Annotated in this window: 38 protein-coding genes (1 of these 38 only partly in view); 22 read left to right on the plus strand and 16 right to left on the minus strand. The window is 72.2% G+C overall.

The features are described 5' to 3' along the window. The first annotated feature begins 239 nt into the window (after positions 1–239). The 4 genes from LCH29_RS02035 to LCH29_RS02050 all read left to right on the plus strand — a co-directional run bounded on the left by LCH29_RS02035 (position 240) and on the right by LCH29_RS02050 (position 16,007). Entirely contained in the window at positions 240–11,918 is an 11,679-nt protein-coding gene (locus tag LCH29_RS02035; protein ID WP_446459928.1) for an amino acid adenylation domain-containing protein, read from the plus strand. Further along, entirely contained in the window at positions 11,915–13,870 is a 1,956-nt protein-coding gene (locus LCH29_RS02040; RefSeq protein ID WP_446459929.1) for a class I adenylate-forming enzyme family protein, read from the plus strand. The genes LCH29_RS02035 and LCH29_RS02040 overlap by 4 nt, the downstream gene beginning before the upstream one ends. A 1-nt stretch (position 13,871) precedes the next feature. Continuing rightward, the gene (locus tag LCH29_RS02045) at positions 13,872–14,438 is read left to right on the plus strand and encodes a cupin domain-containing protein (protein ID WP_446459930.1); all 567 of its coding nucleotides are present in this window, start codon (positions 13,872–13,874) and stop codon (positions 14,436–14,438) included. A gap of 114 nt (positions 14,439–14,552) precedes the next feature. Next, positions 14,553–16,007 (plus strand): glyceraldehyde-3-phosphate dehydrogenase, encoded by a 1,455-nt coding sequence (locus LCH29_RS02050; RefSeq protein ID WP_446459931.1) that lies wholly within the window; start codon positions 14,553–14,555, stop codon positions 16,005–16,007. Here the strand turns inward: LCH29_RS02050 and LCH29_RS02055 are convergent. The 7 genes from LCH29_RS02055 to LCH29_RS02085 all read right to left on the minus strand — a co-directional run bounded on the left by LCH29_RS02055 (position 15,986) and on the right by LCH29_RS02085 (position 24,476). Beyond that, positions 15,986–16,204 (minus strand): hypothetical protein, encoded by a 219-nt coding sequence (locus tag LCH29_RS02055; RefSeq protein WP_446459932.1) that lies wholly within the window; start codon positions 16,202–16,204, stop codon positions 15,986–15,988. The genes LCH29_RS02050 and LCH29_RS02055 overlap by 22 nt on opposite strands. 300 nt (positions 16,205–16,504) lie before the next feature. Beyond that, positions 16,505–18,727, minus strand: a complete 2,223-nt coding sequence (locus tag LCH29_RS02060; protein ID WP_446459933.1) for a family 43 glycosylhydrolase — start codon at positions 18,725–18,727, stop codon at positions 16,505–16,507. Between the two features lie 122 nt (positions 18,728–18,849). Then, a complete protein-coding gene (locus tag LCH29_RS02065) occupies positions 18,850–19,575 on the minus strand; it encodes an HAD family hydrolase (protein ID WP_446459934.1) in 726 nt (241 codons plus the stop codon). 76 nt (positions 19,576–19,651) lie between these two features. Further along, the gene (locus tag LCH29_RS02070; protein ID WP_446459935.1) at positions 19,652–20,647 is read right to left on the minus strand and encodes an aldo/keto reductase; all 996 of its coding nucleotides are present in this window, start codon (positions 20,645–20,647) and stop codon (positions 19,652–19,654) included. An 81-nt stretch (positions 20,648–20,728) separates the two neighbouring features. Further along, the gene (locus LCH29_RS02075; RefSeq protein WP_446459936.1) at positions 20,729–22,348 is read right to left on the minus strand and encodes an FAD-dependent monooxygenase; all 1,620 of its coding nucleotides are present in this window, start codon (positions 22,346–22,348) and stop codon (positions 20,729–20,731) included. Then, the gene (locus tag LCH29_RS02080) at positions 22,345–23,454 is read right to left on the minus strand and encodes a ketoacyl-ACP synthase III family protein (protein ID WP_446459937.1); all 1,110 of its coding nucleotides are present in this window, start codon (positions 23,452–23,454) and stop codon (positions 22,345–22,347) included. The genes LCH29_RS02075 and LCH29_RS02080 overlap by 4 nt, the downstream gene beginning before the upstream one ends. Beyond that, entirely contained in the window at positions 23,451–24,476 is a 1,026-nt protein-coding gene (locus tag LCH29_RS02085; protein WP_446459938.1) for a ScbA/BarX family gamma-butyrolactone biosynthesis protein, read from the minus strand. Before LCH29_RS02085 ends, LCH29_RS02080 begins: the two co-directional genes overlap by 4 nt. 316 nt (positions 24,477–24,792) lie before the next feature. On the opposite strand from LCH29_RS02085, the gene LCH29_RS02090 reads away from it, so the two are divergent. The 5 genes from LCH29_RS02090 (at position 24,793) to LCH29_RS02110 (ending at position 28,912) form a co-directional block, all read left to right on the plus strand. Further along, positions 24,793–25,794 carry a beta-ketoacyl-ACP synthase III gene (locus tag LCH29_RS02090; protein WP_446459939.1) on the plus strand — a complete coding sequence of 334 codons (1,002 nt, stop codon included), beginning with the start codon at positions 24,793–24,795 and terminating at the stop codon, positions 25,792–25,794. A 47-nt stretch (positions 25,795–25,841) separates the two neighbouring features. Next, complete coding sequence (locus tag LCH29_RS02095) at positions 25,842–26,081, plus strand: acyl carrier protein (protein WP_039939835.1); 240 nt, start codon at positions 25,842–25,844, stop codon at positions 26,079–26,081. Beyond that, positions 26,081–27,301 (plus strand): beta-ketoacyl-[acyl-carrier-protein] synthase family protein, encoded by a 1,221-nt coding sequence (locus tag LCH29_RS02100; protein WP_446459940.1) that lies wholly within the window; start codon positions 26,081–26,083, stop codon positions 27,299–27,301. Before LCH29_RS02095 ends, LCH29_RS02100 begins: the two co-directional genes overlap by 1 nt. A 25-nt stretch (positions 27,302–27,326) precedes the next feature. Further along, the gene (gene fabG / locus LCH29_RS02105; protein ID WP_446459941.1) at positions 27,327–28,031 is read left to right on the plus strand and encodes a 3-oxoacyl-ACP reductase FabG; all 705 of its coding nucleotides are present in this window, start codon (positions 27,327–27,329) and stop codon (positions 28,029–28,031) included. A gap of 77 nt (positions 28,032–28,108) precedes the next feature. Next, entirely contained in the window at positions 28,109–28,912 is an 804-nt protein-coding gene (locus LCH29_RS02110; RefSeq protein ID WP_446459942.1) for a thioesterase II family protein, read from the plus strand. Positions 28,913–29,053: 141 nt separating this feature from the next. Here LCH29_RS02110 and LCH29_RS02115 read toward each other — a convergent pair whose 3' ends face one another. After that, positions 29,054–29,851, minus strand: coding sequence for an AfsR/SARP family transcriptional regulator (locus tag LCH29_RS02115; protein ID WP_123106992.1), 798 nt, complete (start codon positions 29,849–29,851; stop codon positions 29,054–29,056). A gap of 261 nt (positions 29,852–30,112) precedes the next feature. Here LCH29_RS02115 and LCH29_RS02120 point away from each other — a divergent pair, with 261 nt between their 5' ends. After that, positions 30,113–34,102, plus strand: a complete 3,990-nt coding sequence (locus LCH29_RS02120; RefSeq protein ID WP_446459943.1) for a type I polyketide synthase — start codon at positions 30,113–30,115, stop codon at positions 34,100–34,102. 173 nt (positions 34,103–34,275) lie between these two features. Continuing rightward, entirely contained in the window at positions 34,276–34,905 is a 630-nt protein-coding gene (locus tag LCH29_RS02125) for a TetR/AcrR family transcriptional regulator (protein ID WP_123100488.1), read from the plus strand. An 89-nt stretch (positions 34,906–34,994) separates the two neighbouring features. Here the strand turns inward: LCH29_RS02125 and LCH29_RS02130 are convergent, their stop codons facing one another. After that, positions 34,995–36,050 carry an aldo/keto reductase gene (locus LCH29_RS02130; protein ID WP_446459944.1) on the minus strand — a complete coding sequence of 352 codons (1,056 nt, stop codon included), beginning with the start codon at positions 36,048–36,050 and terminating at the stop codon, positions 34,995–34,997. A 226-nt stretch (positions 36,051–36,276) separates the two neighbouring features. Here LCH29_RS02130 and LCH29_RS02135 point away from each other — a divergent pair, with 226 nt between their 5' ends. Beyond that, positions 36,277–37,677, plus strand: coding sequence for an MFS transporter (locus tag LCH29_RS02135; protein ID WP_446459945.1), 1,401 nt, complete (start codon positions 36,277–36,279; stop codon positions 37,675–37,677). A gap of 58 nt (positions 37,678–37,735) precedes the next feature. Continuing rightward, positions 37,736–38,719: a quinone oxidoreductase family protein gene (locus tag LCH29_RS02140; protein ID WP_123100491.1), complete on the plus strand. Its 984-nt coding sequence runs from the start codon at positions 37,736–37,738 to the stop codon at positions 38,717–38,719. 282 nt (positions 38,720–39,001) lie between these two features. On the opposite strand, the gene LCH29_RS02145 is transcribed toward LCH29_RS02140, so the two are convergent. Next, positions 39,002–40,246 (minus strand): cytochrome P450 family protein, encoded by a 1,245-nt coding sequence (locus LCH29_RS02145; protein ID WP_446459946.1) that lies wholly within the window; start codon positions 40,244–40,246, stop codon positions 39,002–39,004. A gap of 241 nt (positions 40,247–40,487) precedes the next feature. Here LCH29_RS02145 and LCH29_RS02150 point away from each other — a divergent pair, with 241 nt between their 5' ends. The 3 genes from LCH29_RS02150 (at position 40,488) to LCH29_RS02160 (ending at position 44,194) form a co-directional block, all read left to right on the plus strand. Beyond that, positions 40,488–41,270 (plus strand): PaaX family transcriptional regulator, encoded by a 783-nt coding sequence (locus tag LCH29_RS02150; protein ID WP_446460275.1) that lies wholly within the window; start codon positions 40,488–40,490, stop codon positions 41,268–41,270. A gap of 165 nt (positions 41,271–41,435) precedes the next feature. Further along, positions 41,436–42,809 (plus strand): MFS transporter, encoded by a 1,374-nt coding sequence (locus LCH29_RS02155; RefSeq protein ID WP_446459947.1) that lies wholly within the window; start codon positions 41,436–41,438, stop codon positions 42,807–42,809. Continuing rightward, on the plus strand, positions 42,806–44,194 hold the full coding sequence (locus LCH29_RS02160; protein ID WP_446459948.1) for an alpha/beta hydrolase family protein: 1,389 nt from the start codon (positions 42,806–42,808) through the stop codon (positions 44,192–44,194). The genes LCH29_RS02155 and LCH29_RS02160 overlap by 4 nt, the downstream gene beginning before the upstream one ends. Here the strand turns inward: LCH29_RS02160 and LCH29_RS02165 are convergent. The 5 genes from LCH29_RS02165 to LCH29_RS02185 form a co-directional block, all read right to left on the minus strand. After that, on the minus strand, positions 44,191–44,799 hold the full coding sequence (locus tag LCH29_RS02165; RefSeq protein ID WP_446459949.1) for a DUF742 domain-containing protein: 609 nt from the start codon (positions 44,797–44,799) through the stop codon (positions 44,191–44,193). The genes LCH29_RS02160 and LCH29_RS02165 overlap by 4 nt on opposite strands. Positions 44,800–44,815: 16 nt before the next feature. Next, positions 44,816–45,250 carry a roadblock/LC7 domain-containing protein gene (locus tag LCH29_RS02170; RefSeq protein WP_446459950.1) on the minus strand — a complete coding sequence of 145 codons (435 nt, stop codon included), beginning with the start codon at positions 45,248–45,250 and terminating at the stop codon, positions 44,816–44,818. A 32-nt stretch (positions 45,251–45,282) separates the two neighbouring features. Further along, positions 45,283–48,255 carry a nitrate- and nitrite sensing domain-containing protein gene (locus tag LCH29_RS02175; protein ID WP_446459951.1) on the minus strand — a complete coding sequence of 991 codons (2,973 nt, stop codon included), beginning with the start codon at positions 48,253–48,255 and terminating at the stop codon, positions 45,283–45,285. 61 nt (positions 48,256–48,316) lie between these two features. Then, positions 48,317–48,460 carry an MFS transporter small subunit gene (locus LCH29_RS02180; RefSeq protein ID WP_446459952.1) on the minus strand — a complete coding sequence of 48 codons (144 nt, stop codon included), beginning with the start codon at positions 48,458–48,460 and terminating at the stop codon, positions 48,317–48,319. Between the two features lie 3 nt (positions 48,461–48,463). Continuing rightward, a complete protein-coding gene (locus LCH29_RS02185) occupies positions 48,464–49,987 on the minus strand; it encodes an L-lactate MFS transporter (RefSeq protein WP_446459953.1) in 1,524 nt (507 codons plus the stop codon). Positions 49,988–50,545: 558 nt separating this feature from the next. Between LCH29_RS02185 and LCH29_RS02190 the strand changes: the two genes are divergently transcribed. Together LCH29_RS02190 and LCH29_RS02195 are read left to right on the plus strand one after the other, a co-directional pair. Continuing rightward, complete coding sequence (locus LCH29_RS02190) at positions 50,546–50,941, plus strand: DUF485 domain-containing protein (protein ID WP_446459954.1); 396 nt, start codon at positions 50,546–50,548, stop codon at positions 50,939–50,941. Further along, a complete protein-coding gene (locus LCH29_RS02195) occupies positions 50,938–52,536 on the plus strand; it encodes a solute symporter family protein (RefSeq protein WP_446459955.1) in 1,599 nt (532 codons plus the stop codon). Before LCH29_RS02190 ends, LCH29_RS02195 begins: the two co-directional genes overlap by 4 nt. A gap of 58 nt (positions 52,537–52,594) precedes the next feature. Here the strand turns inward: LCH29_RS02195 and LCH29_RS02200 are convergent, their stop codons facing one another. After that, positions 52,595–53,653, minus strand: coding sequence for a LacI family DNA-binding transcriptional regulator (locus LCH29_RS02200; RefSeq protein WP_446460276.1), 1,059 nt, complete (start codon positions 53,651–53,653; stop codon positions 52,595–52,597). 217 nt (positions 53,654–53,870) lie between these two features. Here LCH29_RS02200 and LCH29_RS02205 point away from each other — a divergent pair, with 217 nt between their 5' ends. The 4 genes from LCH29_RS02205 to LCH29_RS02220 all read left to right on the plus strand — a co-directional run. After that, positions 53,871–54,794: a carbohydrate ABC transporter permease gene (locus LCH29_RS02205; protein WP_446459956.1), complete on the plus strand. Its 924-nt coding sequence runs from the start codon at positions 53,871–53,873 to the stop codon at positions 54,792–54,794. A gap of 4 nt (positions 54,795–54,798) precedes the next feature. Then, entirely contained in the window at positions 54,799–55,746 is a 948-nt protein-coding gene (locus LCH29_RS02210; protein ID WP_446459957.1) for a carbohydrate ABC transporter permease, read from the plus strand. A 79-nt stretch (positions 55,747–55,825) separates the two neighbouring features. Next, the gene (locus LCH29_RS02215; protein ID WP_446459958.1) at positions 55,826–57,166 is read left to right on the plus strand and encodes an ABC transporter substrate-binding protein; all 1,341 of its coding nucleotides are present in this window, start codon (positions 55,826–55,828) and stop codon (positions 57,164–57,166) included. Between the two features lie 46 nt (positions 57,167–57,212). Then, positions 57,213–57,671, plus strand: partial view of a beta-galactosidase gene (locus LCH29_RS02220; protein ID WP_446459959.1) — the beginning only. Its footprint extends 1,605 nt past the window's final position; only the first 459 of its 2,064 coding nucleotides appear in the window; its start codon is at positions 57,213–57,215; the stop codon falls past the right edge of the window.

Consider the following 57,671-nt stretch of genomic DNA (forward strand, 5'->3'; position numbering starts at 1 on the left):
AGGGTTGTGAACTGCGGCGATCTGCCGTGTGTCGCCGTGATGCGGCGGCCCGGAGTGATGATCCTCTCCATTGCCATCCCTTTGCGATGCTTTTACTCGCCTGTTAGTCTTCCGGCGACCGGACAAGATCGGATCACCGCCGAGCGGCCCGTGCCCGAACAGCCCGACGACTGATGCAAATCGCCCTGTGAAGCCACTTCTACGTTGAGGTCGTCACACGGCGACCGGGCGGGAACCTCATGGCCCTGGACGAAACCGGCACCGAAATCCCCCTTTCCGAGGCGCAGTCAGGCGTGTGGCTGGCCGAGCGGTCCCGGCCCGACCTGTCCTCGCCGTACCTCTGGGGCGAGTACACCGACATCACCGGCACCCTCGACACCGGTGTCCTCGTGGCCGCCGTCCGGCAGGCCGTGCGCGAGACCGAAGCCCTCCACGTCCGCTTCGCCGAGACGCCGGACGGACGGCCGGTCCAGCGCGTGGTGCGCCCGCGCTCCGTCGCCTTCCCGGTGCGCGACCTGCGCCACGAGCCCGACCCGTACGCGACGGCCCTCGCCTGGATGCGCAAGGAGCTGTCCCGGCCCGTCGACCTGGCCGAGGGCGAGCTGTTCGACGGCGCCGTCCTGCGGATCGGCGACCAGCGGCATCTGCTGTTCACCCGGGTGCACCACATCGCCCTCGACGGCTTCGGCATGACGCTCTTCTCGCGCCGCGTCGCGGATCTCTACGGCAGCCTGCTCGACGGCGGCCCGATACCCGGAAACGGCTGGAGCCCGCTGCGCGCCGTCCTCGACGAGGAGCGCGTCTACCCCGGCTCACCCCAGTGGGAGACCGACCGGCAGTGGTGGCTCGGCCACATGGAAGGCCATCCCTCATTCCTGAGCCTGGCCCCGCGCCCGGCCCCGGTCCCGGCCGCCTCGCTGCGGCTGACCAACACCCTGCCGGAGGCGGAGTTCGCCCAATTGCGGGCGGCCGCACAGGAGATGGGGCAGCGCTGGTCACGGCTCGTCATCGCGGCGACCGCCGTCTTCGTCCACGCGATGACCGGCAGCCGGGACGTCGTCCTGAGCCTGCCGGTCACCGGACGGGTCAGCGAGCAGAGCCGCAGGGTGCCCGGCATGTCGGCCAACGTGCTGCCGCTGCGCCTGCACGTCGACCCCGCCGCCCCCTTCACGGACCTGGCGGCCCGGGCCGACGAGGCGATCGCCCTCGTCCAGCGGCACCAGCGCTACCGGGGCGAACAGCTGCGCCGCGACCTGCACTACCCCCAGGACGGGCGGCGCTTCTTCGGGCCCGTGCTCAACATCCAGCGTTTCGCCTACGGTCTGCGCTTCGGGCCCGCCACCGCCACCGTGCACAACCTCCAGGCGCCGCCCTCGGAGGACCTGTCCCTGGTGGCGTACGACCGCGGCGACGGCCCGCTCACGATCGACGCCGACGCCAACCCCGCCAACCACTCCCCGGAGCTGCTGCGCGACGCCAGTGACCGCTTCCTGCGCGTGCTGCGCCAGGCAGCCACCCGCCCGGGCCTGACCCCCGTGGCGCGTTACGCCGTCACCTCGGCCGCCGAGCGCGACCGGATCGGGGCGGCGGGCAGCGGGCGGCCGCAGCGGCACACCGGCCCGGCGCGCACCGCGCTCGCCCGGTTCGAGGCCCATGTCGCCGCCACGCCCGAGGCGTTCGCCGTGCGCTCGGCCGCCACCGGCGAGCGGCTCACCTACCGGCAGCTCGACGCCCGCGCCACCGCCCTCGCGGCCCGGCTGACCGCGGCGGGCGTCACCGCCGGGACACCGGTGGGCCTCCTGGCCGAGCGCTCGCCCGAGCTCGTCGTCGCCGTGCTGGGCGTGGTCAAGGCGGGCGCCGCGTATCTGCCGCTGCACCGCGCGGACGCCCCGAGCCGCCTGGCCGCGATCGCCGACGGAGCCGGAGCGCGGTTCCTGATCACCGACGCCACGACCCGGGACGACGACATCGCCACCTGGTTCCGCGACCGGGGACACCATGTCCACGTCCTCGGCGCCCTCGGCGACGAGCCGTCCGCCGCGCCGCATGACCCTCCGGTGACCGTGCACCCGGAGCACCTCGCGTGCGTGATGTACACCTCGGGCTCGACCGGCACCCCCAAGGGCGTCGCCATCACCCACGCCAATCTCGTACGGCTCGCCGCCGACCGCTGGTGGGACGAGGGCGGCGCCGAGCGGGTGCTGCTGCACTCCCCGCACGCCTTCGACGCGCTCAACCTGGAACTGTGGGTGCCGCTGCTCACCGGCGGCGAGATCGTCGTCGCCCCGCCGGGCCGGACGGACCTCGGCGTCCTGCGCGACGTCATCGCCACCCACCGCGTCACCGGACTGTGGCTGACGGCGGGCCTGTTCGCGGCGCTCGCCGAGGAGGACCCCGACTGCCTCACCGGTGTCCGCCAGGTGTGGACCGGCGGCGACGTGGTCGCGCCCGAGGCCGTACGACGCGTCCGCTCCGCGCCCCGTGCCCCCGCCGTCGTCAACGGCTACGGACCCACCGAGACCACCGTCTTCGCCACCCGGCACCCGGTGGACCACCTTCCCGGACACATCGCCTCGATCCCCATCGGCACCCCGCTCGACGGCACGAGGGTCCACCTCCTCGACGACGCGCTGCGCCCCGTCCCGCCCGGTGTCACCGGCGAGGTCTACCTGTCCGGCACCGGGCTCGCCCGCGGCTACCTCGGCGCGCCGCGCCGGACCGCGGAGCGGTTCGTGGCCTGCCCGTTCGGCCCGCCCGGCGCCCGGATGTACCGCACCGGGGACCTCGCCCGCTGGAACCCGGACGGCACACTGGACTTCGCGGGCCGCGCCGACAGCCAGGTCAAACTGCGCGGCTACCGGATCGAACCCGGCGAGGTCGACGCCGCGCTGTGCCGCCACCCCGCCGTGACCCGGGCCGCCACCGTGCTCCGCGAGGACCGGCCCGGTGAGCGCAGGCTCGTGTCGTACGTCGTCACCGCGCGGCCGGAAGCAGAGGAAGGCGACGCGGAGGCGCTGAAGCGCCACGCCGCCGAGCACCTTCCGGCGTTCATGGTGCCGTCGGCGATCGTCCCCGTCGAACGGCTGCCCCTCACCCGTAACGGCAAGCTCGACCGCGCCGCGCTGCCCGCGCCGCCCACCCCGCGACGCGACGGCACCGACGGCACCGACGGCACCGACGGTCCCGGCGCGGACCGGGCGCACCGCACGCCCGCCGAGGAGACGCTCACCGCGCTGTTCCGCGACGTGCTGGGCGAGCAGCACATCCCGCCGGACACCGGCTTCTTCACCCTGGGCGGCGACAGCATCCTGGCGATCCACCTGGTCAGCCGGGCCCGGCGGGCGGGCCTCCCGCTCACCTCGCAGGACGTCTTCCGCCACCCGACGGTCGCCGCGCTGGCCGCGAGCCTGGCCGACCGGTCCCCGCTGCCCACGGGCCCCCACGTCCCCGCACCGAGCGACACCGGCACCGACGACGACCCGGCGGTGGAGCCGACGCCCGTGATGCACTGGCTGCGCGAACGCGGCGGGCCCGTCGCCGGGTTCGCGCAGTCGATGGCGCTGCGCACCCCCGCCGCACTGGACGAGCCGAGGCTGCGCACCCTCCTCGAAGCGCTGCTCGACCGGCACGAGATGCTGCGCCTCCGGCTGGTGGCGCGGGAGTCCTCCTGGGCGCTGCGGACCGAACCCCATGGCCGGATCGCGCTGGTCCGGCAGGACGCGTCCGGTCTGGACGGGCAGGCGCTGGAGGCCGCCGTACGGGAGCACGCCGCGCGGGCCGGAGAGCGGCTGGACCCCGCGGAGGGGCGCGTCGTGCACGCGGAGTGGTTCGACGCCGGGGACGATCGGCCCGGCACGCTCGTCCTCACGGTGCACCACCTCGCCGTCGACGGGGTGTCGTGGCGGATCCTGCTCGACGACCTGCGCGACGGCTGGCGCGCCCTGGCCGACGGCCGGACCCCGGCACCGCCGCCGGTCGGCACGGGCTTCGGGAGGTGGAGCAGGGCGCTGGCGGCGCACGCCCGGGACGCGTCGGTCCTGGCCGAACTCCCGTACTGGACCCAGGTCGCCAACGCGGTCGGCCACCTCCAGGCGGAGCCGCGGCCGGACCCGGCGCGGGACACCGAGGCCACCCGCCGCCACCACACCCGCACCCTTCCGGCCGCGCTGACCGCGGCCTTGGCGGAGCGGGCCACCGCCGCGTTCGGCGCCTCGCTGAACGACCTGCTGCTGACCGCGTTCGTCCGGGCCGTCGCGGACTGGCGGGGCGCGGGGGAGACGGGCGTCGGGCTGGACCTGGAGGGCCACGGCCGGGAGGAGTTCGCCGCCGGTCTCGAACTGTCGCGTACGGTGGGCTGGTTCACCGTCATCCACCCGGTGCTGCTCGACGCGGGGGACGGGGACACGCCGTGGGACGTGGCCGTGGCCCGGGTCCGCGCGGCGCTGCGCGACGTACCGGCCCATGGCCTCGGCTACGGCCTGCTGCGCCACCTCAACCCGGACACCGCCACCCGGCTGGCCGCACCCGCACCGCCCCGGATCGCCTTCAACTACCTCGGCCGCTTCGAGGCGGACGGCGAGCGGGACTGGAGCCCGGACGGCAGCGTCCTCGCGTCCGGCGCGTCGCCAAAGCTGCCGTTGGCGCACGCCGTCGAACTCGACTCCGTCGTCGTCGACCACCCCGAAGGCCCCCGGCTCACCGCCATGTGGTCCTGGGCCGGTCGCCTGCTGGACGACGCGCACATGGCGGACCTGGCCGGGCGCTGGTTCGACCACCTCGCGGCGCTGGCCGCCGGTGCGGACGAGCGACCCGCGGCACCCGCGGTGGCCGCGGCGGATCGCGAGGGCGAGGCAGACCGCGAGGGCGAGGCGTTGCCGCTGGCGCCCCTCGCCCATGGGCTGCTGTTCCACTCCCAGTACGACCACGGCGAAGACGGCGGCGCCGACCCGTATCTCGTGCAGTTCGTCTTCGAGCTGACGGGCGACCTCGACGCCACGGCGTTGCGCGAGGCGCTGCGCACGCTGGTGCGCAGGCATCCGAATCTGGCCGCCGGGTTCCGTCCGGACGCCGTCGGCAGGCCCGTGCAGACGGTGCCGGACCACATCGACGTTCCATGGCGGGAGGAGCGGGTGGCGTCCCCCGAGGAAGAGGCCGCCTTCCTCGACCGGGACCGGCGGGTGCGGTTCGACCTCGCCCGGCCACCCGCGCTGCGCGCCACTCTCCTGCGGGCCGCCGGGCGGCGCCACGTCTTCGTCCTGACGGCCCACCACATCCTGCTGGACGGCTGGTCCTGGCCGATAGCGGTCCGGGAGCTCTTCACCCTCTACGCGGGGGATACGCCCCCGCCCGCCACGCCGTACCGCGCCTACCTGGACTGGCTCGCCACGCGCGACGCCGAGGCCGACGAGGCCGCGTGGCGCGGTGTCCTGTCCGGGCTGGACGGCCCCACCCTGGTCGGTGGCGAGCGCGGCCGGGACACCGCCGACCGCCACGGCCAGGCCGACGCCGCGCTGGACGCCGAGGTGACGGACGCACTGCGGCGGGCGGCCCGTGCGCACGGGCTGACCGTCAACACCCTCGTACGGCTCGGCTGGGCGATGCTGCTGGGCGCCCACACCGGCCGTGACGACGTGGTCTTCGGAGCCACGGTCTCCGGCCGCCCGCCCGAGCTGCCCGGTGTGGAGGACATGGTCGGCCTGCTGATCAACACCATCCCGGTCCGGGTCCGCCTCGACCCTTCCCGCACCGTCGAGGAGACGCTGCGCGCGCTGCGCGACCAGCAGCTCGCCGTCGTCGAGCACCAGTACGCCGATCTCACCCGGCTCCAGCGCCTGGCCGGTCACGGCGAACTGTTCGACACCCTGGTCGTGTTCGAGAACTACCCGATCGACGCCGATGCCCTGCGGGACGTCGCGCCCGGCATCGAGGTCACCGGGCTGCGGGTGATGGACGGTACGCACTACCCCCTGTCGCTCATCGTCATCCCCGGCGACGGCACGCGCCTGGGCCTGCGGCTCGACCACCACACCGGGGTCCTCGACGCGGACGCCGCCCGGCGCCTGCTCGACCGGCTCGGCGCGCTGCTCGGCCGTATCGCCGCCGCGCCCGGCGCCCGGCTCGCCGACATCGGCCTCCTGCTGCCGGACGAGCGGACACCCCGGGCCCCGGTCGACGCACGGACACCGGGCGCCACCCTGCCCGCGCTGTTCGAGGCGCAGGCCGCGCTCCGCCCCGACGCCCCCGCGCTGACCGACGGCGAACGCACCCTCGGCTACGGCGAGTTGAACGAACGGGCCAACCGCCTCGCACGGCTGCTCGTGGCCCGCGGCGCGGGCCCGGGCCGACTCGTCGCCCTCGCCCTGCCACGCGGTGCCGACCTGGTGACCGCCGTCCTCGCCGTGCTCAAGTCCGGTGCGGGCTACGTACCGCTGGACCCGGCCACCCCGCCCGAGCGCGTCCGCCACGTGCTCGACGAAACCGACCCGCCACTGGCCGTGGCGACGTCCGACACCGCGGCCCTGCTGCCGCCCGGCCGGGACCGGCTGCTGCTGGACGACCCGGAGACGGCCGCCGCCCTGGCCACAGGACCGGCCGGTGACCTCGGCCGCTGCACCGATCCGCACACCACCGCCTACGTCATCCACACCTCCGGCTCGACTGGCACCCCCAAGGGCGTCGTGGTCACGCACGACAACGTCGTACGGCTGCTGGACACCACCGACGAACGGTTCGGCTTCGGCCCGGACGATGTGCACGCCCTGTTCCACTCGTACGCCTTCGACGTGTCCGTGTGGGAGCTGTGGGCGGCACTCGGCCGCGGCGGGCGGCTCGTCGTCGTCCCGCACACGGTCAGCCGGTCGCCGCGCGAGATGTGGCAGCTGCTCGTACGGGAGGGGGTCACCGCGCTGTGCCAGACACCATCGGCCTTCTACCAACTCGCCCAGGCGGAAGCCGACATGGCGCGGGAGGCCGACGGCCCGCCCCGGCACGCGCTGCGCGTCGTGGTCTTCGCCGGGGAGGCGCTGGACCCGCGCCGGATCCGCCACTGGTATCCCGAGGGCCCCGCCACCCACGGCCGCCCCCGGCTGGTGAACATGTACGGCATCACCGAGACCACCGTGCACTCCACGTACGCCGAACTGACCGACCCGGCCGACACCCGCAGCGCCATCGGCGAACCGCTCGCCGACCTGCGGCTGCACCTGCTCGACCACGCGCTGCGGCCCGTGCCGCCCGGCTGCCCCGGCGAGATCTACCTCTCCGGCCCCGGCGTGACCCGCGGCTACCTGGGACGGCAGGCCCTGACCGCGACCCGTTTCGTGGCCGACCCCTTCGGCCCGCCCGGCGCCCGGATGTACCGCTCGGGAGACCTGGCGCGCCGGTGGCAGGACGGCACGCTGGAGTACCTGGGCCGCACCGACCAGCAGGTGAAGGTGCGCGGTTTCCGGATCGAACCCGGCGAGATCGAGGCCGTCCTGGAGCGCCACCCAGACGTCGTCCAGGCCGCGGTCATCGCGAGGGACGGGGGCGCGGACGGTGGCGCCCAGCTCGTGGCGTACACCGTCCCCGCGACCGAGGACACCCACCTCGACCCCGCCGCGCTGCGCCGGTTCGCCGCCGACCACCTGCCCGGATACATGGTGCCCGGCTTCGTCGTGCCGATCGCCCGGCTGCCGCTCACCCGCAACGGCAAGCTCGACCGGCGCGCCCTGCCCGCACCCCTGCGGACCGGGGGTGTGGGACGGGCGCCCGCCACCGAGCTGGAACGGTTCCTGTGCCGCGCCTTCGCCGAAACGCTCGGCGTGCCCGACGTCGGCGTGGAGGACGGCTTCTTCGACCTCGGCGGACACTCGCTGCTCGCCACCCAGCTGATCAACAAGATCCGTGCGGGCCTCGGCATCGACCTCGCCATCCGCACGCTGTTCGACGCGCCCACCGTGGCCGCTCTCGCCCCGCGCGTCACCGCGCAGCGCGACGAGCCCCGCCGGACCCCGGCCGGCCGTCCGGCGCAGCGCCCGCCGCTGCGCCCCGGACTGCGCCCGGCCCGTGTCCCGCTGTCGTTCGCCCAGCGCCGCCTGTGGTTCCTCCACCACTTCGAGGACGCCGGGCCCACGTACCACATGCCCTTCGCCTTCACGCTCGACGGCCCGCTGGACACCGGCGCGCTGCGCGCCGCGCTCAGGGACGTCCTGACGCGCCACGAGATCCTGCGCACCGTGGTGGAGGTCCACGACGGCGAGCCCTGGCAGCGCGTCATCACCCCCGTCGAACCGCCCTTCGAGACCGTCGAGGTGAAGGAGGAGGATCTGGCCGAACGGCTCGCCGCCGACGCCGCCCGCCCCTTCGACCTGGCCACGGAACTGCCCCTGCGGGCGACGCTGTACGTGCTGGGCCCAGACCGCCACGTCCTGCTCCTGCTGCCCCACCACATCGCGGCCGACGGCTGGTCGCTGACCCCGCTCACCCGCGACCTGTCGGCCGCCTACCGGGCCAGGACCGCGGGTGACGCCCCCCGGTGGGAGCCGCTGCCCGCGCAGTACGCGGACTTCGCCCTCTGGCAGCGGGAGCTGCCCACCGACGCCGCCACCGCGTACTGGACGCGCGCCCTGAGCGGTATCCCGCAGGTGCTGCCCCTGCCCGCCGACCACCCGCGCCCGCCGACCACCTCGCACCGCGGCGGCACCGTCGAGCTGGCCCTGGACGCCTCACTGCACCGAGGACTCACCGCCCTCGCCCGCGAACACGAGGCGAGCGTGTTCATGGTGCTGCACGCCGCGCTCGCCGCCCTGCTGTCCGGGCTCGGCGCGGGCGAGGACATACCCATAGGCACGGCGGTCGGGGGCCGCCACGACGCGGCGCTGCACGACACCATCGGCTGCTTCGTCAACACGCTGGTGCTGCGCACCGACCTGTCGGGCACCCCCTCCTTCGCCGAGTTGCTGCGCCGGGTGCGCACGGCCGACCTGGACGCCTTCGAGCACCAGGAGCTTCCGTTCGAGCAACTGGTGAAGCTCCTCAACCCGCCGCGCTCCACCGCGCACCACCCCGTCTTCCAGGTGATGCTGGCCTTCCAGGACACCGGCCGCGCCGACCTCGAACTGCCGGGGATCACCGCCCGGCAGGTGGCGGTGCACGGCGACCGGGCCCGCCTGGACCTGCTGTGGAGCCTCCAGCAGGAGTACGACGCGACCGGCGCGCCCGCGGGCGTGTCCGGGGTGCTGGAGTACAACGCCGACCTGTTCACCCGGCCCACGGTGGACGCGCTGAACGAGCGGCTGGCCCGGCTGCTCCGCGCCGCCGTGGCCGACCCCGGCCGGGCCGTCGCGGACCTGCCCCTGCTCACGGAGGACGAGGAGCGACGGACCGTCACCACCTGGAACGACACCGCAACCGAGGTGGCCGGGCCGGGCGTGGTGGAAATGTTCACGGACCGGGCCCGCCGTACGCCGCACGCGCCCGCCGTGATCGGGGCCACGGAGACGCTGGACTTCCGGCAACTTGCCGAGCGCGTAGCGGAGTTGGCCCGGACGCTACGGGAGCGCGGCGCGGGCCCGGGCCGACTGGTCGCCGTCGGCCTGCCGCGCGACACCGGCCTCATCACAGCGTGCCTGGCCGTGCTGTCGACCGGTGCCGCGTATCTGCCGTTCGACCCCGACCTGCCGCCCGACCGGATCGCCGCCCTGCTCGCCGACGCCCGCCCCGCCCTGGTCCTGCGGGCGCCGGACACCGGCGGCGAGCCGTGGACACTCGCCGCCTCGCCCGACCCGGCACGGCTGCCCGACGACGCCGCGTACGCGATCCACACCTCCGGCTCCACCGGCCACCCCAAGGCCGTCGTCGTCCCGCGGCCCGCGCTGGTCAACCTGCTGGCCGCCCTGCGCGAGCGCCTCGGTGTCCACGAGGGCGACCGCGTCCTGGCCGCCGCGCCCGCCAACTTCGACATGTCGGTGCCCGAACTGTTCCTCGGTCCCGTCACCGGCGCCGCCACGGTGGTCGCCGACACCGCGGCGCTCCGCGACCCGGACGCCCTGCTCGCCCTCCTGGCCCGGCACCGCGTCACGGTCATGCAGGCCACCCCCTCGCGCTGGCAGACCCTGGCCGACCGGCGGCCGGGCGTACTGCGCGGCATGCGGGCGGTCATCGGCGGCGAGGCCGTCCCCGGCCCGCTCGCCGAAACCCTCACCGGCCTCGGCTGCCGACTGTTCTCGTACTACGGCCCCACCGAGACCACCGTCTGGTCCGCCTGCCACCCCGTCACCGGACCCCAGGAGCCCGCCGTCCCCCTGGGCCGCCCCGTCGCCAACACCCGCGCGTACGTCCTGGGCCCCCGGCTGCGACCCGTACCGCCCGGCGCCATCGGTGACCTGTATCTCGCGGGCGCGGGCGTCGCCCACGGCTATCTGCACCGTCCGTCGCTCACCGCGCAGCGCTTCGTCGCCGACCCCTTCGGCCCGCCCGGCGCCCTCATGTACCGCACCGGCGACCTGGCCTCGTGGCGGGCCGACGGCACGCTGCGCTTCCACGGCCGCGACGACGACCAGATCAAGCTGCGCGGCCACCGCGTCGAACTCGGCGAGATCGAGGCGGCGTTGACCAGCCACCCCCAGGTCGGGGCCGCCGCCGCGGCGGTGTGGGACGTGGGCCCGGACGACCGCCGACTGGTCGGCTACGTCGTCCCCGCATCCGGAGGCTCCGGTGCCTCCGGTGCCTCAGGTGCAGACCTCGACTCCGTGCGCGACCACTTGGCCGCGCGGCTGCCCGGCTATATGCTCCCGGCCCGCCTCCACACCCTCGACCGCCTCCCGCTCACCCGCAACGGCAAGGTGGACCGGCGCGCACTGCCCGAGCCGGACTGGGGGAGCGACACCGGCAGCCGGGCGCCGGGCACGCTGCGGGAGGAGACGCTGTGCCGGTTGTTCGCCGAGGTGCTCGGTGTGGACCGGGTCGGCGCCACGGACAGCTTCTTCGCCCTGGGCGGCCACTCGCTGAGCGCCACCCGGCTCGCCACCCGCATCCGTGACGTACTCGGCCTGCGGCCCACCATCCGCGACCTGTTCGAAGCGGCCACCCCGGCCACCCTCGCCGCCCGCCTCGACGACGGCACCCCGACCGCCCGGGGCCACCTCATCGCGTACCGCGCCACCGGCGAGGCGGCGCCGGTGTTCTGTGTGCACCCGCTGAGTGGCATCGGCTGGCTGTACGCCGGGCTGCTGCACCACGTCGACCGCGCCCATCCGCTCTACGCCCTGCGGGGCGAGGGCCCCGGTGGCATCCGCGAACTGCCGTCCAGCGTCGAGGAGATGGCCGAGCGGTACGTGGACGAGCTGCGGTCGGTACGCCCGCACGGCCCGTACCACCTGGTCGGCTGGTCCTTCGGCGGACTCGTCGCCCACGCCATGGCCGTACGGCTGCGGGAGCTGGGCGTCGCACCGGGGCTGGTGTGCGTCGTCGACGCCCTGCCGCGCGACGGCGACGGCGAAGCACAGCACATCGACGAGGAGCGCGTCCACCGCATCCTGGTGACCGCCGCCGGACACGACGAGCGCCAATTCCCGCCCGGTGGGCTGGACTTCGACACCGTCACCGCCCTGCTCCGCACCGAGGGCAGCGCGCTCGCCACCCTCACCGAGGACGACATCGACCGCATCGTCGCGGTGGCGAAGAACAACGCCCGGCTCCTGCGCGCCTACCGGCCGCCCGTCCTCGACGGCGACGCCGTCCACGTGGCCGCGGCCGGAAACCGCCCGGCGGTGGAGAAGGCGTGGCGCCCCCTCGTCACCGGCGCACTCACCCTCCACGACGTGGACAGCGACCACGAGCGGATCATGCAGCACCAGCACATCGGCGGCTTCGGCCGGATCCTCGACCAGGAACTGCGCCGCCACGACCGCACCGCCCGAGGGACGGAGAACCCATGACATCCGTGGCGCACCGCGCCCCGCTGGACACGGTGGAACTGGCGCAACGCTACCGGGCGGAGCTGCTCGGCCTGGACGCCCTTCCGGCGGGTGCCCGCGTCGTCATCCGGCTCCCGCACGGCGAACCGCTCGCCGGGGCCCTGCTCACCTGCTTCGACCGGCGGCTCGTCGCCGTACCGCAACACCCGCGCACCTCCGACGCGGAACTGGCCGCCGCCGTACGGCGGGTGGACGCCTCGGCCGTCATCGACACACCCGCCGACCGCACCCATCCGATCGGGCTGCGGATCCTCCCCGGGGCGCCCGCCGAGCCCGATCCGGGGGCGGCGGAGCTGGCGTTCCTCATGTTCACCTCCGGGTCCACCGGCACCCCCAAGGGCGTGATGCTCAGCCGCCGCGCCGTCCTCGGCAACGCCACCAAGACGGCGCGGCTGCACCGCTTCGCACCCGATCGCCCGCACGGCACCTGTCTGCCGCTGTACCACTGCAACGCGCTCGTGATGTCGCTCATCGGCGCCCACATCACGCACACCCCGCTGGTCCTGCACACCGCCTTCGACCCCGAGCGCTATCTGCGCGACCTGGCGGCGGGCGGCGCCCGCACCGGCTCGATCGTCCCCGCCCTGCTGTCGGAACTGGTGGAGGCCGGACCCGCCTGGCCGGACGGCCTGGACTATCTGATCACCGCGGCCGCCCCGCTCACCGGTGACCTCGCCCGGCGCTTCCACCAGCGCTACGGGCCCAGGCTCCGCCAGGGGTACGGGCTCACCGAAGCGGTCAACTTCAGTTTCACCATGCCCGAGCTGGCCGGCGAGGACTTCGCAGCGCAGTACCTCGACCGCTTCCCGCCGGTCGGGATCCCGCTCCCCGACACGGAGGTGCGGATCGCATCCGGCGAGGTGTGGATCAGAACACCGGACATGATGGACGGCTACTGGTGCGACCCGGCCGCCACCGCCCAGGCCCTCACCCCCGACGGGTGGCTGCGCACCGGCGACCTCGGAGAGCTGCGCGACGGACTGCTCGTCCTCAGGGGCCGCGCCAAGGAGCGCATCGACCGCGGCGGCGAGAAGCACTATCCGCTGGACGTGGAGCGCACCTGGCACGACGCGGGGCTGCGCGGCCGGTTCGCCGCCGTGCCGGTCGCCGAAGCCACGCTCGGCCACGACGTCGGCCTCGTCGCCGACGGCCCTCCCGGTGACACCCTCGACGCGGTGCGCACCGTGTGCGAGCGCGCCGCCGTGCGCCCCGCCGCCGTCCGGTGGGGCGGCTTCCTCGCCACCGCCACCGGCAAACCGCAGCGCACCGCGATGGGCCGCACCCTGGCCGTACGGCGGATCTCCACCGTCCGCTACGAACGGCTGCTGCGCTACGCCGCCGTCACCGCCCGCAGCCTGCTCGGCACCGCCGCTCCCGCGCGGGATCAGCCCTCGGGTGATCTGGGCCACGCGCTGCGCGCGATCGCGCCGTACGCCGCGGACGAGCCGGTCCCCACCGGCGAGGAGCCCGTCTTCGCCGCCTTCGACTTCCTGCGCGAACACGTGCGCGCGCACGGGACCGGGACACCCCTGCCGGAAGCCGAGAAGGCGCGGTGGCGTGCGTATCTGCGGTCCCAGTGGCCCCTTTCGGAACATGCCGCACTCGCCGCCGAGATCTGCGCCACAGAAGGCGTTGCGCCCGATACGCCCCAGTTCGGCGCATGGTGGGAGTCCGAGGACGGCGGGCTGCGACTGCTTCCCCACGCCCTTGCCGCCACCCCTGACGGCATGCCCTGGGCGCTCGACTACCTGTGGCGGTGTCTCGCGGACGACCCCGGGACCGCCCGTCTCGACCGCTGGGCCTGGGCGCGACGGCCACGCCCCGGCCACCCCGCCACGGTGGGCTTCTCCGTGCTGCGATCCGGCCGCCATGACCTGGGCGGCGTCGTATGGGATTCACAACCGAGGGAGTGACATGCGGAACCAGGACACCGAGCCCGCGCTGGAGATCGCCACCTGGGCGAAGAAGACGCTGAGCCCCGAGCGCACCGGGCTGCATGTGGAACACGCCGCGCTGCCGGTGCCGGTGCACGGCACCTCGTCGGCCAGCGGGCGCGAACTGGTGACCAACGGGGACATCGGCGCCGACCTGATCCGGCTGCCCGCGGGCGCCGGGTTCGTCCCGCACACCCACCCCGGCCACCACATCCTGACCATCGTGGCCGGTATCGGCACCATGACCTACGGCGGACGCATCTACGAGACCCACGCCGGGCAGACCCTCCTGATCGAAGGTGGCGTCCCGCACGCGGTCGGCGCGATCACCGACCACGTGATCCTCGCCGTCGGCTCGCCGCACAAGCGGATCGGCGCGGACGACCGGATGGTCCCGGTGGCGTACGAGGAGGTGGTCGCCGACGACGGCGAGCTGACCTGCCTGATCTGCGGGTCCACGGCGGGTCCGCCGCGCTTCCTGCACTCCGTGGGCTGTCCGCACTGTCCCTGTCGGGCGTGTGCGGGCATGCCGACCGAGCACGGCTAGGCATCTCCTGGGGCGCGTCGCGAGGTGTCGCCGCGGGCCCGGCGGCACCTCGTGGCTGATCAAAGGTGCAGGCGGGTTACCATATGAGCACCGCCTAGCTCGAAAGATGAACTTGTGACTGTCAACGAGGACTCGTTCACCAACTGGAACACCCGTGAGGAGATCGCGGAGTCGATGATCCCGATCATCGGGAAGCTGCACCGTGAGCGGGACGTCAACGTCCTGCTGCACAGCCGCTCCCTGGTGAACAAGTCGGTGGTCAGCATCCTCAAGACCCACCGCTTCGCCCGGCAGATCGCCGGCGACGAACTGTCGGTCACCGAGACGCTGCCGTTCCTCCAGGCTCTGGCCACGCTCGACCTCGGGCCGTCCCAGATCGACATCGGCATGCTCGCCGCCACCTACAAGAGCGACGACCGCGGTCTGTCGGTGGCCGAGTTCACCGCCGAGGCCGTGGCCGGTGCCACGGGCGCCAACAAGATCGAGCGCCGCGAGGGGCGGGACGTCGTCCTCTACGGGTTCGGCCGCATCGGGCGGCTCGTGGCCCGGCTGCTCATCGAGAAGGCCGGTTCCGGCAACGGCCTGCGGCTGCGCGCCATCGTCGTCCGCGGAGGCGGCGGCCGCGCCGCCGACGACCTCGTGAAGCGCGCCTCGCTGCTGCGCCGCGACTCCATCCACGGCCAGTTCCAGGGCACGATCACCGTCGACGAGGCGAACGGCACGATCGTCGCCAACGGCAACGAGATCAAGGTGATCTACGCCGACGACCCGACGTCGGTCGACTACACGGCGCACGGCATCAAGAACGCCATCCTCATCGACAACACCGGCAAGTGGCGCGACCGCGAGGGCCTGTCGAAGCACCTGCGCCCCGGCATCGACAAGGTCGTCCTGACCGCGCCGGGCAAGGGCGACGTGCCCAACATCGTCCATGGCGTCAACCACGACATGCTCAAGCCGGACGAGCAGATCCTGTCCTGCGCGTCCTGCACCACCAACGCCATCGTCCCGCCGCTGAAGGCGATGGAGGACGAGTACGGCGTGCTGCGCGGCCACGTGGAGACCGTCCACTCGTTCACCAACGACCAGAACCTGCTGGACAATTACCACAAGTCCGAGCGCCGCGGCCGGTCCGCGCCGCTCAACATGGTCATCACCGAGACCGGTGCCGCCTCCGCCGTCGCCAAGGCGCTGCCCGACCTCAAGGCGAAGATCACCGGCAGCTCGATCCGGGTCCCGGTGCCGAACGTCTCGATCGCGATCCTCAACCTCCAGCTCGCGCGCGAGACCACCCGCGAGGAGGTGCTCGACCACCTCCGCGATGTGTCGCTGACCTCGCCGCTCAAGCGCCAGATCGACTTCATCAGCGCCCCCGACGCGGTGTCGAGCGACTTCATCGGCTCGCGCCACTCCTCGATCATCGACGCCGGTGCCACCAAGGTCGAGGGCGACAACGCGATCCTCTACCTCTGGTACGACAACGAGTTCGGCTACTCCTGCCAGGTCATCCGCGTCGTCCAGCACGTGTCCGGGGTGGAGTACCCGACCTACCCGGCCCCGGTGGTCTGATCCCGGTCCCCCGCGCGGGGGTTGGCACCGAGCGCGGCGAGCCACACGCGGATGGCCCCGGCAGTCGTCCGCGCGTGCGTCTCGGCCATGCTCCAGTGGTCGCCGGGCACGTCCACGGTGTCGTACGGCTCCGGCCAGGACGCACGCCACGCTCCGCCGTGTGCCTCCCGCCCGCCGTGGGTCCGCATCTCGGGCACCGGCTCCGTGGCGCGGACCAGCAGCGTGGGACCCCGGTCGGCCCGGGGCGCCGGCCACGGAACATGCGGGCGTAGGCCCCGAGTGCGGCCATCGACATGTCGTCCACGGTCAGATCGAACCGCTCTCCGTCGGTGAGCGGGAGGGTCCGGCCGCCCAGGGCGCGGGACGGGGCCGCGCCGGATGCCGGGGTGGCGGTGGCGAGTGCCCCGGCCATGGGGGTGGCGGTGCCCTGCGATCAGTAACGATCTTCGGGTGACCGCCACGGCGATCTCCTCTCCTCGATGGTCGTGAGGTCGGCGTCAGCGCCGGCGGAGCGGGTCGATCGAATCCAGCGTCGGCACCACCGGCTTGATCGTCCCGTCGGCCGCGAACTCCATGCGGTCGAGGGTGGTTTCCCGGTGCGTACCGTCGCCGCCCGCCCTGCCGGGGCCGTTGACGGCGAACCGGTGGTAGGCCATGTACCACTTGTCCGTGCCGGGGACGTTCACCACCGAGTGGTGGCCCGGCCCCTTGATCCCGTAGTCGAGGCGCTTGGAGAGGATCGTGCCCCGCTTGGTCCACGGACCCATCGGCGACGAGCCGGTGGCGTAGGCGACGTGGTAGTTCTCGCTGCCGGTGTCGTCCTCGGACCACATCAGGTAGTACGTGCCCTTGCGCTTGACCACGAAGGAGCCCTCCCGGAAGTTGTCCGGGGTGAACTTCCGCATCTTCGAGGAGTCGAAGGACGTCATGTCGTCGTTCAGCGGCACGCCGTACGCCTGGCCGTTGCCCCAGTACAGATAGGCCTGGCCGTCGTCGTCGGTGAACACCGACGGGTCGATCATCTGGCCTTCCAGCCGGCCCTTGGGCACCAGCGGCTTGCCCAGCGCGTCCTTGAAGGGCCCGGCGGGGGAGTCGGCGACCGCGACGCCGACCTGCTGTTCGGCGCAGAAGTAGAAGTAGTACTTGCCGTCGCGCTCGGCCATCGCGGGCGCCCACGCGTACTTGTCCGCCCAGCTCACATCCGGGCCGAGGTCCAGGATCACCCCGTGGTCCTTCCAGTGGACCAGGTCCTTCGAGGAGTACGCCGTGAACTTCGTCCCGCCCCAGCCGCGGAAGCCGTCGGTGGTGGGATAGATCCAGTAGCGGCCGTCGGCGTACTGGATGTCCGGGTCGGCGTTCAGCCCGGGCAGGATGGGGCTGCGCATCGGCACGGCCTCGACGGTCCACTCACGCGTCGTTCCGTCGGCGGACGTCAGCGTGTATGTCCGGGGCTTGCGGAAGTCCCGCCGGGTGCCGGAGGGCGGGCTGAGGGTGGCACCGGCCGGGAGCGCGAAGCGGGGCGCCAGCCGCCGCAGATCGGCCTTCGGGTCCATCGGCAGGACGGCCTTGCGGCTCTCCTCGGTGACGATCGCGTACCCCTTCTGGCCCTTCGCCGTCACATCGGCGGGCGCGGCCTGGGACGCGGGGTAGGTGCGCAGCAGCCGGTCGTACTCGGCCTGGGTCACGGGCAGCACCGTGCCGTGCCGGGGGCTGGCGGGCAGCTGGTAGTTCTGGGACGGGGTCCACTTGCCCGAGGCGAGGTCGGTGGTCTCGAAGGGGATGTAGCCGCGGCCGCCGAACTCGTCGATGAACAGGTACCACTTGTTCTCGGTGTTCGACTTGAAGACGGTCGGGCCCTCGCCGCGGTCGATCGTGTCCTTGCCGATGCAGTCGGAGACGAAGTCGTACGAGGTGTCCGTCAGCGAGGTGGACTTCTCGGCCGTGATGAACTTCGAGCAGGGGGTGCCGGAGGACGGGTCGCGCTCGTCCTTGGTGAAGCGGTAGTAGGAGCCCTTGTCCTTGATGACGGTGGAGTCGATGACCGAGTAGCCGGGGTCGTTCCACACCTTGGGCTCGCTGAAGGTGCGGAAGTCCTTCGTCGTCGCGTACAGCATCTTGTTGTAGGTCGAGCCCGTGTGCTCCGGGTCGTCCTCGGCGTAGAGCTTCGAGGCCCAGAAGACGACGTACTCGCCGAGCTTCTCGTCGTAGTACGCCTCGGGCGCCCAGGTGTTGCCCGCGGTGTCCGGGGAGACCTTGACGAGGCGCTGGTCGGTCCAGTTGACGAGGTCCTTCGACTCCCACACCATGATCGACTTGCTGCCGGTGCGCTGGACCTGGTCCCAGCTGCCGCTGCTGTTCTTGTACATCCGCAGATCGGTGGCGATGAGATAGAACGTGTCGCCCTTGGGCGAGCGGATGACGAACGGGTCGCGCAGGCCCTTCTCGCCGAGGCCGGAGGTGAGGACGGGCTTCCCGGCGTTCAACTCCCGCCAGTGGAGGGGATCGTTGCCGCGGCTGAGCGCCATCCGTATCTGTTCGCCGTCGGCGGTGCCCTCACCCGTGAAGTAGGTGAAGAGATACCCGGCGTACTTCGGCTTCGACGGGGCCGCGGACGACGCGCCGCTCAGCGCGGGGCTGGGCGGCGCGGTGACGATGCTCGTGACCAGCGTGAGCAGGGCGAGCAGCGGCAGGAGGAGCGTGCGGGCTGTGCGGGGACCCATGACACATCCTGTGGGAGTCTGGTGGGTTCTGTTGAACTGGTTGCACCGGAGTGTGTCCAGTGGGGACCCGGTGCGTCAACGGTGTGTGGCCCCTCATGCCCAGCGAAAGTTTTCGACGTACGTCAGCGGACCGACGGCTCGGCCGCACCGACGCCCCGCACGGCACCCACGGCCGGGGGCAGCCGCCGCCACCGGCCGCGGTGGGCGTGCTCCAGCAGCACCGGATCGTCGCCCACCACCACGGGGTGCCCCACCTGGCGCAGCAGATCCAGGTCGGAGGCGTGGTCCCCGTACGCGTGGCAGTCCTCGGGACGCAACTCCCGTTCCCTCAGCACCTCGGCCACCGCCTCGGCCTTGCCCGCCCCGATACGGACGTCGCGGACCTCGCCGGTGTAGCTGCCGCCAAAGACCTCCGGCACCGTGCCGAGCGCGATGTCCGCGTGGACGTACCGGGCGATCGGATCGAGGCAGGCCGAGAAGGAGCCGGAGACGAGGACCACCAGATCGCCCCGCTGCTGGTGTTCCCGCAGGGCCAGCAGCGCCGCGGGATGGAACAGCCCTCCGGCAGTCATCCCGTCGTCGAACCACTGCTGCCCGGCGGCGGCCACCTCGGCCACCCGGTGGCCCGCGAACAGCCGGTAGTAGGCGCGGTTGGACGCCGCCCGGCCACCGGGGCCCGCGGCGATGTCCCGCAGGGAGGACACCGTGTCGTCGGCCGCCGCGTCGGGGCGGCCGAGCCACCGGTAGTAGTCGCGGAGGAACGAGAGCATGCTCTTGCGCGTGATCAGCGTCTCGTCGACGTCGAAGAACGCGGCGCTGCGCGCCGTCGTCGCCTGGCCCGAGGTCATCGCGGGGTCCTTTTCTGCCGGGGTGCGCGGGCCTCGGTCGCGGGGGCCGCCGCCCCCGCGACCGAGGTGTGGCGGGTCAGTAGCGGGACCCCACCGGGTCCGGTACGGCGTCCAGCTCCGCCAGGTCCGCCTCGCTCAGGCGGATCGCGGCGGCGTCCGTGTTCTCCTTCAGATAGCGGGAGTTCTTGGTGCCGGGGATCGGCACGACGTGCTCCCCCTGGGCGAGCGTCCAGGCGATCGCCACCTGAGCCGGGGTGGCGCCGTGCCGGGCGGCGACGGTGCGCACGACGTCGACGATGCGGGCGTTGGCCGCCAGCGCCTCGTCCTGGAAGCGCGCGTTGGTCTTGCGGAAGTCGCTCTCCTCGAACTGGTCGGGGCTGACGTACGCGCCGCTGAGGAAGCCCCGGCCGAGCGGGGAGAACGGGACGAAGGTGACGTCGTTCTCCGCGCACCAGCCGACCAGGTTCTCCGCGCCGGGCAGCCCCTCCAGCTCGTCGCCCGGGCGGCCGAGCGGCCCGCGGGTCCACAGCGACAGCTCCGACTGGATGGCGGCGACCGGGTGCTGACGGTGGGCCTCGGCGGCCTCCGCGATGCTCACCTCCGACAGCCCCAGCCGCCGCACCGTGCCCGCGGCGACGAGGTCGGCCATGGCGCCCCAGGTGTCGGCGAGCGGCACCTCGGGGTCGACCCGGTGCAGATACAGCAGGTCGATCACGTCGGTGTCCAGACGGGCGAGGCTCGCCTCCACCGCCGCCCGCACATGCTCGGGGCGGCCGTCGCGGTGCATCGCGCGGGTGGCCAGATCGTCCACCACCAGACCGCACTTGGTGGCCAGCACCACCTCGTCGCGGCGCCCGGTCAGGGCCCTGCCGAGCAGCCGCTCGTTGTGCCCGTCGCCGTACACGTCGGAGGTGTCGAGGAAGGTCACGCCGAGGTCGAGGGCCTCGGCGATGACCCGGACCGAGGTGTCGTCGTTCCGCTGCCCCTCGGCGTATCCCCAGCTCATGCCCATGCAGCCGAGGCCGATGGCGCCGATGGAGGGCCCGCCCGAGCCGAGCTTGCGCTGTTCCATGTGTGTTTTCCGTCTCCTTCGTTCCTGTGGTGCTGGGACCCGTGGTGCTCAGGCCCGTGGTGCTGTGAGGCCGCGCCGTGCTCAGGCCACCTCGGCCGGGGCTTCTTCGGCCGGGGCCGCCTCGGGCCGGGCCGCGCCGACGCGGGCGAGGACCACGCGCAGGCGCGCCGGGTCCAGGCGCGGCTCGATGGCGGCGATGTGGCCGTCGGGCCGTACCACGACGGCACGCGGACCGGTGCCGAGGAACTCCTTCAGCGCGGGCCACGCCGACACGTCCCGGACCGGATGGTGCGGGGCGAGCGCCGCGCGCAGCGCCGCGCACCGGGCCTCCCACTGCACGCCACGGGCGCCGCCCGACCAGGTCAGCACGGTGAAACGGTCGTCGGCGATGGCCGGCCACGGCCCCTGCTCGCCGTCCTCGTACCCGTCGGACACGAAGACGGGGAGGCGCTCCCCGACGCCCAGCGGCTTGCGCCGCCAGCGGATGTCGGCCTTCACATCCTCCCGATCGGAAGCGTAGTTGACGCTGAGCTGGCTCATCAGCGGGGTCACCAGCCGCTGGAACGCGCCGGTCAGCCGCGCCCCGCGCACCAGGGCGTCGCGCAGCGCGACCTTCGCGGGCTGCTGCACCAGACCCCACGAGGTCTGCTTGGCGGTCACCAGGGACACCCGCTCGGCGGAGTGCCGCCGCTCGCGGTCGTACGTGTCGAGAACGCGGGCGTCGACGGTGCCCCGCATCACGCCGCCCAGCTTCCAGGCGAGGTTGATGGCGTCCTGGATGCCGGTGTTCATGCCCTGCGAGCCCGCCGCGCTGAAGATGTGCGCCGCGTCGCCGACGAGGAAGCAGCGGCCCGCGCGGAACGCGGCGGCGGTCCTGCGGCGTGCCCGGAAGACGGTCGTCCACTTCAACTCGCCGAGCTTCGCCGGGAAGGGCACGACCCGGTCCAGGTTCTCCTGGAACAGCTCGCGGGGCGGCTCGTCCTCGTCGTTCCACACCGGGACGCTGCACGCCACGCGGAACGTGCCGTCGCCGAACGGCGCGAGGCCCATGGCGCCGCCCGCGTTGTAGCAGTAGATCATCTCGTCCGGGGGCAGCGGGCCGTCGAGCGGACCGTCACCGATGGCGAACAGCACATCGGCGCCCTGCCCCTGGAACTCGATGCCCAGCTCCTTGCGCACCGTGCTGTGCGAGCCGTCGGCACCGATGAGCCAGGAGGCCCGCACCTGCTCCTCCGAGCCGTCCCGGCGGCGCAGCGTCGCCACCGGCCGGTCGCCGGAGTTGTCCAGCCCCACCAGGGCGGTTTCCGACTCGACCTGGCCGCCCAGCTCCACCAGCCGCTTGCGGATGACGTCCTCGGTCTTCCACTGCGGGGTGCACAGCCCGAACGGGTACGGGGTGTCGTGCAGCCGGCTCATCTCGATGGCGCCCAGCCGATTGCTGCCGGAGTAGTACGACACCGCGTCGATGTGCTTGCCGGTCTCGGCCAGTTCCCCGGCGACACCGATCCGGCGCAGCAGCTCCAGGCTGCGCGGCCACATGATGACGGCCCGGGAGTGAATGGTGGTGCTGGGCGCCGCGTCGACGATCCGCACCGGGATGTCCTGGCGCAGCAGGTCGGAGGCGATGACCATGCCGACCGGTCCCGCGCCCACCACCAGGACCGGGTCGGGGCCGTTCGTGCTGTGCTGTGCGGGGGTCATGCCCCCTCCTTCCTGTCACTGCTGCTGTCGCTGTTTCGAGCGTCGTCCGCCGGGGCGTCCACCGGCCGCCTCACGACCGCGCACGTCCAGGTGAATCCGGCCCCGGCGCTGAGCACCACGGCCGTCTCGCCGGGGGAGAGCCGCCACCGGCCGGGCCCGGCCAGCAGCGCGAGGTTGGCGAGGATGTCCCCCGCACCCAGATGGCCGGTGTCGTGCCCCACGTCCCGGGCGGGCGCCGAGGTGACCAGCGCGACCGCCGGGGTGTACGCGGCGCTCAGCGCCGCATGGCCCAGGCGCGGCAGGAGCACCCCGCGCAGGGCCGGGTCGTCCGGGGACACGCCCGCGTCGTACAGGGCCGCCCGGAGCACCGAAGGGACCCGCTGCTGCACGATCTTGGCGAAGTGTTCCTTGCCGTTGTCCTCCAGGAACGCCTTCTTGGTACGGCGGATGTCCACCACCCGGCTGTGCTCGCGTGGCGCCGGGCTGAAGGCGTCACGGCCGCGGTGCATCGTCTCCATGGCGGGCGCCGCGGCCGTCACCAGGGACAGCAGCTCAAGGGCCTGCCCCCGGTCCCGGTCGGGTGCGGCGGTGCGCAGCACGGCGGCCGTGGCGCCGTCGCCGTACCAGAGGCCGTAGTCGCCGCGCCAGCGGTCGAACCCGGGCTCGCAGAAGCGGTCGGCCGTGGTGACCAGCGCGGCGCCGGTCGCCGGATCGGCCTGGAGCCGCGCGGCGGCGAGTTCGAGCGCGCAGGCACCGCCGTTGCACATCTGCTGCACACCGACCGGGAGCGCGTCGAGGGCGCCCGCGCCGTGGGCGATGTAGTGGGCGGGCGACCAGAAGTCGTGCCCCTGGTGGTACGTCCAGGCGTGCACCAGCAGGCCCACGTCCCGCGGGTCGTGGCCCGCCAGCTCCAGCGCGCGCCGCGCGGCCCGCACCGCCATCTCCGGCGGTGCCTCGGCCCGGGACACCGGCAGCCGCCGGTACCCGGTCGCCGCCACGTCCTCCGGCGCCAGCCGCCCGGCGCGTACGGCGTCGTCCGGGGTCTCCGCGGTGGCCGGGAGCCAGGTCGTCGCGGCACTCACATACAGCGGTCGGTCGAACTTCACGGCGCGTCCTCCGGCGTGGGCCGCTGGGCGCGGGTGAGCGCGATGTCCGCTTCGGCGACGAGCTGTTCGTCCTGCTCGAAGGCGATGCTCAGCCGCAGCTCCCCATCCGTGTCCGGCTCGTGGCGGGAGGACCGGCGGGCGGTCAGCAGCAGCGGGCTGTCCAGCTCCGCGTACGTCTGGAACGACGCGGCCAGCTCCGTCAGCGCCCACGGCCGGTCCGCGTCGCGGGTGTGCTCGGCGGCGTGGAGCAGGCCGAGCTGACGGCCCGCCTCCATCAGGACCATCCCGGGGAAGTGGTCCAGCGGGTGGTCGAACAGGCTGGGGTGCTCCCCGGCGGGGCGCAGCCGCGCGCTGACGCCGTCGGGCCCGGTCACCGCGTCGAGCAGGACCACGTTCTCCTCCCGGGTGCGCCCGACCCGCCCCGGCGGCACCGGCGTTCCGGCCCGCAGGTGCCGGAAGGCGTCCGAGGTGGGCGGCGTGCTGCCGCGCCGCCGGGTGCGCATCGCCGCGTACGTACCGCCGGGCATGTAGGCCGCCCGCAGCGACACCTCGCCGAGGTACTGCCCGGCCACGGACAGCCGCATCACATACGTCGTCGCGAGGAGCGTGCCGTCCCGCCACCGGCTGTCGCGCGTGGTCACGTCCATGATGAGTTCCGCGGGGCCGGGGCCGATCCGGGCGGTGGCCGCGCCGGGCAGCCGCATCGACCACGACTGGAGAATGAAGACGGTGTTGCGCGGTGCTCCGAAATGCGCGTGCACGGCGTGGGTTTCCGCCTGCCGGCAACATTCGAGCAACAGCAGCGGGTCGATCGGGGAGCGGTCCGTGTGATCGGTGTAATAGGCGTGCGACGGGGGAATTTGGGCCGCTGCCACGAAATGTTCGTCCGTCACTTTCCTGCTGTCGGTGAGAAACAGCTCGGACAACGCCTCCCGGTGCACCAGGTCCTTGGGGACGGTGCGGGAGAAGTCGAGGTCCGGCACGATGACTCGTGCGTCGGCCGCCTCGGTGGCCACTGTCACGCCTGTCCCCTTTCCCTCGAGGTCGTGGAGTGTTTCGGCACGGCAACCATGCTGGCCGGAGCTGCTACCGCCCCGCTCACGTTCCTCTCACGCCGCGAATGAGCGGACCGTGAGTGCCTTCTGTGCCGCAGATGAGAACGCCTCAAGCGGCGGCATGCAGCATGAATTCCCGGAAACGCCGCACGAGTCGGCGAGGCGGGCCAGAAGGGAAAGCATCGATGGACTCTTTGACGGACTCTTTCCGTGCTACGGACTCTTTCCGTACCAGCGGCGCATTCACGCATGCATTTCGCGCCATACGTAACGGGAGTGCCGGGTGAACCGCGCGGCGGTTCTCGCGGGGCTCGGGACCTGGCTGCCGGAGCACGTCGTCACCAATGACGAACTGGCCCGCCGGCTCGACACCTCCGACGAGTGGATCCGCACCCGGACCGGAATCCGGCAGCGCCATGTCATCGGCCCCGGGCAGTCCACCGGGGACCTCGCGGTGGAGGCCGGGCGGCGCGCGCTGAAGTCGGCCGGAACCGACCGGGCCGACATGGTCATGGTCGCCACCAGCACCCCGGACCGGCCGTGCCCGGCCACCGCCCCGGACGTGGCGAGCCGACTCGGCCTCACCGGTGTCCCCGCCTTCGACATCGCGGCCGTGTGCACCGGCTTCGTCTACGCCCTGGGCATGGCCGCCGCCGTCATCGGGTCCGGTGCCGCGGGAAGCGTGCTGGTCATCGGAGCGGACACCTTCTCCACCATCCTCGACCCCGAGGACCGCACCACCCGCGCGGTGTTCGGCGACGGGGCGGGCGCCGTCCTGCTGCGCCCCGGCGACCCCGGGGAACCGGGCGCCCTCGGCGGCCTCGACCTCGGCAGCGACGGCAGCCGCAGCGAACTCATCGAGGTCCCCGCGGGCGGCTCGCGGCAGAAGGCGTCGGGCCGGTCAGCGGAGGAGACCGGGGCCTACTTCACCATGCAGGGCCGGGCCGTGTTCTCCGAGGCGGTCCGCAGGATGGCCACCTCGGTCGCAACGGCCGCCGACCGCCTGGGCTGGGCCCCCGGCGACATCGACCGTGTCGTCCTGCACCAGGCCAACGCCCGCATCCTGGCGGCCGTCGCGGACCGCATGGGGCTGCCCGCGGAGCGGTTCGTCTCCAACATCGGGCGGGTCGGCAACACCGTCGCCGCCTCCATTCCGCTCGCCCTCGCCGACGGTGTCATCGAGGGCGCGCTGCGCCCCGGGCAGCGCGTCGTCCTCGGCGGCTTCGGCGGCGGCCTCACCTGGGGCGCGATGGGGCTGCGCTGGCCCGACATCACCCCCGTCTGACATCACCGCACCTACCGCAAATCCCTTATCACAGAAGGAGTTTCACCATGGACGTGATCGAAGAGCGCGTCACCGGCATCCTCTCCGGACAGTTCAAGCTCAAGAAGGAGATCATCACCCCCGAGGTGACCTTCCAGAACCTGTCGTTCGACTCCCTGGTGCTCATCGAGCTGAGCCTCGTCCTGGAGAAGGAGTTCCAGGTCGTGATCGAGGAGGGCGACCTCACCGACCAGCTCACCGTGCGCGAACTGGCCGAACTGCTCACCGACAAGGGCGCGGTGGCCTGATGGCCGACGGCATAGCGGTCACCGGACTCGGGCTGGTGACACCGGCCGGATCCGGCGTCGCGGAGAACTGGGACCGGCTGCTCACCGGCCGCTCCTGCGCCACCAGGGACGCGTCCCTGGACGGCATGCCCGTCGACTTCACCGCGCGCGTCCCCGGCTTCGACGCCGGTGAACTGCTGGGCGGCTTCGCCTCCTGGCAGCTGGAACGCTTCGTCCAGCTGGCCATCGTCGCCTCCCGCATGGCGATCGAGGACGCCGGATGGGACCGGGACAGCTGGGACGGCGCCCGGGTGGGCATCGTCCTCGGCAACTCCCTCGGCGGCGCGGCCACCTTCGAGGAGCAGTACCAGGAGCTGCGCGACGGGGGACCCGGCCGGGTCTCCCCGCTGATGATCACCAAGTACATGCCGAACATGCTCGCCGGGTACGTGGCGATCGACTGCGGAGCCACCGGCCCCGGCCTGGTGACGGCCACCGCCTGCGCCTCCGGCGCCACCGCCGTCGGCACCGCCCGCGACCTGCTGCGGTCGGGGGCGTGCGACATCGTGCTGGCCGGGGCCAGCGAGTCCGCGCTCACCCCGACCGTGATGGCGGGTCTGACCAAGATGGGCGCGCTGTCCAGGAGCCGGGACGCCCCCGAACACGCCGCGCGCCCCTTCGACGCGGAACGGGACGGGTTCGTGGCGGCGGAGGCCGCCGGGGTCCTCGTCCTCGAACGCCCCGAGGACGCGCGCGCCCGCGGCGCCACGGTGCGGGCGGTCGTACGGGGATACGGAGCCACCTCGGACGCCCACCACGCCACCGCGCCCGACCCACAGGGGCGGGGCATCGAACGGGCGCTGCGGGACGCGCTGGCCGACGCCGGCGTGTCGGCGAACGACATCGGCCATGTCAACGCCCATGGCACGGCCACCCCCATGAACGACGTGATCGAGGGCCGGATGCTGCGCCGGGTCCTCGGCGAGGGTCCCGCCGTGACCTCCACCAAGGGCGTCACCGGCCATGCCCTCGCCGCGGCCGGGGCGATCGAGGCCGCGTACACCGTGCTGGCCGTGCAGCACGGCACCGTGCCGCCGACCGGGAACCTCAAGAACCAGGATCCGGAGATCGACCTGGACATCGTCACGGGAGAGCCGCGTCGCACCCGTATCGAGGCGGCCGCCAGCACCTCGCTCGGGTTCGGCGGTCACAACGCCGCGCTCGTCGTCACCCCCGCGTGAGCGTCGCGGGAAGGGAGGGGAAACCATGAACCGTTCGGTCTTCGTCACCGGCGGCAACCGGGGCATCGGCGCCGCCGTCGCCGCCGCCTTCGCGGCCGACGGCGACAAGGTCGCCGCCGGCCACCGTACGGGCAGCCCGCCGGACGGGGTGCTCGGTGTCCACGCGGACGTCACCGTGCCGGGACAGGTCGAGAAGGCGCTGCGCGAGGCGGAAGCGGCCCACGGCCCGGTGGAGGTCGTGGTGGCCAACGCCGGGATCACCCGGGACCGGCCCGCGCTGCGGATGTCGGACGAGCAGTTCGATGAGGTGCTCTCCACCAACCTCACCGGCGCGTTCGCGACCGTACGGGCCGCGCTCACCAGCATGCTCCCGGCCCGGCGCGGCCGGGTGGTGCTCGTCTCCTCGGCGCTCGGCTTCCTCGGCTCGCCGGGGCAGACCAACTACGCCTCGGCCAAGGCCGGTCTCGTGGGCATGGCCCGCTCCCTCGCGTGGGAGCTGGGCGACCGCGGCATCACGGTGAACGTGGTGGCGCCCGGCATCATCGAGACCGACATGACGGCACCGTTGTCCGAACGCCGCATGGAGGACCTGATGCGGATGACACCGCTCGGCCGCCCGGGCAGGGTCGAGGAGGTCGTCGCCGCCGTCCGCTTCCTGGCGAGCGAGCAGGCGAGTTACATCACCGGAGCGGTCCTGCCGGTCAGCGGAGGGATCGGCATGGGCCACTGAGCAACGCCCCACGGGCCCGGTACGGACCGTTCCGTACCGGGCCCCACCCGTCAGTCGACACCAGGAGGCGGATCACCGTGTTCCCGAGCCCGACCACCGGCGGCTGGACGTCCGGTCTGCGCACCGCACACCCGGCCCCGGCCGCCCGGATCGTCGTCTTCCCGCACGCGGGCGGCGACGCCCGGCGGTACCTGACGCCACTGTCACGGCTGCCCGGCGACGTGGAACTCCTCGGCATCACCCTGCCCGGGCGCGCGGAGCGGGCCGCCGAACCCCCGGCGGAGAGCGTGGCGGACGTGGTCCGGGGCGTACGCGGCGCACTGCGCCGACTGCCGCCCCTGCCGACGGTGTTCTACGGGCACAGCATGGGCGCGCTGCTCGCCGTCGCGGTGGCGGACGCGCCGGGGGCGGCACCGCACCCGGGCGCCGTGGTGGTGAGCTGCGGGCTGCCGGGGGAGCGGGCGTACCCCCACCCGGAGCGGCTGCACACGGCCGACGGGCTAAACGAGATCTTCGCGCTGCACGGACTTCCGGCGGGCGCGCTGGACGACACCTCGCTCGACCCGCGCGCACGGGCGCTGGCCCACGACCTGGCCCTCACCCGCCGGGCGCTGCGCGCCGTACGGGACGTATGCCTCGGGGTGCCGCTCACGGCCCTCGCCGGGACGAACGACCCGCTGGTGCCGGGCGACACCCTGCCCGGGTGGGCAGCCTTCACCCGAGCCGCCCACCGCGGGCGGCTCGTGGAGGGCGGCCACTTCCTTCCCTTTTCGCCCACGGGCGCGGACGTGCTGCTGGAGGAGCTCACCGCGGCGCTGGGGGGTGTCTTGTCGGTCAGGCCGGATCAGCGTGCGGCGTCAGGGGGCACCTCCCAGCGGTAGCTGGGGGAGCGACGAGCGCGGGGCCGCGAGGTGCCGCCCGCCGCGGCAGCGGCTGATGTCACAGCGGCGTCAGGAGCCCGGCATGACCGGCAAGACACCCCCTGCGCGTGGTGGGGCATGGTGCGGGGGTGCGGGGCGGTGTCACAGCCCCACGGACGGCAGTGCGGGGGTGAGCGAGCCGCCCGCCACGAGGATCGACTTCTGGAGTTCCTGGAGCCGCATCGAGGGCTCCAGGCCGATCCCCTCGGCCAGGGCGGAGCGCAGCCCCTGATAGACCGACAGGGCGTCGTTGCGTCTGCCGGAGCGGTTCAGGGCGATCATCAGGCACTCGTGCAGCATCTCGTCGTACGGGTGCAGCGCCGTCAACGCGCGGAGCTCGCCGACGACTTCGTACCGCTGGAGCCGCAGGTCGAGCAGGATGCGCCGACGCAGTACGGACTTCCGGTCCTCCTCCAGGCGCAGCACGTGCGACTGGAGCACGGGCCCGGTCGGCAGGTCGGCCAGCGGCTCGTCGCGCCACAGGTCGAGGGCGCACCGCAGCAGCGCCGAGGCCTGGGCCAGATGGCCCGCCTCCTCCGCCCGGCCCGCCTCGGCGACCAGGTCCTGGTAGCGGCGCACGTCGAACTCGTCGTCGGGGACGGCCAGCCGGTATCCGGTCTGCTCCGTGACGAGGATCTGCTTGGCGAGGGCGCTCCCGGGCCCGCCGGGCAGGACCATGCCCAGGTGCTTGCGGATCTGCATGACGTAGTTCTGAAGGCTGGTGGCCGCGCTCTTGGGCGTCGCCGCGCCCCATACCTCGCGCTCCATCGCGTCGATCTGCACGACCCGCCCCCGGTTCAGCACCAGTAGGGCGAGCACCTTCCTGGCCTTCGGCGCAGCCGGCACGACTGAGCCGCCGTTCAAGGTCACGCGCAGCGGCCCGAGTACGTTGGCGATCATCCGTCAGTCCCCCTCCTCGAGGGTAAACATATAGCGCCGTACATCTATGAGCGCAAGTACAAACTCAGCGTGCTGGCGGTGATGAGGGGACGTCAACTGCGGGGAAAGCGGGGCAAAGGGGTGCCGCATGGGTCGCTGTCTGCTGAATTCCGGGGACCCATAGTGAGCGAGTTGGGTAAACTTTTGCCCTCCAATACAACTTTGAATCACAGTGATTGCCACTATGGCGGCGTCATTCTCACGTCATGAAGGGGGAGCGCCGTGGAGCGCAGACGACAGATGGACGACACCGCGATCGCCGTTGTCGGCATGGGGTGCCGGTTTCCCGGAGCGTCCGGCACGGATGCCTTCTGGGACCTGCTCATGGGCGGCGGTGACGCCGTGACGGGAGTCCCCGCGGACCGCTTCGACATCGGCCGCGCCTACGACCCCACGCCCGGCAGGCCGGGCAGGACCGTTTCCCGCCACGGCGGCTTCCTGGGCGACGCGTTCGGCTTCGACGCCGCGTTCTTCGGCATCGCGCCCGTGGAGGCCGAGAGCATGGACCCCCAGGCGCGGCTGCTGCTGCACGTGGTGTGGGAGGCGCTGGAGGACGCGGGCCTCGTCCCCGAGCGGCTGGCCGGAAGCCGGACCGGCGTCTTCGTCGGCCAGGCCACCGCGGAGTACGCGGAGGCCGAGGACGCCCCCGCCGAGCCGGTGTTGCGGGACGCCGTGGGGGCGCGGATCAGGGCCGTCACCGCGGGGCGCGTCTCCCATGCGCTGGACCTGCGCGGCCCCAGCGTCGTGATCGACACCGCGTGCTCGTCCTCCCTGGTCGCCGTGCACGCGGCGCGGCAGAGCCTGCTCACCGGGGAGAGCGACCTCGCCATCGCCGCCGGGGCCAACATCATCCTGTCGCCGCAGGACGCCGTCGCCTACTCCGAGGGCGGCATGCTCTCGCCCTCGGGGCGCTGCCGGTTCGGCGACGCCACGGCCGACGGGTTCGTACGGAGCGAGGGCGTCGGCACCGTCGTCCTCAAGCGGCTGGACGACGCGGTCCGTGACGGCGACCCGGTGGGGGCCGTCCTGCTCGGCTCCGCGGTCACCTGCGACGGCAGGGCCAGCGGGCTGCTGATGCAGCCGTCCGTGGACGGGCAGGCCACGATGGTGCACGAGGCGTGCCGGAGCGCCGGAATCCGGCCGGACCAGCTCGACTACGTCGAGGCGCACGGCACCGGAACGCCCGTCGGCGACGGCGTCGAACTGCGCGCCCTCGCCGAGGCCATGGGCCCCGGGCGGGCCCGGGACCGTCCCCTGCTCACCGGCTCGGTCAAGACCAACATCGGCCACGCGGAGGCGGCCGCGGGCATCGCCGGGCTGATCAAGACGGTGCTGATGGTCCGGCACGGCGTCATCCCGGCCTCCCTCCACCTGGAGCGGCGCCACCCGCTGCTGGACGGCGAGGCGTCCGCCGTCGACATCGTCACCGCCGCCCGGCAGCTGCCCAAGGCGGGTCCGGCGGCGCTCGCGGGCGTCAGCTCGTTCGGACTCTCCGGCACCAACGCCCATGTGGTGGTCGGCGAGTACGTCCCACCGGCCGTGCCGCTGCCCGCAGCCACCCCGGCCGCGGACCTTCAGGCGCGCCCCGCGCCGCGCCTGCTGGTGCTCAGCGCCCGCTCGTCCGCCGCGCTGCGCCGGATGGCGGGCCGCTACGCCGATCACCTCGACGGGCCCGGCCGCGCCGACTCGCTGGACAGCATCTGCGCCACCGCCGCCACCCGGCGGGCGGCCCACCCGTACCGGCTGTGGGTGGTCGGCGACTCGCACGACGACCTGGCGGACAAGTTGCGCGCGCTCGCCGAGGGGCGGGCCATCCGCGACGGCGGCACCGGCGAGGCCGGGTTCGGCGAGCCCAAACGCACCGCGTTCGTCTTCGCCGGTCAGGGCTCGCAGTGGGCCGGAATGGCGCGGGACCTGCTCGACTCGTCGCCCGCCTTCCGGGCCGAGATGGAGGCGTGCGACCGGGCGATCCGGGGCGAACTCGGCTGGTCCGTGGTCGCGTTGCTGCGGGACGCGGCGGTACCGTTCCCCACCGGAGTCGCCACCGTCCAGCCCGCCCTGTGGGCCGTCCAGGTCTCCCTGGCCGCCGCCTGGCGGGAGGCCGGGGTGGCGCCGCAGCTGTGCCTCGGCCACAGCATGGGCGAGGCCGCCGCCGCTTATGTGTCCGGCGCGCTGACCCTGCGGGAGGCCGCCGCGGTGATCTGCCGCCGCAGCAGCCTGATGGAACGGGCCGCCGGACGCGGCGCCATGCTCGCCGTCGAACTCCCGGCGCGGCAGGCGCGGGACATCGCCGCCGCGTACGGGGACGACGTGTGCGTGGCCGCGGAGAACGCGCCGTCCGCCTCCGTACTGGCCGGGGACCACCGGGCGCTGACCGAGATCGCGGAGGGCCTGGAGGAGCGCGGAGCGCTGAGCCGCATGGTCCGGGTCGACGTGGCCTCGCACTCGCCCGCCATGGACCCGCTCCTGGACGAGCTGCGCGAGCGGCTGACGGACATCGCCCCGGCCGAGACGCGGACCGGCATGCTCTCCACCGTGCACGCCACCCCGGTGCGCGGCCCCGAACTCGACGGCACCTACTGGGCGGAGAACCTGCGCCGCGTCGTGCGGTTCGCGCCCGCGGTGCGCGAGGCGGCCCGGCAGACCGGGACCGTCTTCGTCGAGGTCGGCCCGCACCCCCTGCTCGTCACGGCGGTGGAGGAGACGCTCGCCGACGCGGACCTCGACGGTGTCGCCGTGGGCACCCTGCGCCGGGACTCCGACGGCAGGGCCGACCTGCTGCGCGCCACGGGGCAGATCTTCGCCGCGGGCGGGGCCGTGGACTGGACGGCGTGGTACGCCGCGGACCACCGGGTGGTGCCGCTGCCCGCCTATCCGTGGGACGCCGTACGGTTCCGGCGCGAGGCACGGCGACCGGAGGCCGCAGTCCGCGGCGCGGCGCCGTACGTCCAGCGCATCGACCCCGCCGTCTGGGCCGCCGACACCTGGGGTGGTGGCATCCGGGTGCGGGGCGTGGCACCCGTACCGCCGGCCGTCTACTGCGCCACGATGCTGGACGCGGCGCGCGAGGCGGGCCACGAGGAAGTGCTGATGCTGCGTCAGCTGATGCTGGGTGACGAGCCATTGCTGCTGGACACCCTTCCCGATGCCGACCTCCGGGTGACCCTCACCGGCCCCGGGGCGGAGACGGCGGAGGGTCTGCGGGCCGTGGTGGAATTCCGCACCGCCGGGGGGACGGAGTGGCGGAGGGCCGCCGCGGCGCGGCTGGTCGCGGCCCGGGAGGAGGGGCCGCGCGACGCCTCCTGGGCGCTCGACGCGGTGCTGGACAGGTGCCGCGACCACCGGTCGGCGGAGGAGTTCCGCGCGCTCGCCGCCCGGCGCGGGTTCGCCGTCGGGGAACCCTTCCACGCGGTGGAGCGGCTGTGGCGGGGCGGCGGTGTGGTGGCCGCCCGGATGCGGCGGCCGAAGGTGGCGGGACCGGCGGTATGGGAAGCGGGCCTGCTGCCGCTGCTGGCCGCACTGCCCCCGGTGGCGGACGGCCGTCCCTATGCGCCGGGTGCCATCGAGTCCATACGGCTGCCGGCCGCACTGCCCGACGACTTCTGGACTCTGTGCCGGTTCACCCCCGAGCGCGGGGAGCGTCCGGCGCGCGCCGATGTGCGGATGATCGCCCATGACGGGCAGCTGCTCGCGGAGTTCTCCGGGATCCGGATGCGGCGCCTGGGGCCCGTCCGGCAGGCGGGACCCGCATCCGGTGGCCCGGCACTGCGCGCGGCCCGGCGCGGGGCGGCGCGGATCGCGGCGGAGGTACGGGTACGGACGGCGCCGCTGGGCTCCCGGCTGTCCCGTCTGCTGGCCACGCGCACCTCCCGCCCCGTCGACGGCTCCCGCCTCACACGCGCCCCGCACCTCGCGCTCGATTCGCGCCCCGCGCACGACCCGCGCCCCCGGTTCGAACCGAGGCTTCCGGACGCACCGCGCGACTCCACGAAGGCGCTGCCCGCCGCGGCCGCCGCCGTCCTCGGGATGCCGCTCGGTGACCTCGACCCCCGCAGGCCGCTGCGCGACGTGGGGCTCGACTCGCTGATGGCCGCGCGGCTCGGGCAGCAACTGCGCCGGGAACACGGCATCGAGATCACCGCCGGGCGGCTGCTGGGCGCCGAGAGCCTGGAAGCCCTGACCCGCAGTCTGACGGGCGGCGCGCCGGGATGACAGTGCTGAACGATGACCAGAAGTCATTGTTAGACTGTGGTATAAGAAAGTTGGGGGCTGGCCAGGAGGGCTTCTCATCTCATGGGTCTCGCTCCCCTTGATCCTTCGTGGTCAGCCTGATCCTTCGGTGGTCAGTGCCGATCACACTTATCAAGGGACGGAGACGGATCGATATGGACTCAACGGCGTCAGTGGCGCCGCCCGCGGGTCGCCGGGAGCGCAACAAGCAGCGGGTCAAGGAACGGCTGTATACGGCGGCTTTGGAACTCTTCAGCGAGAAGGGTTACGACCAGACCTCCATCGACGACATCGCGGAGCGTGCCGATGTGGCGCGGGGAACCTTCTTCAACTACTTTCCCCGCAAGGAAGATCTCATCGGCGCCTGGAGCGAACGGCGGCGGGCGAAACTCATGACGCATCTCGCGGAGACCCGGTCCTATGGGGCCGGTGCCGTCGCGCAGCTGAAACAGTGCGTGTCCGTTCTGGGGCGGATCAACGAGGAAGAGCGTGACCTCACGGTGGCCATGCTCACCGCATGGGTGAAGGCGGGGCGTCCGATCCAGGAGGACCCGTATATGGCGGACATCTTCTCGGAGATCGTGGAAACCGGGTGCCACACCGGTGAACTGGCCGAGAACCTGTCGTCGAACCTCGTGGGGAACGTGCTGCGTGATCTGTATCTCGGGGCGCTCTACCGCTGGTGCTATCAGCGGAGTTCCGCTGACGCCGGATCGCTGAACGATGAGCTCCAGGAAGTCCTGGGCCATCTGCTCGGAGGCATCACGGATTCGTCCCGGCGCTGACCGCGCGACGACCAGACGGCCCGGGACATCGGCGGCGCACCGCCGATGTCCCGGGCCGAAAGCATCTTCAGGCGTTCAGGGTCAGGCCTTCAGGCCCCGCGCCGCTGCGGGGGCAGACGCCGGAGGGAGGCGTCGGCGAAGTGCGGGGGCGTGTAGTCGGCGTCCGACGGATTGAGGTCGGTCCCCGGCGCCACCAGCGCGTCCAGCCGGTCCAGCACCGCGTCGTCCAGCGTCACCTCCGCACCGGCCAGCAGATCCGTCAGCTGCTCGACCGTCCGCGGCCCGATGATGACCGACGAGACGGCCGGGTGCGTCAGCACGAACGCCACCGCCAGGTGGGACACCGGAAGCCCGCACTCGGCGGCGAGCTCGACCAGCTCCTCGACGATGGCCAGCTTGCGCGCGTTGCCCGGCAGCGACTGGTCGAACTTGTACGGGATCATGTCGCTGCGGAACGAGCCCAGTTCGCCGATGCCGTCACCGCGCCCCTTGCGGAAGCGGCCGGTCAGCCAGCCGCTGGCCAGCGGGCTCCAGGTCATCACCCCCATGCCGTACCGCTGCGCGGTGGGCAGCACCGACCGCTCGACACCCCGCATGAACAGGGAGTACGGGGGCTGCTCGGTGTGGAACGGCACATGGCCGCGGCGCTCCGCCGTCCACCGGGCCTCCACGATCTGCTCGGCGGAGAAGTCGGACGACCCGATGGCCATCACCTTCCCCTCCCGCACCAGATCGGACAGCACCGACAGCGTTTCATCGATGTCCGTCGACGGATCCGGCCGGTGTATCTGGTACAGGTCGAGGTAATCCGTGCCGAGGCGGCGCAGACTGTTCTCGACCTCCCGCCTGATCCAGCGCCGGGAATTCCCGCCGTGGTTCGGGTCGTCGCCCATCGGAAAGTGCACCTTGGTGGCCAGCACCACATCGTCCCGGCGCCCCTTGAGCGCCTTGCCGACGATTTCTTCCGTCTCGCCCCCGGCATACATGTCCGCGGTGTCGATGAAGTTGACGCCGGCGTCGAGCGCGGTGTGCACAAGACGCACACAGTCGGAATGATCGGCGTTACCCCACGACCCCAGCATCATGGTGCCGAGACAGAACCTGCTGACGGATATCCCGGTCGATCCCAGAGATGTCCTGCGCATGGATTTCCTTGCACCTCATTTGCGCTTGGAGAGAATGCGGTTCAACGTACGGCGGGTCTCATGCCACCGCCGCCGCAGGCGAGTCTGACACGGCTGATCCGCATCCACCGGAAGGCGTGAGTCCGGCGTGAGTGGGCCATGAGCGGAAGCGGACACAGTGGTGGGTACACGGGGTGAGCCCCGTGTCTCAGGTACGTGCCCCACCCCCCATCGCGAATTGGATGTGATGATGCGTCGCGCCGGGACGCTGCTGCTGCCACTGGTGGCGGTCTTTCTCGTTCCCTTCACCCTGACCGGCGCTTCGGTGGCGCTCACCGACATCAGTGAGCAGCTCGACGCGAGCCTGGCCGCCACCCAGTGGGTGGTCAACGCGTACAGCGCCACCTTCGCCGGATTCATGCTGATCACCGGTGCCCTCGCGGACCGGCTCGGCCGCCGCCGGGTCTTCGTGTCCGGTGTGGCCCTCTTCGCGGTGTGCGCGCTGATCAGCGCCGTCGCCCAGGACATCGTGGTGCTGGACGTGGCGCGGCTGATCTCCGGGATCGGCGCGGCCGCGACCACCACGGGCGCCAGCGCGGTGCTCGCCGAGGCCTTCACGGGCCAGGCCCGGTCCAAGGTGTTCGGCCTGTTCGGCACCACGATCGGCATCGGCCTGGCCTTCGGGCCGACGCTGGCCGGGCTGCTGGTGGACAGCTGGGGCTGGCGGTCCGCGTTCGCCCTGCCCGGCGTCATCGGCCTGGGCTGCGTCGCCTTCTACCGCTCCCTCCCGGCCTCCCGGCCCGCCACCGCGCGCGGCCAGCTGGACCGGGCGGGCGGCACGCTGTTCACCCTGGCCCTGCTGCTGCTCATCTTCGCTCTGGTCGAGGGCCCCGAACTGGGTTGGGGCAGCGCCGCGGTGGCAGGCTCGCTCATCGCCTCGGTGGCACTGTCCGGGGCGTTCGTGGCCGTCGAGCGACGGGTCGCCGAACCGCTGCTCGACTTCCGGCTCTTCGGCACCGGCCGCTTCCTCGGCCTCTGCCTGGCCGTGGTCGCCGTGGTCGGGCTGTTCGGCCCGCTGCTCACCTATCTGCCCGCCTACTTCCACGCCGTCGCGGGCATGAGCACCGGCGAGGCCGGACTGTCCATGGTGGCGCTCACCGGCCCGGTCCTGTTCATCCCGCTGATCTGCGGGGCGCTGGTCCGCTGGATCCCCGGCTCGGTGCAGGTGGTGGCCTCGCTGGTGCTGGTGGCCGCCGGGTCGGCCTGGCTGGCGACGGGGTCCTCGCTGCTCCCGGCCCTGGTGGTGACGGGCGTCGGCGTGGCCGTCGCGCAGGGGCTGCTCGACGGACTGGCGGTCGACGCCGTCCCCGCCGAACACGCCGGGGCCGCCGCGGGCACCTTCAACACCGCGAAGCTGACCGCGGAGACGCTGGGCATCGCCGTCGTCGGTGCCGTCCTGGCCGCCCGTACCGGAGGACGGCTGTCCGGCCCGCGCTTCCCCGAGGCACTCCACCTCACGCTGTGGATTTTCGCCGGGCTGTGCCTGGTGTCCGCCGCCGTCACGGCGCTGTTGCTGCGGTCGAGGGCGGCGAAGCCCGTCGCCGCGGCGCCGGAGGGCGAGCGCGACACCGAGCCCGTCGCTACCTGAATACCTCTTGCATTTCCTCTTGTTCGTTTTCCCTGTTGCTTTTGAGGAGTGACCTGCCATGCGCGCTGTGACCATCCCCCGCTTCGGCGGAGCCGAGGTGCTGGAGTACACCGAGGCCGAGGAGCCGGTGCCCGGCCCCGGCCAGGTCGCCATCGACGTGACCCACGCCGGGGTGAACTACGCCGAGATCCTGTTCCGGCAGGGCGCGGTGGACGTCCCGCTGCCGTACGTACCCGGCATCGAGGCCGCGGGGCGGATCCGCGCCCTCGGCGACGGGGTGAGCGGGCTGCGGGTGGGCCAGCCGGTCACGGCCCTGACCATGACCATGGGCGGCGGCTACGGCGCTGTCGCGGTGACCGACGCCCACCTGGTCGCCCCGCTGCCGGACGACGCCGACCGGGCGCTGATGGCCGCCGTTCCCTCCAACAGCACCACGGCGTGGCTGGTCCTGGGCGAGGTGGCCCGGCTGCGCAAGGGCGAGCGGGTGCTGGTGCACGCCGCGGCCGGGGGCGCGGGCAGCCAGCTCGGCCAGGTGGCCCGGCTGCTGGGCGCGGGCCAGGTCGTGGGCACGGTGGGCTCGCCGGACAAGATCGAGGCCGCGACCGCCTTCGGCTACGACAAGGTCGTCCTGCGCGACGACCTCCCCGGCGCCGTGGCCGGTCTCACCGACGGACGGGGCTTCGACGTGGCCGTCGACCCGGTCGGCGGCGCGGCCCGCCGGGCGAGCCTCGACGCGCTGGCGCAGGGCGGGCGCCTGGTCGCCATGGGCAACGCCTCGGGTGCGGACGACGTCCCGTTCAGCGCGAACGAGCTGTGGTTCAGCGGCAAGGGCGTGCTCGGCTTCAACCTCGGCGCGCTGAGCGGCGAGCGTCCCGAGGCCGTGTCCGCCGTGCTGCGGCAGGCCGTCGGCGCCGTCCTCGACGGCGAACTGCGCGTGGACGTCGGCCAGGTGCTGCCGCTGCGCGACGCCACCGAGGCCCACCGCCGTCTCGAAAGCGGCCGCACCACCGGCAAGCTGGTGCTGGCGATGGAGCAGGAGTGATCTGCTCGCGGTGACTCCCGCGCCCACCGGCGCGGGCGAACCGACGGCCCCGGTTCCTTCCCCCGAGGGGGTGTCTTGTCGGTCAGGCCGGATCAGCGAGCGGCGTCAGGGGGCACCTCCCAGCGGTAGCTGGGGGAGCATCGCAACCCGCGTGAGGAGAGCGCAGTGCCGCCCGCCGCGGCAGCGGCTGATGTCACAGCGGCGTCGGGAGCCCGGCATGACCGGCAAGACACCCCCTGGGACCGGGGCCGTCGGCCGTTCCCCGCATCGAGCCCTGCCGGTTCAGGGGCGCAGGACGACCGGCAGTTCCTTGAAGCCGTTGATGCCCAGGGACGGGACCCGGGCGACGGGCCGGTCCGCGAGGGCGATCTCGGGGTACGCCTCGAACAGCCGCCGCAGCGCGATCTCCGCCTCCAGCCGCGCCAGCGGCGCGCCCGGGCAGCGGTGGGCACCGGCCCCGAAGGCGAGGTGACCGGCGGCACGGCCGGACGCATAGCGCCCGGGGTCGAACCGGTCCGGCTCGGGAAACGCGTGGGGGCAGCGCTGGATGGCCGCGAGCGGGACGAACACCGCTTCCCCCGCGCGGATGACCTCGCCCTCGACCTCGACGTCCTCCAGGGCGTAGCGGAACATCACATGGCGGGCGGGGGACTCCCAGCGCAGGGCCTCCTCCACGACATCCGGCCACGGATCGTCGCCCGCCTCCTGCCGGGCGCGCGCGGCGGCCAGTGTGCCGGGGTGCGTCAGCAGGCCCCTGACGGCGTGGCAGATCAGATTGACCGTGGTCTCGTGCCCGCCGATGACGGTGATCACCAGGTTGCCGATGACCTCGGCCTCGGTGAGTTCCCCGGCGTCCAGCGCGGTCACCAGGTCCATGGTGAGGTCGTCCCGGTCGCCCCGGGCGCGCTTCCGCTCGATCAGCGACATCAGGGTGGCGGGAAAGCGCCGCCCCACGGTGCCCGTGATCTCCTCGACGCTCGCCTCGGAGTTCATCGCCGCCATCGACAGCTCGTGCAGTTCGTCGCACAGCGTCCCCCCGTCGGGCACGCCGAGCAGCAGGCAGATGACGTCCAGCGGCAGCGGCAGGGCGAAGTGGCGCAGCAGATCGGTCTCCTGCCCGGCCGGGGCGTGGGCCAGACCGGCCAGCAGACGGCGGGTGACGTCCTCGACCCGCGGGCGCAGGGCCTCCACCCGGCGCGGTGAGATGGCGCGCTGGACGGGCCGCCGCAGACGGCGGTGGGTGTCGCCGTCGGTGGTGAGCAGTCCCTTGCCCTCCACGATGAACAGCAGCGGCCAGTCCGCGGGGATCCGGCCGTGCCGGTACGCCTCCCAGTGCTGGATGTCCTTGGCGAACCGCGGGTCGGTCAGCACCCGCAGCCCCGCCTCCCGCGTGGTCACCGCCTTGGCCACCACGCCACCGGGGAGCGCCACCGTGGCAACCGGCCCTGCCGCTCTGAGGGCCGCTCCCTCGCCTCCGTGGAGGTCGGCCGGGGCGGGCTCGATACGAACGTGTGCTGTCGCGTCCATTGCTCCTGTTGTCCGTTTCGTCGACCAATGCGCACAATGAGGCTGCCCAAGTCGCGGGCGGGGCAACCGTGTTCGCCCGCGCCCCGGGCCGGGCGGGCCTTGTCGGTCCGGGAGACGGAGGTGCCCGGGGAGGGGGGTGCGCCCGGTTCCCGCCGGCAGCCACGACAGCGTGATCCGAGGGAGTGCGCGTACCGTGGGCTGCGTGACCACTGCTGATGCCGCCCCCCGGCCCCAGTCGCTGATGCTCACCTTCCTGGGGGACTGGGTGCTGGGCCGGGACGTGTGCGTGTACTCGGGGAGCGTCATCGACCTCTTCGGCCGCGCCGGTGTCGGCGAACACGCGACCCGCTCGACGCTCACCCGCATGGTCGGGCGCGGTCTGCTGCGGCGGCAGCGCGAGGGGCGGCGCATGTACTTCGGGCTCACCGATCGCTCGGAGGCGGTACTGCGGGACGGCGAGGGCCGCATCTGGCAGACCGGCGCCGTCAACCGGACCTGGGACGGCACCTGGACCCTGCTCGGCTTCTCCCTGCCCGAGTCCTGGCAGCGCCAGCGCCACGACCTCCGCTCGCAGCTCACCTGGAGCGGCTTCGGTCCGCTGTTCAGCGGGCTGTGGATCGCGCAGGGCGAGGTGGAGATGGCCCCGATCCTCAACGAGCTGGGCCTGGCCGCGCACGTGAAGGTGTTCCGCGCCCACGCCGACGCGGGCATGGACATCGGCGCGATGATCGAGGAGACCTGGGAGCTGCCCGCGCTGGCCGGGCGGTACGAGGAGTTCGTACGCCGCTGGCAGCCCCAGGAGCACGCGTCCACCGGGGCCGAGGAAGCGCTGGTGGCGCGGTTGCGGCTGTCCACCGAGTGGCTGCGGATCATCCGGCAGGACCCACGGCTCCCGGTCAAGCACCTGCCCGACGACTGGCCTGCCGAGCAGGCCGAGAAGACGTTCCGCGCGGTCCATGAGCGCCTCACGCCGGGCGCGCGGGTCGCGGCGGAGCGCCTGCTCGACCTCGTGCCGGTGCGCTAGACGACCCCAGCCCCCTCCGCGCCCCCACAGGGGGCTGTGTCCCTGAGGCTGTCCGTCGCGGACAAATGTTGTGCAGAACATTGACCGCAGTCGGGAAACTGCCTACCTTCGCGGGAATACCGGCACCGCCTCGATGCCACCCCCGACGGCACCAGGGAGCTCCCCGTGCAGCCAGCCCCCGTCCCCGTTCCCCCGCCGCCCCCGGATTCCCGGCAGCTGCGCCGCGTCGCGCTGTCCGGCCTGCTCGGCACCGCGGTCGAGTTCTACGACTTCCTCGTGTACGGCACGGTCGCCGCGCTCGTCTTCGGCGAGCTGTTCTTCCCCGAGGCCGACCCCGCGGTCGGCACCATCGCCGCGTTCGGCACCTTCGCCGCCGGATACCTGGCGCGGCCGCTCGGCGGCATCGTCTTCGGACACTTCGGCGACCGGCTCGGCCGCAAGTCGATGCTGCTGCTCACGATGGTCCTGATGGGCACCTGTAGCTTCCTCATCGGGCTGCTCCCGACCTACGACGCGATCGGCGTCTGGGCGCCGGTGCTGCTGGTCGCCCTGCGCGTCGTGCAGGGCCTCGCGATCGGCGGTGAGTGGGGCGGCGCCATGCTCATGGTCGTCGAGCACGCCGAACGCGCCGGAGGCGCCCGGCGCCGCCGCGGCCTGTGGTCGAGCTTCACCCAGCTCGGCGCCCCGCTCGGGTCGATGCTCTCCGCGGGCGTGGTCACGATCGTCTCGACCCTGCCGGACGACGAGTTCCGCACCTGGGGATGGCGGGTGCCGTTCCTGCTGAGCGTGGCGCTGCTCGCCGTCGGGCTGTTCGTACGGCTGCGCGTGGCCGAGAGCCCGCTCTTCACGGAGGCCCGGGCACAGGACACGCGGCCGCAGGACAGGCCCCCGCTCGCCGAGGTGCTGCGCCGCCCCCGGCCGCTGCTGCTCGCCGGGTGCGTCGGCATCGGCGCGTTCACGGCACAGGCGCTGCTGACCAGCTTCATGATCTCCTACGCCGTCCGCCACGGGTACACCCGGCCGCAGGTGCTCACCGCCGTGACGGTCGCCTCCGCCGTGGCCCTCTTCGCGCTGCCCGCCGCCTCCGCGCTGTCCGACCGGGTGGGCCGCCGCCCGGTCGTGCTCGCCGGGGCCGTCGCGTCCGCCGCGCTGGCCTTCCCCGTCCTGGCGCTGGTCGACTCCGGTTCGCCCGGGCTGCTGATCCTGGCGCTGGCGCTGGGCCACGGCGTGGCCCAGTCCACCATGTACGGACCGCTCGGGGCCCTGCTCAGCGAGATGTTCGGTACCCGGGTCCGCTACACCGGCGCCTCCCTCGGCTATCAGCTCGCGACCCTGATCGGGGCCGGTTTCTCGCCGATGATCGCGAGCAGTCTGCTGGCGGCCTACGGCGGTGGCAGCACCCCGCTCTCGCTGCTGCTGTGCGGCGGCGCGGCCATCACCGCCCTAACCGTGTGGCGGCTGCGCGAGACCCACGCCGACACCCTCGACCCCGCCGCCACTTCCGCCGATGTTCCCGCCGCCGAAGGAGTCCGCCAGTGAAGCCCCGCGCCCTCGCCCTCGCCGCGACCGCCGTGCTCGCCGTCACCGCCCTGCCCGCGCAGGCCGCGAGCGCCGAGGGCGAACACCTGGAAGGCCACCTGGCGTCCGGGGCCGCGTACATGATGGACATGCCCGCGCGGTGGAACGGCACCGTGCTGCTGTTCAGCCACGGCTACAGCCCGCAGGGCAGCCCCAACCCCGCCCAGAACGCGCCGAGTTCGGCGGCCCGCTCCCGGCTTCTGGACCAGGGGTACGCGCTCGTCGGCTCCTCGTACGCCACGACCGGCTGGGCCGTGGCGGACGCGGTGCCCGACCAGCTGGCCACGCTGGACCTGTTCACGCAGCGGTTCGGCACGGCCCGGCAGACCCTCGCCTGGGGCCAGTCGTACGGCGGGTTCGTCACCACCGCCATCGCCGAACGGCACCCCGACCGGATCGACGGATCGCTGTCGATGTGCGGCCTCGTCCAGGGCGGTGTCGCCAACTGGAACAGCACCCTCGACCCCGTCTTCGCGCTGAAGACCCTCCTCGCGCCGGACTCCGGCATCCGCCTCACCGGCTTCGCCGACCAGGCGGAGGCCAAGGGCGCCGCGAGTGCCCTCACCGGGAAGCTGACCGCGGCCCAGCAGACCCCGCAGGGCCGGGCCCGCATCGCGCTCGCCGCCGCCCTGCACAACATCCCCGGCCACAACGACCCGTCACAGCCGAAGCCCGGCCCCGCCGACTGGGCCGGACAGCAGAAGAACCAGTACGCGGCCGTCGCCGGACTGCTCCAGACCGCCGCGTTCTCCTGGCGGCAGGAGGCCGAGTCCCGCGCGGGCGGCAACCCGTCCTGGAACACGGGCGTCGACTATGCGGCGATGCTGCGCCACTCCTCGGTGTACAAGGAGGTGACCGAGCTGTACAAGGAGGCGGGGCTGACGCTGCGCGACGACCTCGCGGCGCTCAATCGCGCTCCCCGTACCAGCGCCGATCCTCAAGCCGTGGCCTGGATGCGGCACACCAGCGCCTTCACCGGCCGGCTGACCGATCCGCAGCTGAACATCCACACCACCGGCGACGGGCTGATCCCCGTGCAGGCCGAGAGCGCCTACCGGCGGGCCGCCACCGCCGGCGGATCCGCGGGGCTGCTGCGCCAGGCGTACGTCGACGGGCCGGGCCACTGCACCTTCACCACCGGCGAGACACTCGCCGCCGTACACGCGCTGGAAGGACGTCTGGCCACCGGCCGCTGGGACACCGCGCCGGACGCCCTCAACTCCGCGGCGAAGACGGAGGATCCGGGGGCCGAGGCCCGGTACACCGACTACCGGCCCACCGCCTACCCGCGCCCCTACGACCTGGCGCACCGGGGCGACGGCCCGGGGCGGCGAGACACCCCCTAGAGCCGCCGGAGTCCGGTCAGCACCCGCTCCATCAGCGCGACGCTGGGGGCCTCGCCCTCCTCGGTCCCGGTCTCGTGGACGACGATCAGCCCGCGGTCCGCCATGTCGCCGAGGAGCACCCTGGCCACCCCCAGCGGCACCGCGAGCCGTGCCGACACCTCCGCCACCGACGTCGGCTCCTGGCACAGCGCGATCACGGGAACGTGGTCCGCGTGCGTGAAGGCGGCGGACTGGTGCCCCAGATCGGTGGTCGTCACCAGGGTCTCCAGCTCGAAGTGATGCTGGGACCTGGTGCGGCCACCCGTCCACGTATAGGCGCGCACGAAGGAGGGCGAGCCGCCCTGTTGCTGCTGCTCGTGTCCGCCCTCCCACGCGGCGTACTGCTCGTCCTGCTGGGGTGGGTACGCGTACGGCTCCGGGGGAGCCGAGGGCGGCGCCTCCTCCGGCTGGTCGCGGGCCGCGGACTCCGGCCCGGAGCCGGAGCCGGACTTCTTCCGCGGCCGCCGTGCCTTGCCGAAACTGAACGCGTTGAGCACGTCGGCGAAGGTCTGTTCGTCCTCCGCTCCCTGGTCTCTCCGCCCGGAAGGGCCTTCACCGGTGCTCATGATCTCCTCATCCGGGCTAGTGGCTTGCCGTCTGCTTGAATCCCTGGAGCTCCGCGCGCAGTTCGGGGGTCAGCATCTCGCCGACCTGGTCCACGAGCACGGCCATCTCATAGGCCACCTGACCGATCTCGCAGTCCGGCGCGGCCAGTGTCACCAGGCACGATCCGTCCTTGATCGACATCAGCAGCATATGTCCGTACTCCATCTGGATCACGGTGCTCTTCACCTCACCGGTGTCCAGACACCGTGCGGCGCCCTGGATCAGGCTGATGGCACCTGCGGCGACGGTGGCGAGGTGTTCGGCGTAGTCGTCCGCCAGCCGGTTGGAGGCGGTGAGCAGAATCCCGTCGGCTGATACCACCACGGCGTGGGCCACATTGGGAACACGTTCGGTGAAGTTGGTGACCAGCCATCCGAACTGGCTCACCTCCCGCGGCTGGGGTGAGGTCATGGCTTGATTCCTGCCCGTTCGTCGATGAGATCTTATCGCTCGTCGGGACGGGCCCGACGGATGCCTGACTGGTAGTTGCTGAGGAAGCTGTGCGTGCTGCCCGCGTCCTGGCTCGGCTTCGCCTTGCCGGGGCCGGTCCGCTCGGCACGTCCACCGGGCCGGGGCGCACGCGGCGTGCGCTTCGGCAGCCCGGACTGGGTGTGGCCGGCCTCCTCCGGGGTGTCCGAGGGCTCGGCGGGACCGCCCGGGCGCCGGTCGGCCGCCTGGTCCGTCGCGCTCTCCCCGGCGCGGACCGCACCGGGGCCCGGCGCGGGCTCCGTCTGCTGACCGGGCGGCGTGAAGAGGCGCGAGGACCCCTGGGGCCGGGGGCTCGCCGACGAGGGCCGGGCGCCCGTCGACGGGGGACGGGGAGCCGCCGCCGACGTCGGCGCCGCGTCCGCATCCGAGGCGGGCGGCTGGAACCACGGAGAGCGGGGGGCGCCCTGCTGGTCCGCTCCGGAGCCGCGCTGCTGCTCCGGGCCGGACCGCTGCGGCGGCACCAGGCCGGGCCCGGACTGGCGGGCCTTCTGGGCGTCCTGGGCGCCCGGCCCGTCCGCCGGTGCCCTGTCCTGCGCGGACGGCCGGGGCGGCAGGGGCGGCGGCCCGTTGCGGGACTCCTCCGGGGCGTCCTTGCCGACCGGGCCGGGGCGGCCGGTCCCGTTGGCGCCGTTGCCGTTGGCACCGTTCCCGTTCCCACCAGGGCCGTCGGTCCCGGCAGGTGCCCGGCGCGGCAGCCGCCGCGCCAGTGCGGAGTCCGAGCCCGTTCCGGCGGCGTCGGGGCGCTCGGCGCGCTCCGGGCCGCCCCAACCCGGGGTCCGGGTGCCGGAGTCGGCGGCGACTGCCGGGCGGGCCCCGTTGGGGGACTCGCGCACGGCGGGGGCCGCCGTCGCGGGGCCCGACTCCTGCCGCGGCCGCGCCGGTTCGAAGGCCTTGGCCGCGGTCGGCGACGGCCCGGAGCGCCGGGGCAGGCTGCCCCGGGGAGCCTCGTCGGGCCGGTTCCCCGTCACCAGGTTGGCCGGGACGAGCACACCGGCGAGCAGGCCCGCACCCCAGTCAGAGCTGAGGTTCACGGAGATGCCGTGCCGGTTGGCCAGGCGGCCGACGACGAACAGGCCCATCTGACGGGAGGACGAGGCCTCTTCGGAGGTGGTCGCCTCCAGCCGCCGGTGCGCCTTGGCCAGGTCGGCACCGCTCATGCCGATGCCCTGGTCGCGCACCTCGATCAGCGCGGAGCCGTCGCGGCGCGGTGTGGTGCTGACGACCACCTGGGTCTCCGGCGGGGAGAAGGCGGTGGCGTTGTCGAGCAGTTCGGCGATGATGCGGGCGAGGTCACCGGCCACGTAGCCGGTCACCTCCACGGAGGCGGAGGGCTGCACCTCCGCGCGCTGGTAGTGCTCGATCTCGGAGACCGCGGCACGCAGGACGTCCTCCAGCGGCACCCGATGACCGTGGGTGCGGACCAGCGTGCTGCCGCAGAGAACCATCAGGTTCTCGTTGTTGCGCCGCATCCGGGTCGCCAGGTGGTCCATCTGGAAGAGGTGGCCCAGCTGGTCCGGGTCCTCTTCGTGCCGTTCGAGCTGCTCCATCAGGCGCAGCAGGCGGTCCACCAGGGTCTGGCTGCGCCGGGAGAGGTTGACCAGGGTGTCCCTCAGGTCGCCGCGCAGCGCGGCCTGTTCCGACGCCAGGCGCACGGCCTGACCGTGCACCGCGTCGAAGGCCCGGGCGAGCTGCCCGAACTCCTCCGTGGTGTGCACGGGCACGGCACTGACCGCGGTGTCCGCCTTCTCACCCTCGCGGATGCTGTCGACGGCGGCCGGGAGCCGGTGCTCGGCCACGTCGAGCGCGGTGGAACGGAGGACGGTCAGCGACCGCAGCAGATACCGGCCGATCGCGAAGCCGATGGAGACCGCGAGCAGCAGCACAGCGAGCAGGGCCACGGAGTACGCACCGGCCCGGTTGCTGGTCTGGTCCTGCAACTGGGCGGAGTTCACGCGCAGCTGCTGGGCGAGCTTCTTCTCGACCTTCCCGAGGCGCTGCACGGTGGTTTCCGAGCTGCGGTTCCACTCGGACGTCGACACCTGCGGCGGAGTGATGCCCTGCTGGGCGCCGTCCCCCTGTGACCCGGACAGCGCGCTGCGTACGAGGTCCGCGCGCCGCTTCACCAGCTTTCCGGTGACCGTCCGCTCGTACATGCTCTGCTCGGCGGGGGTGGCCACGGCCCGGAAGTCGCCGAGCTTGTCCTGGAGGCGGATGTCGGACTCCTCCAGCGCCCGGACGAGGTTCATGTCCGTGGACTGTCCGGGCTGCCCGGACTTCATCGCCTCGAGGAGCGTCACATGCTGGAGATGGACCTCCTCCTGGACCGCCTCCAGGTCGTACAGCGCGGACGCCGGTCCGGACAGCCTGGGTTCGCCGAACCGGCTGCCCAGGGCCTGGTCCAGGTCGAGCAGGCTGTTGATGGCGGTGCGGTACTCGTTCACCGCGGCCCAGGAGCTGATGCTCCCGGAAGCCACCTGCTCGCGCAGATCGGTCAGCCCGCCCAGGGCCTTGACCGCGTCCTGATAGCGGTTCTCCGCGGCGCCGTCGAGCTCGGGCGCCCGCTTCGTGCTGCCGGTGAGGACGGTCCGGGCGTGGTCGGTGGACCGGACCTGGCGCCGCATCGCGGCCGCGTCGGCGCCCCCGACGCCCCGCAGCTGCTCGGCGGCCATGGTGCGCTCCTCCTGGAGGTTCCCCAGCAGCGGTATCAGCTCGGAGCGCAGCTTGACCAGCCGCTGCATGTCCGCGTACGAGTTGGCGCGTTCGACTTCCCGTTGGATCTGGACGACGCCCAAGGCGACGGCCAGCAGCGCGGGCACCACCAGCACGGCGCCGAGCTTGACCGGCAGCCGCCAGTTTCGCCATTGCACGATGGTGGCCCACAGCCCCGGGCCGCGCACAACTTCGGCCGCATGCCTCCCCGGGGTCACGAGACGCGCTCCGCGCCCGGGGCGGCTTGGCCACAGCGATGTATCACGATGCGCTTTCTCTCTACTCGAACAGCTTTCGGCTCGTCATGGCGAGCTCATAGAGGCCGTACGCGAAGGGAATGGCCACCCACAGCCACACCACGGCCAGCAGGACGGGCGACGACGTCACGGCCGCGCTCTGCGAAGGTTCGTCTTGGTGAGCCATTGGTTACCCCTTGCCCTTCTCGGCCGGGACGGCCTTCTCAGCCGGTACGTCGTCGGCTCCGTCCTCTTCGTCCTGATCGTCCCGGGCTTCGTCCTGATCGTCCCGGGTTGCGCTCTTTTCATCCTGGACGGCCCGCTCGCTTTGGGCTTCGCCCTTTTCGTCCTGGGTGGCCCGCTCATCCGACGCCACCTCATCCGACGCCACCGGCTCCGGCTCGTGGAACTTCGGGTTCACCGGGCGCACCAGCTCGTTCGCGATGAAGCCGACGACCAGCAGCGCGATCATGAGGTAGAAGGAGACGGTGTAGAGGCCCGGTCCGCTGTTCCCGGACTTCTTCCCGGCGTCCGCCACGGCGTCCACGATGATCGGTCCGGCGACTCCGGCGACCGACCACGCGGTCAGCAGCCGACCGTGGATCGCGCCGACCTGGTAGGTGCCGAACAGGTCCTTCAGATAGGCCGGTACGGTCGCGAACCCGCCGCCGTAGAACGACAGGATCACCATGGCCGCGACCACGAACAGCGCGGTGCTGCTGTTCTTCCCGAGCAGGATGGTCAGGTAGAGCAGAGCACCCGCGCCCAGGTAGAGGCGGTAGATGTTCTTCCTGCCGATCATGTCGGAGACCGACGACCAGACGAAGCGACCGGTCATGTTGGCCAGGGACAGCAGGGCGACGAACCCGGCGGCGGCGGTCGCGCTGATCGGGGCGTCGGTGTCCTGGAAGAAGTCCTGGATCATCGGGGCGGCCTTCTGGAGGATCCCGATGCCCGCAGTGACGTTCATGCACAGCACGATCCACAGCAGCCAGAACTGCGGGGTCTTCACCGCGTTCTTCGCCGACACGTTCGCGGTCGTGACGAGCTGCTTCCCGGTCTCCTCGCGGGGGACCCAGCCGGCCGGACGCCAGCCGTCGGCCGGCACCCGGACGAGCAGGACGCCGAGGGTCATGAAGGCGGCGTAGGCCAGGCCGTGGACCAGGAAGGTCCGGGCGATGCCGCCGGTGTCGCTGCCGAAAGACTCGAGCATCTGCGACGACCAGGGGGAGGCGATCAGCGCGCCACCGCCGAAGCCCATGATCGCGGTTCCGGTGGCCATGCCCGGGCGGTCCGGGAACCACTTCATGAGCGTGGACACCGGCGAGATGTATCCGATGCCGAGGCCGATTCCGCCGACGACGCCGTATCCGAAGATGACCAGCCAGTACTGGCTGGTGGCAACGCCGAGCGAGGCGATGAGGAAGCCCGAGGAGAAGGCCACGAGCGACACGAACATCGCCCACCGCGGGCCCTTGCGCTCGACGAGCGTGCCACCGAAGGCGGCGGAGAGGCCGAGGACGAGAATGGCGATCTGGAAGGGGAGTGCGCTGGCGGTCCCCGAGATGTCAAGGGCTTTCTCCAGTGGCGTCTTGAAGACGCTCCAGGCGTATGCCTGACCGATGGAGAAGTGAATCGCAAGCGCCGCCGGGGGAATCAGCCATCGATTCCACCCTGGCCCTGCGATAATGCGAGAGCGGTCGAGAAAACCCACCGATTACCTACCTCCGTCCTCGGGAACCCATTGCCGCAGGCTCATTTTTCTGGAGACGTCGAAGACGTCTCGGGCGGTGGCGAGTGTAGAGCACCCTGATCAGCGGGAACAACGACGGGACTTCCTCACCGGTCCCGTACTGGAGCAGCCTCCCACACGTTCGCATAGATGGGGCGATCCACCAACATCAACACATTGCATGCATCCCCCGTTCACAAAATATCCGCAAGTCCGGAAGCTCGGGGTTGCCGTCATCGCATGACACCAGGTCAGACGGTCCGAAAGGAGGAAGGAACGGGAAAAGTGCGCATCCTGAAAGGTTCTGACAGGCACTCATAAGAAGCGTGTAGTCGCATATGTGGCGTGGAGTCACCTGGACCGGGCGGTCCCGGTACAAGCCCGGTCAGGTCGGTCCGCCGGGTATCCCCGGCCGTTGACGGCATCCGGCGCCTTACTACACTGACCCCGCCATGGGGCTGCGGGTTGCTCCTCCTCCCCACCATCCATTGCAGGCAGATCCGTACGAATTCTCCTGCCCGAAACTCCCGGGAGAGGACCATGACGAAAGCGGTGCGGCCGCCCGCGCCTATTTCATCCGAGCGGGCCACCGGACCGGGGTTCGCCGACCGCGGCACGGAAAACGGTGAGCCCGACTTCGCCGCAATTCAGCAGAGTCCGGAATTCGACCGGCTTCGCAAGAGGCTGCGCCGGTTTGTCTTCCCCATGAGCGCGCTCTTCTTCTGCTGGTACATGACGTTCGCGCTGCTCTCGGCGTATGGTCATGGCTTCATGAGCCGTAAGGTGTTCGGCTCGGTCAATATGGGGACCGTCTTCGGCCTGTTGCAGTTCGTGTCGACGATCACGATCGTCCTGCTGTACCGGGGCTTCGCCGGCAAGAAAATCGACCCGCAGGTGGACAAGGTGCGCGAGTTGGCAGGGGCCGACAAGGAATGACAGTGCAGATCGCGGCTGAGGAGACGACCGGCAGCCCGCTCATCAACGTCAGCGTATTCGTCGTTTTCGTCCTGATTACGCTGTTCATCGTCTACAAGGCCACCACGAGGAACCAGACGGCGGCCGACTACTACGCCGCGGGCAGCGCCTTCAGCGGCGTCCAGAACGGCATCGCCCTCTCCGGCGACTTCCTCTCCGCGGCCTCCTTCCTCGGGATCTCCGGGGCGATCGCCGTCCACGGCTACGACGGCTTCCTCTACTCCGTGGGATGGCTCGTCGCCTGGCTGGTCGCCCTCCTGCTCGTCGGCGAACGGCTGCGCAACACCGGCCGGTTCACCGTGGGCGACGTGATGGCCTACCGGATGAAGCAGCGCCCGGTGCGCGCGGCGGCGGCCAACGCCACCCTGGTGATCACGTTCTTCTACATGCTCGCCCAGATGGCCGGCGCGGGCGGGCTGATCGCCCTCCTGCTCAATGTGCACAGCAAGGGCGGGCAGGCCCTCGTCATCACCGGCGTCGGCCTCGTGATGGTCTTCTACGTCCTGGTGGGCGGTATGAAGGGCACCACCTGGGTGCAGATCATCAAGGCCGGTCTGCTCCTGACCTGCGTGACCTTCATGAGCGTCTTCATCATCGGCAAGTTCGGATTCAGCTTCTCCGCGATCCTCGACCAGGCGGCGGCGGGCAGCCCGCTGGGGCAGAGCCTGCTCGAACCGGGCGGCTGGTACGGCGACGGCGCGATGGACAAGCTCGACTTCGTCTCGCTGTCCCTGGCGCTGGTCCTCGGCATCTCCAGCCTGCCGCACGTGCTGATGCGCTTCTACACCGTGCCGAACGCCAAGGAGGCGCGCCGGTCGGTGGTGTGGTGCTCCTGGTCGATGTTCCTGTTCTACCTGGGGATCCTGGTCGTCGGCTACGGCGCCGCCGCGATGGTCGGCCCGGACGCGATCCTGGAGGCCCCCGGAGGCGAGAACTCGGCGGCACCGCTGCTCGCGTTCAAGGTCGGCGGTGCGGTGCTCCTGGGCGTCGTCGCCGCGGTGGCCTTCGCGACGATCCTCGCGGTGGTGGCCGGTCTGACCCTGACCGCGTCGGCGTCGTTCGCGCACGACGTGTACGCCAATGTGATCAGGGAGGGGAAGGCCGACGCCCGGTCCGAGGTCCGGGTGGCCCGTCTGACGGCCATCGCGGTCGGCTTCCTGGCCATCATCGGAGGCATCGTCACCAACGGCCAGAACGTGGCCTTCCTGGTGTCGCTGGCCCTGGCGCTCGCCGCGTCCGCCAATCTGTCGACCATCCTCTACACCCTGTACTGGAAGCGGTTCAACACGACGGGGACGCTGTGGAGCATCTACGGCGGTCTGGGGTCGGGGCTCATCCTGATCCTCTTCTCGCCCGCGACCTCGGGTAGTTCGACGGCCATCTTCAAGGATGTCGACTTCCACTGGTTCCCGCTCACCAACCCCGGCATCGTGTCGATCCCGCTCTCCTTCCTCTGCGGATTCCTCGGCACGGTCCTGAGCAAGGACCCCGCGGACCCCGAGAAGCAGGCGGAGATGGAAGTACGGGCGCTGACCGGAATCGGCAGCAAGGCCTGAGCTGGCGCCACGAGGCCGGTACGGGGAGCACATCTCCCCGTACCGGCCTCGTTCGTCGTCACCGCGCGGGCGGCGGCGCGGTGCTGCGGCGCAGCACGAGCCGGGTGGGGACGAGCGTGGTGCCGCGGCCCGGGGCGCTCTGCTGCATCTGGCGCAGGACGCCCTCCACACAGCGGCGCCCGACCTCGGCGAAGTCCTGGTGCACGGTGGTCAGCGGCGGCAGGAACTCCCCGGCCTCGGGGATGTCGTCGAAGCCGATGACGCTGACGTCGTCCGGCACCCTCCGGCCCTTTTCGTGCAGGGCCCGCAACAGGCCGAGCGCCATCTGGTCGTTGGCGGCGAACACCGCCGTGCAGTCGCCCTCGGCGGCGAGCGCGAGCCCGGCGCGGTAGCCGGACTCGGCCGACCAGTCGCCCCGTACGAGCGGTGGCGGAACGCGCCCGGCCTCGGTGAGCGCCGCGTGCCAGGCGTCGGCGCGGCGCTGTGCCGCGAACGAGCCCTCGGGACCGGCGAGATGCCACACGGTCCGGTGGCCCAGCCCGAGCAGATGGTCCACCGCGTCGCGAGTGCCGCCCGCCTGATCGGTGTCGACCACCGTATAGCGGTCCCCGGCGTCCGAGTCGGCCACGACGACCTGGACGTGGGGCGGCAGGGAGAGCGCCGCCGCGTCGAGGAGGTGGACCTCCATGATGACGATGACGGCGTCGACGGCGAGTTCGCCCAGCCGGGAGAAGGCGCCGCGCACCTCGTCCTGGGTGGGGACGGCGACGGGGAGCAGGGTGACCGCGTAGCCCTCGTGTGCCGCGGAGGTGGCGATCGCTTCCAGCGTGCGCACATTGCCCGTGGTGGAGAGGGTGAAGGTGATGACGCCGATGGTGCGGAACTCGCCGCGCTTGAGCGCCCGGGCCGCGCTGTTGGGCCGGTAGCCGAGCTGCTTCATGGCGGCCAGCACCTCCCGCCGCGTGTCCTCGGTGACACCGGGATACCCGTTGGAGACCCGGGACACGGTCTGCGCGGAGACACCGGCGAGACGCGCCACGTCCGCCATGGACGCGCGCTGCGCGCGCCGGGCGGCCCGCGTCCCGGTGCCGCCGTCGCCCGCCGGGGGGCTCTCCACCGAGGGGTTGTCCGCTGCTTCCACTGTCTCCCTCGCTGCGTGCGTCCCGGATTTGCCAGACGGCTCTTGACCACCGTCATTGGGGCAGTGTAGACATTCCGCCATCAGATGTTTACGTAAACATAACACCTCCGCGCTTCCTTGATCGCCGGAATGTTTACGCAAACATCGCGACGGCGCATGGCGCCGGTTCCGTGATGGACGAGCGAGGAACGACATGACGACGCTGCAACCCGCCGCCGTGAAACGGCGCCCGGCCCGGCCTCCGGCGAAGCGGGACCGCCGCTCCTGGACGGGGTGGGGGTTCATCGGCCCCTTCGTGGTGGTCTTCGCCTTCGTCTTCCTGGCCCCGATCGCCTATTCGATCTACCTCAGCCTCTTCCGTGACCAGCTCATCGGCGGCACCACGTTCGTCGGCCTGGACAACTACCAACAGGCCCTGGAGGACGACCGGTTCTGGGAGTCCCTGACCCGGGTGTCGCTGTTCCTGCTGGTGCAGGTGCCGATCATGCTGGGCATCGCCCTGCTCGTCGCCCTCGCCCTGGACAGCGGGCGGCTGTACGGACGGGACTTCTTCCGGATCTCGATCTTCCTGCCGTACGCGGTGCCCGCCGTGGTCGCCACCCTGATGTGGGGGTTCATGTACGGCACCCGCTTCGGCCTGGTGAGCGACATCAACGACGCCCTCGGGGTGTCCCTGCCGAACCCGCTCTCGCCCGATCTGGTGCTGACGTCCATCGGCAACATCGTCACCTGGGAGTTCGTCGGCTACAACATGCTGATCTTCTACTCCGCGCTCCGCGTCATCCCGCACTCCCTCTACGAGGCCGCGGAGATCGACGGCGCCGGGCAGATCCGCGTCATCACCGCCATCAAGCTCCCGGCGATCCGCGGCGCCCTGGTCATCGCCACCATCTTCTCGATCATCGGCACCTTCCAGCTGTTCAACGAGCCGAACATCCTCCAGAAGCTGGCGCCCAACGCCATCACCACGGACTACACCCCGAACTTCTACACGTACTCGCTGTCCTTCTCGGGCCAGCAGCACAACTACTCCGCGACGGTCGCCATCATCATGGGGCTGATCACCATGGTCATCGCCTACGTCGTCCAGCTGCGCGGCATGCGCAAGGGAGCGTGAAGCGATGAGCAGCCCCGCCACCACCGTCTCCCGGCCCGCGTCCGCCACGGCCGACTCCCCGGGCTCCCCGCCCCGGCTGCGCATGCCGCGCAAGCGCGCCGAGGGGCGCCGCCCGCGCCGCAGCGTGCTGCTGACCCTCCTCACCGGGCTGGTCCTGCTGTACTCGCTGGTGCCGCTGGCCTGGCTGGTCATCAGCGCCACCAAGACCCAGGAGGGCCTGGCCCGGTCGTTCGGGCTGTGGTTCAGCGGTGACTTCGCCCTGTGGGACAACATCCGGGAGACGCTCACCTACCAGGACGGCGTCTTCACCCGCTGGCTGCTGAACACCCTGCTGTACGTGGTGGCCGGGGCCGGCGGCGCCACCCTGCTGGCGGTCCTGGGCGGCTACGCCCTGGCCAAGTTCACCTTCCCGGGCAAGCGCGCCGTCTTCGCCGTCGTCATCGGCGCCGTCGCGGTGCCCGGCACCGCGCTGGCCGTGCCCACCTTCCTGATGTTCAGCAAGATGGAGCTCACCAACACTCCTTGGGCGGTGATCATCCCGTCCCTCATCTCGCCCTTCGGCCTGTACCTGATGTGGGTCTTCGCCACCGAGGCCGTACCCGACGAACTGCTGGAGGCCGCCCGCATCGACGGCGCGAGCGAGGTGCGCACCTTCTTCCAGGTCGTCCTGCCGCTGCTCGCGCCCGGCATCGTGACCGTCCTGCTGTTCACGATGGTCGCCACCTGGAACAACTACTTCCTGCCGCTGATCATGCTCAAGGACCCGGACTGGTATCCGCTGACCCTGGGCCTCCACAGCTGGAACGACCAGGCCGCGACCGCCGGTGGCGAGGCCGTGTTCAACCTCGTCATCACCGGCTCCCTGATCACCATCGTGCCGCTGATCGCCGCGTTCCTCCTGCTCCAGAAGTACTGGCAGTCCGGGCTCGCCGCCGGAAGCGTCAAGGAATAGCCCCACCCCGTCAAGGAACAGCCCCACCGCCCCGCACCACGAAGAAGCCCCGCACCACGGAGAAGTGGAAAGCACGCCCATGCGCAAGAACGCCCGCCGCCTGCTGCGCGGCATAGCCCTGGTCTCCGCCCTCACCCTGGGGGCCACCGCCTGCGGCGGCTCCGACGACGGTGCCGCCGACCAGAAGCCGGTGTCCTCCAGCGACATCGACAAGGCCCTGAAGAAGGGCGGCACCCTGACGGTGTGGGCCTGGGAGCCCACACTGAAGAAGGTCGCCGACGACTTCGAGAAGGAACACCCCGCGGTCAAGGTCAACTTGGTCAACGCGGGCACCAACAAGGACCAGTACAAGGCCCTCCAGAACGCCATCGCCGCGAAGAAGGGCGTCCCCGACGTCGCGCAGATCGAGTATTACGCGCTGGGCGAGTACGCCCTGACCAAGGCGCTCGACAAGCTGGCCCCGTACGGCGCGGACAAGCTCGCCGCGAAGTACTCCCCGGGCCCGTGGAACTCCGTGAAGTCCGGCAAGGACGTCTACGCCCTGCCCATGGACTCCGGGCCCATGGCGATGTTCTACAACAAGAAGGTCTTCGACAAGTACAAGCTCAAGGTGCCGACCACCTGGGACGAGTACGTCAAGACCGCGCGCGACCTGCACAAGGCCGACCCCAAGGCGTACATCACCGCTGACACGGGAGAGGGCGGCACCGCCACCAGCATGCTGTGGCAGGCCGGTTCCCGCCCGTACAAGGTCGACGGCACCAAGGTGAAGATCGACTTCTCCGACGCGGGCGCCAAGAAGTACACCGACACCTGGCAGAAGCTCCTCGACGACAAGCTGGTCGCGCCCATCACCGGCTGGACCGACGACTGGTACAAGGGCCTCGGCGACGGCACCATCGCGACGCTGACCGCCGGTGCCTGGATGCCCGCCAACTTCGCCTCCGGTGTGAAGGAGGCCTCCGGCGACTGGCGCGTGGCACCGCTGCCGCAGTGGAAGGCGGGGGACAAGACCACCGCGGAGAACGGCGGCAGCTCCCTGGCCCTGCCCACCCTGGGCAAGCACAAGGAACTCGCCTACGCCTTCACCGAGTACGCAGGCGCGGGCAAGGGCGTGCAGACCCGGATCAAGGAGGGCGCCTTCCCGGCGACCACCGCGGACCTCGAATCCGACGCGTTCCAGAACACCGCGTTCCCGTACTTCGGCGGCCAGAAGGCCAACAAGATCTTCGCCGAGTCGGCCGCGAACGTCGGCAGCGGCTGGTCGTACCTGCCCTACCAGGTCTACGCCAACTCCATCTTCAACGACACCGTCGGCAAGGCCTACGTCTCCCGCACCAAGCTGGCCGACGGCCTGAAGGCCTGGCAGGACGCCTCCGTCAAGTACGGAGAAGAGCAGGGCTTCACCGTCCAGAAGTAACCAGCCCCGCCCGCGCCGCCCCGTGCGGTCCACCGGAAGGACCACCATGATCTCCACCCTCCAGACCCAGCCTCCGCAGGGACCGGACGGTGACCTCACCCCCCGCATCGGCTACGGCGCGGACTACAACCCCGAGCAGTGGCCGCGCGAGGTGTGGGAGGACGACATCCGGCTGATGCGCGAGGCCGGGGTCACCATCGTCTCCGTGGGGATCTTCTCCTGGGCCCGCATCCAGCCGGCCGAGGACGCGTGGGACTTCGGCTGGCTCGACGAGGTCATGGACCTGCTGCACACCGGTGGCATCGGGGTCGACCTGGCCACCGCCACCGCGTCCCCGCCGCCCTGGCTCACCACGGCGCACCCGGAGATCCTCCCGGTGACCGCCTCCGGTGAGACGGTGTGGCCGGGGGCGCGGCAGCACTGGCGCCCCACCTCGCCCGTCTTCCGCACCCACGCCCTGCGCCTGGTGCGGAAGCTGGCCGGGCGGTACGCCGGCCATCCCGCC

It is taken from the genome of Streptomyces sp. BRA346, from assembly GCF_052851135.1.

Excerpts from the sequence above, each read along its gene's own strand:
- LCH29_RS02035 (WP_446459928.1), top strand. The coding sequence starts at position 240 with ATGGCCCTGGACGAAACCGGCACCGAAATCCCCCTTTCCGAGGCGCAG.
- LCH29_RS02040 (WP_446459929.1), top strand. The coding sequence starts at position 11,915 with ATGACATCCGTGGCGCACCGCGCCCCGCTGGACACGGTGGAACTGGCG.
- LCH29_RS02045 (WP_446459930.1), top strand. The coding sequence starts at position 13,872 with ATGCGGAACCAGGACACCGAGCCCGCGCTGGAGATCGCCACCTGGGCG.
- LCH29_RS02060 (WP_446459933.1), bottom strand. The coding sequence starts at position 18,727 with ATGGGTCCCCGCACAGCCCGCACGCTCCTCCTGCCGCTGCTCGCCCTG.
- LCH29_RS02065 (WP_446459934.1), bottom strand. The coding sequence starts at position 19,575 with ATGACCTCGGGCCAGGCGACGACGGCGCGCAGCGCCGCGTTCTTCGAC.
- LCH29_RS02070 (WP_446459935.1), bottom strand. The coding sequence starts at position 20,647 with ATGGAACAGCGCAAGCTCGGCTCGGGCGGGCCCTCCATCGGCGCCATC.
- LCH29_RS02075 (WP_446459936.1), bottom strand. The coding sequence starts at position 22,348 with ATGACCCCCGCACAGCACAGCACGAACGGCCCCGACCCGGTCCTGGTG.
- LCH29_RS02095 (WP_039939835.1), top strand. The coding sequence starts at position 25,842 with ATGGACGTGATCGAAGAGCGCGTCACCGGCATCCTCTCCGGACAGTTC.
- LCH29_RS02100 (WP_446459940.1), top strand. The coding sequence starts at position 26,081 with ATGGCCGACGGCATAGCGGTCACCGGACTCGGGCTGGTGACACCGGCC.
- fabG (WP_446459941.1), top strand. The coding sequence starts at position 27,327 with ATGAACCGTTCGGTCTTCGTCACCGGCGGCAACCGGGGCATCGGCGCC.
- LCH29_RS02115 (WP_123106992.1), bottom strand. The coding sequence starts at position 29,851 with ATGATCGCCAACGTACTCGGGCCGCTGCGCGTGACCTTGAACGGCGGC.
- LCH29_RS02125 (WP_123100488.1), top strand. The coding sequence starts at position 34,276 with ATGGACTCAACGGCGTCAGTGGCGCCGCCCGCGGGTCGCCGGGAGCGC.
- LCH29_RS02130 (WP_446459944.1), bottom strand. The coding sequence starts at position 36,050 with ATGCGCAGGACATCTCTGGGATCGACCGGGATATCCGTCAGCAGGTTC.
- LCH29_RS02135 (WP_446459945.1), top strand. The coding sequence starts at position 36,277 with ATGATGCGTCGCGCCGGGACGCTGCTGCTGCCACTGGTGGCGGTCTTT.
- LCH29_RS02140 (WP_123100491.1), top strand. The coding sequence starts at position 37,736 with ATGCGCGCTGTGACCATCCCCCGCTTCGGCGGAGCCGAGGTGCTGGAG.
- LCH29_RS02145 (WP_446459946.1), bottom strand. The coding sequence starts at position 40,246 with ATGGACGCGACAGCACACGTTCGTATCGAGCCCGCCCCGGCCGACCTC.
- LCH29_RS02150 (WP_446460275.1), top strand. The coding sequence starts at position 40,488 with ATGCTCACCTTCCTGGGGGACTGGGTGCTGGGCCGGGACGTGTGCGTG.
- LCH29_RS02165 (WP_446459949.1), bottom strand. The coding sequence starts at position 44,799 with ATGAGCACCGGTGAAGGCCCTTCCGGGCGGAGAGACCAGGGAGCGGAG.
- LCH29_RS02170 (WP_446459950.1), bottom strand. The coding sequence starts at position 45,250 with ATGACCTCACCCCAGCCGCGGGAGGTGAGCCAGTTCGGATGGCTGGTC.
- LCH29_RS02180 (WP_446459952.1), bottom strand. The coding sequence starts at position 48,460 with ATGGCTCACCAAGACGAACCTTCGCAGAGCGCGGCCGTGACGTCGTCG.
- LCH29_RS02190 (WP_446459954.1), top strand. The coding sequence starts at position 50,546 with ATGACGAAAGCGGTGCGGCCGCCCGCGCCTATTTCATCCGAGCGGGCC.
- LCH29_RS02195 (WP_446459955.1), top strand. The coding sequence starts at position 50,938 with ATGACAGTGCAGATCGCGGCTGAGGAGACGACCGGCAGCCCGCTCATC.
- LCH29_RS02205 (WP_446459956.1), top strand. The coding sequence starts at position 53,871 with ATGACGACGCTGCAACCCGCCGCCGTGAAACGGCGCCCGGCCCGGCCT.
- LCH29_RS02210 (WP_446459957.1), top strand. The coding sequence starts at position 54,799 with ATGAGCAGCCCCGCCACCACCGTCTCCCGGCCCGCGTCCGCCACGGCC.
- LCH29_RS02215 (WP_446459958.1), top strand. The coding sequence starts at position 55,826 with ATGCGCAAGAACGCCCGCCGCCTGCTGCGCGGCATAGCCCTGGTCTCC.